This is a genomic window from Thermincola ferriacetica (genome assembly GCF_001263415.1).
In the GTDB taxonomy this organism is placed as follows: domain Bacteria; phylum Bacillota; class Thermincolia; order Thermincolales; family Thermincolaceae; genus Thermincola; species Thermincola ferriacetica.
Genome location: NZ_LGTE01000001.1, coordinates 1 through 57671 on the forward strand (window position 1 = coordinate 1; position 57671 = coordinate 57671).

The window sequence follows — 57671 nt, forward strand, 5'->3', positions numbered from 1 at the left end:
GGGTAGGAGGGTGTCTCCGCTACCTGGGAGCTTGGTGCTGCAAACCCTTGCCGTTCAGGCAGCGTTCCCGAACTCGATGGCTCATATAGCATTTCTTAAAAGCCGGGCCGCCTCCCGTCCGGTCACTCAACCTGCGTTGAGCGCCGGGCTTCCCGGCGGCCTTCGCCATCTTCAAACATGCGGGAACTCCTCTGCCTGCCCGGCAGCGGTTTTGCGGGCGCAGTCGCTCCCAAACGGTAGGCGGAGAACCCTGCCTACCCTTCCGCAGTAAGAGGAGAAAGAGAAGCAGGAGCCGCTGCCCCGGTGGACCACTCTCTCTCAAACACAAAGCTGCTGCCCGGTAAAACATTTTTTCTGAAGCACTCTAGCCGCTGTCCGGTGAAACAATAAGTTGCGACTTGGCGGAGGGCGGGTAGACAGTGTTAACGACAGTGAGGGCTTGAAATCACTGTTTCCGGCACGGACGCATCAATCCCGAGGACGTAATTATATAAACCGCAGAATCCACAGAGGATACGGAGAATTAATGGTAAAAGCAAGGTATATAGCTTATCTAACAATGAAATTTTGATTAGTTTCTTAATGGTTTTTTCGTTCAATTTTTTCTCTGTGTTTTCTCTGTGTTCTCTGAGCTCTCTGTGGTATTTTCTGGACCACAGAGCAACCCCAAAAAACATTTCAAGTAATGACTTCTCTGTGGTAAATCGTTTCCGTCCGTAGCCTCGGAGCAACGGTTGTTTCACAGCGGCATCCACAAAACAACGGTTGTTTCACCGGCACAGCGGCTTCCCGAGGGCGTTGGTGCAGCGGCAGATGGAGGACGACGGAAGAAGGAGCTTTGTACTCTGGCCGTGAAAAAGTTTGACACCGGTGGGAGGCAAGGGATAAAATAAAAAGGTGACCACGGTACCTGCAGGCTGTAGAATAAAAAGTAAGCGCTGGGGAGGCGAATGGGATGGAGCAGTTGGTAATGGACATACTGGAGGCGCGAAAGGAACACCTGCCGTTGGTGGGCGGGAAGGGGGCCAACCTGGGCGACCTGGCCCGGGGATTAAGGGTGCCACCGGGATTTATATTAACTTCGCTGGCTTATCGCAAACAGATGGAAACTACGGGCCTGCAGAGGGAATTACTGCAAATACTGGATAACTGCGATATTTTTAACATGGATAGACTTAATGAAGCCAGCGAGCGAATAGCGCGGTTATTCGATAACCTGAAATTGCTCCCCGAGATAGAAGAGGCCTTTAGTAAAGCCTATTACCAACTTGCCCACGGAAAAGATAATTTCAAAGTGGCTGTCCGTTCGTCGGCCACAGCGGAAGATTTGAGCGATGCCTCCTTTGCCGGTCAGCAGGAAACCTTCCTTAACGTTAAAGGTCTTCCAGAAGTACTGGAGGCGGTAAAAAAATGCTGGGCTTCATTGTGGACGCCCAGGGCTATCCACTACCGTACCCAAAAAGGTTTTAACCATGCAGAGGTCTGGATGGCTGTGATAGTACAGGAAATGATCCCGGCCCAGGTTGCGGGTGTCATGTTTACCGCTAACCCGGTAACTAATATAAGAAACGAAATTCTTATTGAAGCGGCTTCCGGCCTTGGCGAAGCCCTGGTATCGGGAACCGTAACGGGTGACAGTTATGTGGTGGAAAAGAATGATGTGAGCTGTAACATCAAGTCCAAAACTATCAACAATCCTTCCGGTATCCAGTTATTGACTGATTTTGATATCCGGGAATTGGCCTTAAACGGGATAAAAATTGAACGGTTTTACGAAGATTACCAGGATGTGGAATGGGCTTTTCATGAGGGCAAGTTTTACTTTTTGCAGACCCGCTCCATTACCACCCTCGGTGATGAAGTTCTTGTGTTTCCGGAAATCAATCTGAAAAAACTAGGTTATATGCAGCGGGAAGTTATGAAATGGGTGGAGGAACGTTTCCCCAACCCGGTTCACCCTATTGACGGAGTTGTGGTCAAGGTTTTAATGATGGCCCTTTTTGAGGCTATGGAAAATCACGGGTATAAGATCGACTATATAGACTGGAAGAAAATTGACCAGGGTATTTTTCCCGAGTTTTTTATTGCTCCTAAAATAAGGCCTGGTATTACACGTATGGTCAGCTATCTGCGCCTGTTTAAAATACTGAAAACGAATCCGGCGGCGGAATGGGCCAAAGAACAGGTTTACCTGCTGGAAATGCTGGAAAGACTGCAAAACCGGGATATTTCCGGTTTACCGTTGGAGATAATTATAGATTATCTGACCGAGGCATTTAATCATTTGCACTTCTTTATTGTCATGAGGTACCATTATTTCATGTGGAACCGCATACCCAGCAATGTACTGGATTGGATATTGCGGTTCTATTTTGGCAGGGAAGCCCAGAAAATCAAGGAAAACCTGCTGGCAGGTATTCCGTGCATTACCCTGGACATCAATGAAAAGCTGCATAAACTGGCGGAGTTTGCCCGGGCAAGACCGGCTGTAGTCAAAACGCTCATGGAAACGAACCTGGCAGAGGCTATGAAATTGCTGCCCCACGTGGAAGGAGGTCCTGCTTTCCTGGAGGAATTCGAAAAGTTTATCAAAGAATACGGAGAAAGGGAAACGGATATGGGCCTGGGCGGTATTGCTTCCCCTACCTGGCAGGATACACCGGTAGTAGTGTTAGGAATAATCAGGGGTATTACAGCCGAATTAGTGGGCGGCAGCGACCGCAGGCGGAAAAACCTTGAGGAGCGGGTTAAATCAGCGGAAGAAAAAGTTTACGGCAGGCTATCGCGGGGTCTGGCCGGTTTTCTCGGCATGCCAAAGTTTGTGGCCAGGCTGGTTGAACACAGCCGGAATTTCGCTGTTTTTCGTGAGAACAGCCACTATCACATTACCAAGGGAATGCATGTTTTCAGGATATTGTACCTGGCCCTCGGAGAACGTTTAGTGGTGCGGGGTATATTAAAAGATAAAAGGGATATTTTCTATTTAACCTATTTCGAAATTAAAGAACTGGTTAACACCATTTTCTATGGTATAGAGGAAATAGATACCAGGTCGATTTATAAAAAGATTGAAAAAAGAAAGATTGAGCAGGAGAAACGTCTTCATCGCTGGAAATGCCGGAATATGGTCGAAGACAGTACGCGCGACACTTTGCGTGGGGTAGCCTCCAGCGCCGGGGTCGTTACCGGCCCGGCAAGAATTATTGATGACCCCAAAGATTTTGGTAGGGTCAAGCCAGGGGATGTCTTAGTTGCGCCCTATACTAATCCTGCGTGGACGCCGCTGTTTTCCGTAATTGCCGGTTTGGTGGTTGATTCAGGGGGAGCGGCTTCCCATGCTGCCATAATTGCCAGGGAATACGGTATTCCGGCAGTGATGGGTGTAGGCAACGCTACCCAGATCCTTAAAGAAGGTGAGATTGTAACTGTGGACGGTACCAGGGGTACCGTATACAGGGGTAGATAGTTCATCAATGTTTTCCTCACTTTCTTACCTATTGATAAACTATCCGGGGCACATGTATCGGGGGCTGTCGTAAAAGACAGCCCCCGGAAACGATTATTTACTCTCATTCTGCAGGCTGGCGAAGTTCGGATTGTTTACCACGATAGGGGCAGGGGCTTTAGTCAGGAAGGAGAGTATTGCGGCCATTACGCACAGCACGGCTGCCACGATAAAGGCCATGTTGTAAGTTCCTGTTATGTCAACGATTTTCCCGGCCACCATGGAACCGAACACACCACCGACGCCCCAGGCAGTAAATACCAGTCCGTAGTTAACGCCGAGGTTCTTGGTACCGAAGAAATCGGCAGTAGTGGATGGGAAGAGGGATAAGTTGGCGCCGTAGTTGAATCCAACGGCGGCAGCTCCGGCAATTAACAGCGCCATGGTATTTAATTTAGCAAAGAGCAGCATGACTGCAGCCTGGGACAGGAAGACCAGCAGCATGGTTCGGGTTCGGCCCAGCTTATCAGATACCATACCGGCAATAATACGGCCGCTGGCGTTGCCGATAGCCAATACGGCAACGAGGATAAATCCGACATCAATATTCCGGGCGGCCGCGATTTTAGCCAGATGACCGATAATCATCAAGCCGGCAAAGGAAGCAAAAGCATACATTAACCATAACAGATAGAACTGCGGAGTTTTTACCATCTCGTGCCAGTCGTAATCGTGTTTCCTCGAGGTAGCAGTCTTGGCGGTTGCCGATGGGGCCGGCATCCCTGCCGGAACATACCCGGCCGGCGGGTCTTGCAGGAGTTGGGCCAGGAGTACGGTTACGATGAAAAAGGCAATACCCAGAGTCAAAAAGGTTTTGTTAATACCGACGGTGGCCAACAGTTTGTTGGTAACGGGTGCTATATACACGGAAGCCAAACCGAAACCACTGACAACAATACCTGTAATCATACCTTTCTTGGCCGGTGGGAACCATTTTACTGCCGGCGGTGTAGCGGAGGCATAACCGAGCCCGATTCCCGTACCGGCCAGCACACCAAAACCTATAACCATCAGCCACAAGCTGTTCTGCGTTGCGAAACTGGATAAAATCATGCCTATACCTGTTAAAGCGCCACCTAATGCAGCAACTATTCGCGGGCCAACTTTATCCTGAGCCCGGCCGGCAAAAACCATGACGACTGCAAACACACCACAGGCGACAGCGTATGGCAGGGAAGCGTCTGATGCGCTCCAGCCCCAGGATTTCGTTAATTGTTTGGCAATAACGCTCCAGGCATATAGAACACCCAAAGCCAGGTTAATACCTGTACCGGCAAGGGTAACAATCCAACCCTTGTTAGAATTAGCAGTCATATTTAACACCCCTTTAATTCGTATTTTTTGTAATCATAGAACAAGAAGAATAAATCCGTAAAACAGTTATATCTTTGTGTGTACGTTTTACCAGCTCCTTTCTCGGAAATTGAAAATCAAGATTGTCGGCTTCTTGTAGTTTCATACTACCACCAGGGTTGGGATAATGCACGCAATAATCCTTGAATTGACACACTCTCTAGGGGAACGGTCGAATTCGATAGTCCAACGGAAACAGGAAAAAGGGATCAATATTTCAACCGTTCACCCGACCGTTTAACCAAGAATAAAAGCCCTTAAAAGTAAGGGCTCAGTCATATCAGAAAAACAAAACTTTTAGTTTCTTGTCTTTATTATGGAATTGTTTTATACTTTTTTATGCAGTTGATGACTTACGGTTTGTACAGATTGAGGATTACCAAAATTATTATAGTTTTTGGTTCTTAGGAGGGAAATTAGGTGTGCATTTCCATAGTATTCTGCGTTAAGCCGGAACCTGCAGCAAATGCTGCCGAAGTGGAAAATTCCATAAAAAGAATGGCTCTTAATTACGGTTATGGCTGCGGCGTAGGTTTACCGGCTTTAGTGGAAAAAGTCGCTTTATTGGTAAAAGCCCGTTTCCCCGATTACCGGTTTTTTGAAATACACGATTTGCAGGAACCCCATTGTGCTTGTGATATTGACCATGATATCAGGATTAGGTCAAAGCTGGGTGAAAGGAGCACTTTTTTCAATCTGGTACATGATATTTTAAATTTTGACAAGGTGGAGGAATTTTCCATATTGTTTACCGAAAATGAAGTTGAGGAAGGCCAGACAATCAGGGAAGATTCCGGTGATTTAGGGGCTTTTTGCGAACGTTTGAACAATTGGTATACGTGGCAGGTGGAAGGATTCGATCCCATTCGGCAGGCCTACTATATTGCTGACAGTTCGCCTTACCTCTATACCTTTATTCCCGGGTTATCTCATTAACCGGGCCAACGGTTCTGCAGTTTAATCCCGGTTGCTGTCAAGGGTAAAAAGTACATGCTCTATGGAACATGACGCGGTATTGAGCGAATGATATAATGGGGACAGGAAGCAGCATATATCTAATTATGACAAGCAAGGGTTGGTAGCAATGGTACAAATTCCTGTCCCTGCAACAGATAATGGAAAGAAACGGGGGCTGAACAAGGGAAAGTTGTTCCTGGTCTTGTTCTTGGCTGGCCTGTTTTTTATTTTTTTGGGGATTAACCTATACGTTATTGTTCCTGTTAGTGTGGGCAATGAGGCTGAGGCTTGCGCTCGCTGCCACGCCATGGTTCCGGAATATGCTACCTGGCGGGAGTCCAACCATGCCCAGTTTCAATGCCGGGACTGCCATAAACAACCTGGTTTTGCTCACCTGTTGAAATACCAGACCAGAATGGTCAAGGAGTTTCTTTTTTACCGGGCCACGGATATGCCCCAAACAGTTGTTGCCGATAAAATACCTGATGAAGTATGCAAACAGTGTCATTCCAGCAACAGGATTGTTTCTGCTTCGTCTGATACTATAATTCCGCACCAAAAACATGAAGAAAAGGGAATTTCCTGCGTTACCTGCCATAAAGGAGTGGCCCACGGTAGGATTATGGAAAGGGGTATGACCCGGAAGCTTACCGTTTCTGAATGGACACCGGATGTAGCAAGGGAACAAATGGATTACAAGTATACTACACCCAAAATGGATATATGCTTGGACTGCCACGGTAAAAGAAATGTCGAGACGACCTGTTCCGTTTGTCATTCCAGTATGCCGATTCCTGATTCGCATAAGCCCGCCAACTGGATGACGAAGCATGGTGAGCAGGCGCGGCAGGACTTTAAACCCTGCAACCTTTGTCACGTATACACCATGAAAAAAGAAGTGGATTTGCTGCAGACTACGGTTTTTGGTTATATAAGAATTAATACCTTCTGCATGAACTGCCATACAACGAAAAAACCGCCCAGCCACCGGCAGGAGGGTTTTATGGCCCGGCACGGTACTGAGGCTAAAAATAAAGGAACGGGAAATTGTTTTGTGTGCCATAACCTGAACAAAGAAGATGCCCAAAAGGGCGGATGGCCGAATAAAGTTAACTGCAATGATTGCCATTGGTTTAAAGCGAAAAGCCGGGTGCAGGAATGAACGCCAGCATCCGGCTTATCGGTTTATTTTTTGTTTTCCTGCTCGTCAGCCTGTGTTGCTGTATTTACTGTTTCCTCCAAAGGGCGTACCACATTTGTTTTAGTGGCTTCGATAGCGGAATCCATGGTAATGCCGATAGCATTACCCATTTTTTCGCCGTATTGTCTGCCCATTTCCGACCATGCTCCGGATCTGGCATGTTCTGTTCTCAAGCCGCTTTTAACTGCTGCTTTATTAACTTCATCTCTTGTTTTAGCCAAGGGGGTCAGAACAATTTGGTCCAGGGCACGCAGCCCTGTTTCTGCCGCTAATCCGATTAAGCGGCCCAACATTGCGCCTGTAGATGCCCCCATTTTTTCCCATTCCGAGACCAGCTTATTGTCCTCTTTCATCAATGTGTTTCCCCCCGGGTTTTTATTGGCTTTATATTAGTTTTTAAACGAACCGTCGATTTTATACATTTTTGTTAAGGAATAAAAAACAGGCTTAATGATGCAAACTAAAAATCACACCACCATTTTTCACTTAACTGGAGGAGTTTACACGTGAATACAGAGACTTTGACAGAAAAAGAAATTGCCCAGATGGCGATTGATATTGAGGAAAGGGGAGTAAGGTTTTACACGGGAGTTGCCGAAATGTTTAATCGGGAAGAAGTGAAGCTGGCATTTTACAAACTGGCTGAGGAAGAAAAGGAACATGCCCGGACATTTAGGCAGCTTTTTGCTTCTCTTGAACCTGAAAGTTCTCTGGAAGATGTAAAAACCGTCGAATACCTGAAGGCGATAATTCATTCTACCGTATTCCCTGAGGGTAGGGAGGAAGCGGTTTTACAGCAGATTAAAACTCCTGCAGAAGCTTTGCATGTAGGTATCCAGGCAGAAAAGGACGCAATTCTTTTTTACCAGGAAATGTATAACAAGAGCCGGTCGCCTAAGGTGAAAGAAGTTCTCAGCAGACTACTAGAGGAAGAGAAACTGCACCTGGTTGACCTGCGGAACTATGTCGATGAAATGAAATAAATTACAATATATTTAACATTTAGTAAAAATTTTTGAACATTAAGAAGGAGTTTTTTGGCTTAACGGCGAAAAAAACTATTAAATATTTTCCATATGCTGTGAGACTTGGAAATCAGGTGAGGCTAATGGCTGAATATCTGGAATATGCCTGTGCAAGCTCAAATTCGCGGGATTCCTATCAGGCCGGAAGGGAAGCAGCGGATAAAGCCGTTAACCAAATAACCAAATTTAAACCCACCCTTGTGGTGGTTTTTGCTTCTGTCAGGCATGAACTTGAGCGAGCTTTGGCGGGAGTGCAGAATATTACAGGCAATGTGCCCATGGTAGGTTGTTCTTCTGCCGGAGAATACTGCGGCAAACTAATTGGCGGCACTGTAACTGTAATCATGTTGGCCTCTCCTCATCTGGAAATTAAAGTGGGTTTAGGAAAAAGAGTGTCGGCAGATTATACTACCGCTGTCTGTGAAATGATTAACAGCGCTCAGGCAGCAGAATTCTTCAATAGTTACAATGAAATATGCGGGGATGCAGACCTCAACGAGTTCACCAAAAAGCCCTTTGCCCTGTTTTTTATGCCGGGGCCGGAACAAGGGAAGCCTTTTTACGGCAAGGAAATTATTGACCTCATCCGCAAGCGGACTATGAGTTCTCTCCCTATTGCAGGGGGGTGTGCAAGCGCTGAGTCCGGGTGGGAAAACTCTTACCTTTTCTGTAACGGTAAGGTATATACAGACTGTATAGTGGGTGTTTTCGTAAAGACACACCTGAAATTTGGTATCGCTACGGTCCACCATTATTTACCTAAAGAAATGAAACTGATTGTTACCAAAAGCAACGGGCAGGAGCTTTTGGAATTAAATGGCCGGCCGGCAGCAGATTATTTTGCTGATTGTTTGGGTATTGATTTTGGTGAACTAACAAGAAGTGTTGATAGTTACCTGTTTAATTATCCCTTTGGTTTAAAAGATTTTACAGGATATTATTACCTGGTTCCGGGAATGGCGATAACACCGGAACACGGAATCAGGTGCTTGTCAACTATAGAGGAAGGTACAGTGCTGCATATAATGGAACCTTCATCGGAAATGCTGCTCCAGTCAGCGGAAGACTTTCTTCGTAAAGCTGTCCTGCGCGGTAAAATTATGAACCCAAAGGCAGGTTTGGTTTTTTCATCGGTACACAGGGTCAATTCCTTGCGGGAACTCATCCCGTTGGCCATTCGGAAGATTTACAAAAGCATCAATAAACCTTTTTGTTTTACGGGATTCTGCTCCAACGGTGAGATCGGCCTGACAGGTGAAGGGGTGGCGTCCTTTTTCAACATGTCTTTATCGGGCCTGGTCTTTGGGGATGAATTAAACGAAGCTGCCCAGATAGCACAGAAAAACATGGAATTATGCCGGGAACTTTCCGAAACGGCCCAAAAGAACCAGGAACTCTATAAAGAGCTAAGTATTGTGCATGAACTCGGCAATTTATTGAACTCCTCCCTGAAGCTCGGGTTTGTCATCAATAAAGCAGTGCAGATGGTTGCCCGGCTGATGAAGGCTGAAGGCTGCATATTATTCCTTTATGACCAGGAAAATGATACTGTTAAAACAGTAAGTTATTTTGGTCTTGCTGAGCTGCCCAAGGATTTTGACTTAAAAAATACTCTTGCATATCAGGCCCTGAAGCAGGAGAAGAAACTGCTGATTAAAAATGTATCTGTCTTTCCTCATCTTTGTCCTTTGTTAAGAGAGTATATTGGGGCCGAATCAGCCATCATTTCGCCCATCATCGTAAAAAAACAGAAAATAGGGATTATTGCCGTTTATAGCAAACAGGAAAATTTTTATGATGACAAGGACCTTGAATTCCTGCACACTTTGGCTAACCAAATCGGTATTGCGGTGGTAAACGCCGACCTTTACGAGAGGACAGAACTATTGGCCTGTACCGACGGGCTCACAGGAATGTATGACCATACCTATTTCCTGACAACCCTGGAACGCCTACTGGTAAAAGCTGAGGAAAAGGGCGATCCATTATCTTTAATTATGGTTGACCTGGACGATTTTAAGTATTATAACGACAAATACGGACACACAGTTGGCGACCTGATACTAAAGACTACGGCCCAAATCTTAAGGGAAAATGTACGGTCCGATGATATTATTGCCCGTTACGGGGGAGACGAATTTGCCGTCATTTTGGTTAATGCGGGCCCCAAAAAGGCTGCGCGGATAGCTGAACGAATCAGTAAGCATATCGCCAACGAACCTTTTAGTGACCCCGAAACGGTGAATGTCTTTTACGTAACGGCCTCGGTGGGAATAGCCACCTATCCCTTTGACGCTTCCAACAGCAAGGAACTGATTGATGTGGCAGATAAAGCCATGTACCTGACTAAAAGGACAACGAAAGCCAAAACGAGTTCTTATTTGGCGGAGTTTGAAGAGCTGGAGGCTCAGCTTACCCCCTCAGAAAAGGCTTTGCTGGATACCATAAAATTATTAATCCAAATGCTTGATTCGCGGGACCGCTATACCTGGGAACATTGCCGGCAGGTAGCCAGATATGTCACATTAATGGCGGAAAAGCTTGGTTTAAGTAAGGAAACTGTTTCTAAGTTAAAACTGGCCGGTTATTTACATGACATGGGAAAAATTCATGTCAAACCGGAAGTGTTAAATAAGCCTGGTTGGTTGGCTGAGCACGAAATGGAAACTGTTAAGCTGCACCCGGTTGTCGGGGCCAACCTCCTTTCGCCGATAAAAGGTTTCCGGGAAATAAGGGACATTATCTATTATCATCATGAATGGTTTAATGGCAAAGGATATCCCGAAGGGTTAAAAGGGGAACAGATCCCGTTAGGTTCCAGGATTCTGGCTATTGCCGACGGGTTTGACGCCATGACCTCCAACCGTCCTTACCGGAAGGCGCGTACTTTCGAGTGGGCTGTGGAGGAACTGAAAAAACAAAGTGGATGTCAGTACGACCCTGCCCTTGTACAATTGTTCCTTGAATTGCTTGAGGAAGAAGGCCGAGCTACTCAAAACCGCCCGTAACCCCTTATATATACGCTATAAATTCGATATTTTTTAATTGGTTCAAGTTTTGCAAGGGGTTGCCGCGAACGCCTATAAATAAAGGTAATTTTCCCGGTTTCAGATGGCCCGCCTCATGCATACCAACGATCTTCGCGGAAGCAGAGGTGGCGGCGAATAGGATCTCCTCGTTGGATAACCCTGCTTTTTGGTAATATTTCAATTCATCAAGATATGATTTTCCATGGTAGACCTGGTTCGCTCCCGCGTCTGTCCCTATGCCTAAAAGAACGCCATAATTGACAGCTTTGTTAATGGCTTCCAGTTGCCCTTCGTAAGAACGCCGGATAACATCCAGGTTGGCCCCGGGATAAGGTATATGACCTGCCGTTAAAAGATTGCCCAGGGGCGCGACGGTAGGGAGCCAAGCGGTTTGGGATTCGGCCATTTGTTTTAGTGTATCATCTTTGACAAAATAGCCGTGTTCTACCGAATCTACCCCGGCTGATATGGCTGTTGACACTGCCTCATCGGAGCTGGCATGGGCCATCACCGGGAGGCCGTACCGGTGCGCTGTATCCACGATAGCACGCAGTTCCTCGGCGGTAAACTGGGTCTTGCCTACCAGGCCATATTCTTTAAAGCTGACCAGGCCGGAAACTACAATTTTAATATGGTCAACTTTCTGCTCTGCCAAAGCTGCAATCTGATCTTTTGCATCAGCCAGGGTTTCAACTCCCGGTCCCAGGAAATGTCCATACCTGCCTTTTTTATAAAGAGCTGTGCCAGGCGATAGTATTTTTGGCCCCTCAAGTTGACCTGTTTTTTGCGCTTCTCTCGTCTGAAGACTAAAACCATACAGGTCGCCTCCGTCCCGCAGCGCTACCAGGCCGGAGGAAAGGGAATCCTGCATCCATTGTTTGATGCGGGAACGCGTAGCGGCTGGGTTGGTCGTCCATTCTTCAATGGTTTTCAGCAGGTTTTGGGAATCGAAAGCCAAATGGACATGGCAGTCTATTAAACCGGGCATCAGTGTAATTTCCGGTAGGCGAATCACCTGCGCATCATGCTGGGCATCGTTAATTTCGGTTTTTAAACCGCCTGTGGAGACCTGTTCGATCCGCCCCTTTTTAATTGTTACGGTGCAGTTTTGTAAAAGACCTGAGCTACCGGCCCCTTCCCAAACCTGGCCGGCATGGATGATGTAATACTTATCGGGCTTAATTTTTATCGTTTTCATAGCTAGTCTCCTGCTTAATTATGTTATTATCATTATAGCACAAATAACTTTGTTTATCTGGAAGCGGTTGCAATTGACACGGGCAGTCCTTTATGTTATCATATCTTACGTAGTTTGTTTCTGCCGTTGTTTTATCGGGATGTGGCTCAGTTTGGTAGAGCGCACGGTTCGGGACCGTGAGGTCGCAGGTTCAAATCCTGTCATCCCGACCATTAATAAAAAATAACTTTATTTTATTATAAAACTTCTTTGTGTCACCAAAGAAGTTTTTTTGTGTTTTACACGTTTTGACAAATTTCTTGGACAACTCGTAGTAAAATGTAGTTAAACATAGTATATATAAGGAACGGATTGAAGAATTTTCACTTGGTTTTTAAACTTTTTGCTACAGAAACAAAACGAAAAGGGCAGCTATGTTAAAAAGAGGGCATGGATATGGACGATTGGTGGGCGTCTGGTATAAGCTGTTTTTTGCTTGAAGAGACCGTTTCTTTTCTAAGTGTGGCAATAGTATATTATTTCCTTGACCGCTATTACAAAAAATTTATAAATTTTTTCTTTACTTTCCGCTCCAAACTGTTTAAGTTAAAACCTTTACAGTATAAAGTTCCCTCCCATTTCAACCGTACTGATTTACCGGCCAAAGGGGAGAAACCGGAAATACATTATTACCTCGGAGAAGCCTATTTGCGCTCAGGCATGCTGGAAGCAGCCAAAAAAGAACTGCAAACAGCCTTGTACTTGGACCTCCATTTGTTTAATGGCAGGCCGTATACCAGGCTGGCTGAGTGTTACCTGCGGGAGGGAAACCACGAAAAAGCCCTGCAGATGCTGGATAAAGCTGTTGATTGGTTCCCTTCATTAAACACCCTTTGTGAAACGGGGGAATTGTACAGGATTTCCGGGGAAAAAGAAAAGGCCAGGAGAATTTTTGACCAAGTAATTCAGGGATATAAAGAACAGTTAAAATACAGGCGCAGGAAAGAGTGGCGTTGGCTGCTTTTTGCCCTGTTGCGCAACTTTAACTTATAACTGAGCTTTTTCAACACGCCTGAACACCTCCTTGCATATTATAGGTGAAAGAAGGAGGTGTTTTCTTTTGCTGTTTAGTAGTCGGTTCTTAAGGTTAATGACTCCTTATTTGTCGGGGCCTGATGTCAAAGCAGTTCAGGAAAGGTTAGTAGACCTGGGATATTACAAAGGCCGTGTTGACGGTGTTTTTGACCCGGCAACGGCCAATGCAGTGGTGGCTTTTCAAAAATCAAGGGGGCTGAAGGCCGACGGTGTGGTCGGGCCGGATACCTGGAGCGCTTTAGGAACGGACATGGCGGTTAGCGCTGCGCCGGGACAAGGGTATAGAATTTTTATTGATACAGAGAGATTCCGTTTAAGCCTGTTTAAAGACGGGGTTCACCAGGCTACTTGGCCCGTTGCAGTTGGCAAGCCAAGTACTCCCACTCCTATTGGAGACTGGGTCATCACTGAGAAAATTATGAACCCGGGAGGGCCCTTCGGGGCTCGGTGGATGCGTATAAGCGTTCCCTGGGGAGGATATGGTATTCATGGCACAGACAACCCGGCGTCCATAGGAACGGCGGCCAGCCACGGTTGTATCAGAATGTATAACGAGGATGTGATAAAGTTATATGATATAGTAGGTATTGGAACACCTGTCAAAATAACCGGCAGGGTATTTACGGGACGTCTGCTGCAAATTGGGGTTCCTCCCGGGTCGGACATAGTTCAGGTCCAACAGCGGCTGCAGACTTTAGGGTATTATAAAGAAGAATTGGATGGCCAGTTCGGGCCGACCACCCGTAACGCTGTTATAGCCTTCCAGCGGGCTAGAGGCCTTGTCCCTGACGGCATTGTAGGGTCCCGTACATACGAAGAGTTGGAAAAAGCTTATGACCAGGCTTTAGGGCTCCGTTACCCTTAAACGCCTTTAAAATATGCTTGTTATAATTTTTTCCAAAGCAGGACTTTGCCAAGTTTTATTTAAATATTTGAACATGGGAGGTGAGGCCCATTGGCTTGTCTTACCCGCACCGAAGTAATAGACCGTATTGAAAAATATCTGGCCAGGAAGATTTCTGCGGCTGATATTGGTTGGTGGGCCTTTGGTATATTTGTTGAGGCAAATATAGAATATGAACCGGGTCACGAGCGTATTTTAAAGGATGTTATTCAGGCGCTGCAGCACTTCCACGACGATGACCCTTTAATGCGGCAATTTTACCCGGAGGAAGAAGACTTGATATATTATTTAAGGTGTTTAAAAGGAGAAGAGATGTACAACCCCCAAAAAATACCTCATTGGAATGTTTAATCAAAGGGGGAAGCTTATGGACGGAATAATCTTTCAAGTATTATCCTATCTCGGCGAATCGGTTGACAGAGAACCAGGAATAGTCTTCAGGCCCGGAGATGTTATTAATGTATTTGTGAAACAGGTGACAGGAAATCAGGCGCTACTCCGGTACCAGGGTCAATTGTTTTTGGCCCGGCTGGAAGCTAATGTTAAGGCAGGGGCCAGGTTGCAGTGCCTGGTCCAGGGCGAGCGGGATGGCAAAATTCAACTGAAGCTTCTTGCGGAAGGGAAAAATCTCGACTGGAAGGCCGATGATTTAATCGGTAGGCTTTTGAAAAAGGCTGGCGTCGCCGAATCTTCGTATACCAAACAGATAGCTTTGTCGATGTTGCATCAGGGTATGGCCGTGACCAGGGAAAACGTCGAGGCTGTATTGGCGGGAGCCAAGAAAGTACAGGCCTCCTTACAGGATTTGGACCTGTTGGTTTTCCTGCACAAAATGGGCTTGCCCATCGAAGATAAGATTTTGTCGGCCTTAAAAAATTCTATCGATAGCCCTGATAGTTTGGGTAGGCAGTTGGCTGATTTAAGAAACATGCTGATAGCCTTAAAGGATAGCGCGGGCCCGGAAATACTGAAGAACCCCGAAGCAATGCAGACCGTTGAAAGGATCATTAACCTGCTCAACCAATTGACTGTAAAGCCCGGGGAAAGCGGCCGGAATACAGTTATGCAAATTGCTTTGGCCCGGGCAAATCTGGCGGGCGGAACTGACCGGGCGTTAGATACGGCAACCCAGAATTTGTTTGGATCAGGGAGTATTATTGCCGCCCCGGATGGTTCGGAGCAGCCCGCTGTCGGTAGGTATAACGGTGCACGGGAAAAACCGGTTGCGGCGCTGGAACTAACGGCGCCGGAACAACAGTTATTACAAACAAACGTACATAAAGGCAATGTCTTGGAGGGACCGAACCGCTCGGAAGCGGAAACCGAGGCTTTTCCGGCAAGAGAAATTCTGCCGCGGCTTATTAAACTGGTGCAGGTCAGAGATATACATAGCAAAACAGAGTTTATGACAAAGCTTTATCAATTTTTGGACCGCCGGAGGGAAATTTTTGCTGATACCAAAAATGACAAGCTGCCTGACCTTTTAAACCGGTTCCTGGACATCGTGAAAGATGAACCTCACCAGGCGGCCAGGGAACTGGTAGCGAAGATTTCCGACCTGGTCGATAAGTTTGGTGTCTACCAGGAGGTCAACCGGACAGTTGACACAGGACGGGAAAGTTTTGTTTTCCTGCAATCTTTGGTTGACCCTGATAACCCTGCCGGGGCATATGAGGTATTGATCAGATTTAAAAAAGACGGGACGAAAAGAAAGGTCAACTATAATAACTGCCAGGTAACGGTTTCCCTGAATACGGTTAAACTGGGCCTGGTCAGGGCCAGGGTGAGGTTAACAGGGAGGGAATTAACCGGCAGATTTATAGTGGAAAACGAACAAGTGAAAAAAACCGTTGATGCCAAAGTTGGATTATTAAAAGAGCGTTTACAGGATCTAGGGTTTACGGCAAAAATTCTTTCTACCGAAGTAGCCCAAGAAAAGGAACGAAGTGTAGTCTTTACTGGCAACGATAAAGATCCGCTGAAGATTAATCAAATCGACATGCGGGTGTAGGGGGACAAAAATGGCGGGTGCAAGTGAAAAAAATAACGGGGGTAATTCCGGGCACATAAAAAAAGCCGTTGCCCTTGAATATAAGCCCGGTTTACAGGATGCGCCGCAGGTGGTGGCCACGGGTCAGGGGCTGGTGGCGGAAAATATTGTCCGGCTGGCAAAGGAATATAATATTCCTATTGAAGAAGATCCGGTACTGGTCGATGCCTTGCGGGTATTGCAGTTGGGGGAAGAAATTCCGCCTGAGTTATACCGGGTAGTGGCTGAAATTCTGGTGTTTGTCATGGATTTGGACAAAGAAGCGAGGAATTAAATTTCCTCGCTGTCTTTTCTCAGGGTTTCCAGCTTTTCGGCTACGTCACGGGTGGCTATGGACAAAAGCAGTTCTTTGGTTTTTCCGGCCTGTTGGATCTTATCCAAAACTTCGGGGCTTACTTCGCCGTCTTTGGCGATGATTAGGTTGCCGTTATTATCATGGATGTCCTTCCCCACCTTTTTCCAGAGAAGAGCGGATAATTCGTCAGTCGAAAGTCTATTCCTGTTTTTGAAATTCTGTAGTTTTTCCATCCATGCTTCATAGGTACTCACCAGTTCATTTTTACTGTCGGACAAAAATGTGGTAGTTTTTGAAGCGGTTTTTGAGAAAAACGCCCTGGATTTGTCCGTCCCTTCTTCCTTCAGTTCTTGCACTTTTTCTCCAAGTTTTTTGCTGACTTCTTTGGCGGTAGAAAGGGTTACCTCCCACCCCTTTTCCACATCGTCTTTGAGATTATCCAAATTGCCTTTCCATGCTTGCAAGTTTTCTTTCCAACTATCGATATTGTCCACAATTCCTGAATCGGCTTTTTGCAGGGATTCTCCGGCGTTGTTTTTCGCAATGATCACATCAGGGCCTATTTTTGTGATTGCTGAGACGGGGATGAGGGCTTTACCTTGCATAAGATTTCTGATTACGCCGCCCGATAACAGAAAGCTTTCGATTTTACCGGAATCGGCGTCAAAACCGAAATCTTCTACAGTCCCCAGCAATTCGCCGGAGGGAGTTATTACCCTGGTATTGTAAATGTTGAAATCGCTGCTCAACTTTTCCAGAGAGGGCAAGTTGTTTAGACTGTCAACCAAATCTTTTTTCTCAAGGGTAATGGCATAATTCCCTATGGCCTTGACAGAAGAAAAAGCAAAGGCTTTTTCGCCTTTGAACCAGCCTTTGGTGTTTAAAGTAAACCCTGCTACCATGGCTGTTTCTGGGTCTACCAGTACCCGGGCCACTGCACCCAGGTCCTCGCCTTGCAGGGTAATTACCTGCTTTCCGATTATTTCCTGGGTCCGGATCACTCTTTTTGCCGGATTTTCATTCATATACATCCCTCCTTTGTAAAATACACTTTTTACTTTGCTAAAAATGAGCAGATATCCTTTTTCGGGGGGCCAGATTTTAGTATAGAATTGAAAAAAATTCTACTGTTCCACCATCACAGCGGATAAAAAATTTTTATTTATTTTTTTTTGATTTTTGGTATAATATTCTTATGTTCTTTTGAGGACTATACATAAGGAGGTTTATACTATGTTGCCAACACCAAAGAAATATTTTGTTACAGCAGCCGGCGCAGAAGGGAAAACCAAACTGACTGCTTTTGACAATGCCTTGTTAAAGGCCAGGGTCGGAAATATAAATCTTATCCGGGTAAGTAGTATTTTACCGCCAAATACTGAATACGATCCCGATTTAGTTATCCCACCCGGTTCACTGGTTCCTACAGCCTACGGCTCAATCGTGAGCGATGTGCCGGGAGAAACTATTGCGGCCGCCGTAGGTGTCGGTATATCCGAAGACGATTTTGGCGTGATTATGGAATTTTCCGGTAAATGCACTAAAGAGGAGGCTGAAAAAGCCATTGAACAAATGGTGAAAGAAGCTTTTGAAGTTCGTCAGAAGCCCCTGAAAGAAATAAAAATCGCTGCTGCTGAACATACTGTAGTTAACATTGGTTGCGCCCTGGCGGCTGTTCCTATGTGGTACTAATTTGCTTTGATGGAAGTAGACGGGGGAGTTACAGAATTACGGTAACTCCTTTTTTATGCTTAACATAATTAAGGAGGCTGAATTCGATGGAATTATGGTATACAGAAAAACAGACAGAAAACGTGGGGATAACCTGTAAAACTTCGCAAACCTTGCATCGGGAAAAAACAGAGTTTCAGGATTTGGCCATTATTGATACCCTGCAGTTTGGCCGCATGCTGGTGCTCGATGGCATGGTGCAGACGACTGTCAAGGACGAATTCGTTTACCATGAAATGATCAGCCATGTACCTTTGATGACTCATCCCGAGCCCAAAAAAGTATTGGTCGTCGGAGGAGGGGACGGTGGGACCATCAGGGAGATAATCAAACACCCTTCGGTGGAAGAAGCGGTACTGTGCGAAATCGACAGGCGGGTAGTGGAGCTTTCTCAGGAATACCTGCCGGAAATCAGCTGCGGTCTGAAGGATAAGAAAGTAACTGTTTTATATGCCGATGGCATTAAGCATGTTCAGGACAACCCCAATACTTATGATGTAATCCTGGTGGATTCGACGGAGCCCGTTGGCCCGGCCGTGGGGCTGTTTGCCAAGGAGTTTTACCGGTCTATATTCAAAGCCCTGAAAGAGGACGGGTTGTTTGTTGCGCAGACGGAATCTCCCTTTTTTAACAACGGCCTGATTTCGCGGGTGTTTAAGGATATTGCCGATGTATTTCCTATTGCCAGGCTTTACCTGGCCAGTGTGCCAACCTACCCGAGCGGTCTCTGGTCTTTTACCCTCGGTTCCAAGAAATATGATCCCTTAAACCCGGCTGTGGATAAGGAGCTATCCTTTGAGACCAGGTATTATACCAAGGGATTGCACCGGGCAGCTTTTGAGTTGCCCAGGTTTGTCAGTGATTTGCTAAAATAGGCGGTGAGACGGATGCATGGCTTGGTGGAGCACTATGGAAGATTTATGGGCAGCGCCACTACCTATGAAGAGGCCAATACGGTGATAATCGGGATTCCTATGGATTTTACCGTCAGTTTCCGGCCCGGTACTAGGATGGGGCCACAGGCGGTGCGCAATGTCTCTTACGGTTTGGAGGAATTCAGCTTTTACTGTGCAAAGGATTTGGCTGATTACAGTTATTTTGACTGGGGCGACATCAACCTTCCCTTCGGCAATGTACCGGGCAGCCTGGACAGGATTGAACAAGTGGTAGCAGGTGTTTTGAAAGACGGTAAGTTCCCTATTTTGATAGGCGGTGAACACCTGGTATCCTATCCTATTGTAAAACAGGTTTATAATAAATACCCCGATTTAGTGGTACTGCATTTTGACGCCCATGCCGATTTGCGCGCCGATTACCTGGGTGAGGTTTGGTCCCACGCCACCGTGATGCGTAAGGTGGCAGAATTGATTGGGGGACACAACCTCTATCAATTTGGCATTCGTTCCGGTACCAGGGAGGAGCTGGCTTATGCCAGGGAAAACACGAACCTTTTCATGGACGATGTAGTGGCCTCACTCAAGGGGGCAATGGAAGAGTTCCACAACAGGCCCGTATATGTAACCCTGGATATTGATGTGATTGACCCGGCTTTTGCGCCGGGGACCGGAACACCTGAACCTGGCGGCTGTAGTTCCAAGGAAATCATAGAGGCCGTTGACCTGATGGCTGATTTAAATGTAGTTGGCTTTGATATTGTAGAAGTATCCCCGGTTTTTGACCAGTCAGAGAGGACATCGTTACTGGCAGCCAAACTGATCCGGGAAGCTATTCTGGGTTTCACCAAACCGCGAAATATGAAATAGAATATTGACAAAGTGCTCTTTATCAATTACTCTATATAAACAGGGAAGTAAATTGCTTATGCCCTTTCGTTACGGTAGCTTATAACCGAAAAGGGGGTCAGAGATATGTGTGAATGTTGTGCCAACCATGCCAAAAAACATGAAGACCATATTCATGTGCAGGGCGTTAATTGCGGACATTGTGTCAGCGCTATAGAAAAAGCTTTGGCCGATATGCCCGGTATCAACGGGTTGGAACATTTGGCAGAAGCTAACCAGCTAAAAATCAGTTTTGATACCAGACTGGTTGATGTGGCGAAATTAACAGAGATTATTACCGGTTTGGGATATAATGTAGCCTAAAAAATTTTTAAAAGGCCAAAAATTGCATTTGACTTCTGACCCGACATTGTGTATACTTATCTTTGTCGGTGATTCTTCGGGCGATTAGCTCAGCTGGGAGAGCACCTGCCTTACAAGCAGGGGGTCGGCAGTTCGATCCTGTCATCGCCCACCATAAATTTAATAATAAGTTTGCGGAGCAGTGGTCTAGTCGGTCTAGGATGCCGGCCTGTCACGCCGGAGGTCGCGGGTTCGAGTCCCGTCTGCTCCGCCATTAAAAAGTGCCACGGTAGCTCAGTTGGTAGAGCAGAGGACTGAAAATCCTCGTGTCGGCGGTTCGATTCCGTCCCGTGGCACCATTTTATTGGCTGAAAAAAAAACAACCCAAAAATTTCATTGCTTTCAGGGTTGACTTTATTTTTTAAAAGTGCTAATATATATTTTGTCGGCAGCACCATATGCGGAAGTGGCTCAGTGGTAGAGCATCGCCTTGCCAAGGCGAGGGTCGCGGGTTCGAATCCCGTCTTCCGCTCCATAATAATGAGCAAAATACCCTTTCTCAAAGGGTATTTTTTTTACCTTAAAAACCGGGAAATATTGGCTTAGCTATGTTTCACAATCTGAAACATATTATCCAGTACAATCCAGTTTTCCGGGAAATACAGCCCCAGCACCCAGTAACTTATGCCGCGTAACCCGTATTCAGCGGCCAATCGGTATTTTGCCTGCACGCTCCTGGCATCTTCAAACCAAACTACATGCTCATTACCGTTTTCATCCCTATAATTAAAGAATGGTGATTGGGCAACCTCATCAAATTGTATAGTCGCCCCGTATCTGGCGGCCAGTCTGAGAGCCTGGTGGGGGCTGATTCTCGGCGCCCATGGTCCGCCGGGCGTATACGGCAGGGTCCAGTTATATCCGTACAGTGGGACGCCCAGCAATATTTTTTTGGCCGGTATTACAGAAACAGCATAGTCCAATACTGCCTTAACTTCATTTAATGGCGCTACGGCAAGAGGTGGTCCTCCTGCCCAGCCCCATTCATATGCCATTAACACCACAAAGTCGACGATTTCTCCATGGGCCTTGTAATCATGGGCGCCGTGCCATTCACCTGTTTTGATGTCAAAAGGTTTTGGCGCCAGAGCTGTGGAAACAGGATAATTCTCTGCATGCAGTGCGGCAACAACTTTTCCCAGGAAAGAATTATATAGCTGGCGGTCTGCAGGTGGAATCCGTTCGAAATCAATATTCAGCCCGTAATAACCTTTATTTTTCAGTAACGCCAGGACATTTTTAATATAGTTTTCCTGCGTCTTATCACTGGTGAATAAACCGTGGACCAGGCTGCTGTCAAAATTGCCATTCCTGAAATTGGTAGTAACAAGCAGTGGAGATACCCTGTACTGCCCGGCCACGGTCAGTATAACGGAATCGTTGATTGGGTTCAGACTCCCGTCCTCATTGATTGTATGGCTAAAGGGACTTATGTAGGTCAGGTACCGGCCAACTTCATCGATAGTGCGGGTTTCCCTGGCGGCACTGGAAGGTTCAATATATCCGTTTACTTCAATGGTACCAAAAGTTTTGGTTGTTTCCGGGATTCTGAGCCTCATACCGGGATAAATCAAATTTGGATTGACAATCCGGTTAAGTTCAACGATCCGGTTTATTGGGACGTTGAATCTCCGGCTAAGTAGCCAAAGGGTATCACCGGGCCGCACTACATAGATGAATTCAGTGGTCGGAATGACCAGAGCCTGCCCGATAATAAGATAAGGAATATCCTGTAGTCCGTTGGTATTGATGATACTCTCAACGGTTACCCTGTAGTTTCGCGCCAGAGCATACAAAGTATCTCCGCGGCGGACAACATGTATTCGCAAAGCAGAAACCTCCCTTTCAAATTCCTACTATTCATCATATTCAGCGCGACAATAAAAGATAAAAAATGCATGAAACAAAAAAGGAATAAAGTGCTGTAGTAAAACCAACTCGAGGGACTCTAAAAAGTTCTTTTTTTTTGGCTTTTTTTTGGCAAGATAAGGGAAAATTGCCCAATATGTCGAATAATTGATATCATCAAGACCCTCAGAAAAGATTATCCGGCTACGTAATACACAGGGGAAGTGATTCACCGGTGAATGATTCTGTAAAGGATATACTGCTAAAATCCCAACAGGGAGATGTGGAAAGTCGCGAACTGCTCATCAGCAAATATAAAAATTTTATTCTTCAGGCGGCATCCAATATATGCAAAAGAAAAATAACGTGGGATGATGACGAGGCCAGCATCAGTCTTATTGCTTTTAACGAGGCTATTGACCGCTATAATGAACACTACGGCAAGTCTTTTAACAACTATGCCTTTATGCTGATTCGCAGCCGGTTGATAGACGAGTTTCGCAGGGAAAGAAAAAAAATAGAGATGGAAAGCCTGTCCCTGGATGATAATGCTGATTTTGCGCTGTCCGCGGTAGAGGTTGCCTCAGCCGTTGCGGCCCACAAGCTGGACGAATCGGCTACCGAACTGGCCTCTGAATTGAACAGGTTTGACAAAACCCTGCAGGAATACGGCATAGATTTAATTGAACTTGAGGAATGCTGTCCGGACCACCGGGATACAAGAATTAAGTTAATCCGGATTGCCAAACGTTTTTCTGCTTACCCGGCTTTACTGGAGCACTTATTTAGAAATAAGCGGCTGCCGATTAAAGAAATGCTCCCGCACGTTGAGGTGAGCCGCAAAACTCTGGAGAGAAACCGTAAATATTTAATTGCCCTGATTTTAATTTTCGGTTCCGAAGAGTTTGTGGGGATCCGAAATGCCATTTCATTTGCGGAAATAGGGGAGTGACGAAAAATGTACGGAACAGTCATGAAAATTACAGATAAACAAATGGTTGTATTGTGTGAAGACGGTAAATTTCGTAACCTGCCACTGACTAGCCCAATTCCTGCTTTGGGCGAACGGATTCCCATTCCCGATAAGGTTGTTGCTGCCAGGCCGCTGAAAAGGGGCTTTCCTATTTCCAGGTTCCTTGCGGCAGCAGTTTGGCTGGTTTTGTTTATCGGGGCCTCCTTGTTTGTTTCGCGGATGTATACGTCAGCTCAACCTGTGGCAATGGTGGCGGTGGATATTAATCCCAGCGTTGAACTGCTGGTTGATAAGGAGGGCAGAGTGCGGCAGGCTTCTTTAGTCAATGACGATGCCAAGTTGTTATTGGCGGGAACGGAATTGACAAACAGAGAATTTTACGATGCTGTAAACATCATTATAAATAAAGCTATTGACCAGGGATACCTGGATCTCAATACTGACCGGAACCTTATTATGATTTCGGTAGTTGACTTAAATAAGTCCTTTTTCAAAGTAGACCCGGCCAGATTATCAGCGCCTGCGAAATCATACGATATAGAGGTATTTTATGTAGCAAAGGAACAAGAAATCAAGGCAAGGCAAGCCGGTTTAACGGTAAATAAATATTTGGTTTACGAAAAAGCTCAAAAGGCAGGAATTGCCTTGGATAAGGAGACGCTGAGGAAAAAGTCTGTGGTCAGGTCCCTGCAGCAGGCAGGTATAGACCCGAAGAGTTTTTTCAGGTATGTACGGGCGTTGGATAAAAATGGCCTGAAACATTATAGGGGCGGGAAAAAGAATGATGATAATGAACATGATGAAAGAGATCAGGAAGAAAAAGAAGATGATAAAAAGGGTGAAGGCGAAAGAATAAATATTCCAGCGGGACAAATAGCGAAACCGGCCCAAAATCCGGATATAAAAATCTGGCATGATGATGAGCAGGTAAAAAACGATGAGCAAAAGGAGGAAAAGGAACCGAAAAATAATGAGGAAAAGCAAAAAGCGAGGATAGAAGACCGGGAAGAAAAGAAGAAAAAGATGGATGAAAAAGAAGAAGAGTTTAATAAGGATAAGCAGGAACCCGGTGATAAAAAATATCGGGGTTCCGACGAGAAGGACGGCGATAACAAAAAAGACGATAATATGTTCAATAATGACCAAAAAGAAAATAGCTCAGACAGTGACGGAGACCGGGAATAAAGGTAAAGGGGGCCTACCCCCATAAATCAGGATTTTTTCCGTAATAAACATTAGAATATCAAAAAGCCGGGTATCCTTTGGAATTGACCGGCAAAAATTAAAGGGAGGAGATAGAAAATGAAGAAGTTGAGAACGTTTTTAAGTTTGTTGCTGGTGGCGCTGTTTACTTTTGGCGTAATAACGCCTAAAGTTTCGGCCAAAGAAATGAAAACAAAAATTAATGAGGACGGCCGGGTGCAGATTATTTTAGAATTCGACGATGTCGAAGAGGCCAAATGGGCATCGGAGTTTATTGCAAAAATGAAGGCTAAAAACGTGATTTCGGGATACCCCGACGGCACTTTCAGGCCTAACCAACCTGTCAGCAGGGTAGAAGCAATTGTCATGGCTGTTCGCTTAATGGGTTTGGAAAAGGAAGCCCAGGCCAAATCTGCCGAGAGCGTAAAACTTCATTTTAAGGATGCCGCTTTGCTGGAAAAACAGTATCCCTGGGCCAAAGGGTATGTGATTACTGCCTTGGAAAAGGGGCTTTTTGATACAACGGAGGAAAAAATCCAACCGAATAAACCCGCCACCCGCGTTTGGATATCAAGTCTGCTGGTCAGAGCTTTAGGACTACAGGCGGATGCACTCAAACAGATGACTAAAATCCCCGTTTTCAAGGATGCAGACAGTATTCCGGCCGGAGCAATAGGTTACATAAATGTAGCCCTTGAACAGGGAATTATTGCAGGGTATCCGGACAACACATTTAAACCATACAAAAACGTGACCAGGGCAGAAATGGCTGCTTTGCTGGATAAAACAGGCAACGGGCTGCTGGAAAATACCGGCGCAGTGACAGTCTATGGCACTATAACCGATATCAATTTCGTCTCTATTTCAGTAACCGATAAGGTTTACGAGGCCACAACGGGAACTGTTACAGTCAGGACCTTTGCCGGAGACAGTGCAACCTATTTTATTCCCGCTGATTTAATGGTTCAGAATAAGGATGGGTTTATCCGGGCGAATCAGCTTGCGAAAGGTGATGTTGTTACCCTTGTAATTAAAGATAACAAAGTAATTGAGGCGTACCTGCTGGATAAAGAAACAGTCGAGAACACGGAACCGGGCATTTTGAAACTGGAAGTGAAAGTGGATACAGGGGAAGGCCGGGAATATAAACTGGAATATAAAAACGAGAAGGGGAAAGTCTACGGTGAAGTAAAAGAAGAGCAGGGGAAAGAAAACGACGAAGATAAAAACGAAGACAATGGAGACAACAACAATGAAGACAAAAACAATGAAGACAAAAATAATGGAGACAAAAATAATGAAGACAAAAATAAAGAAAATATAGCGCTGGTTAAAGAGCTGGTTGAGAAAATGGCTTTAACCAGTGAAATGACGAAACAAGAAATTGCCGACCGGGTTTTAAGTGTTCTGGAAATTGATGAAAATGCTGTAAAAGAATTAGAGATTGAAGTTAGGTTTGCCAATGGCAAAAAGGTAGAAATCGATATTGAAAAGGAAAAAACAAAGCAGGCAGAGGAAAAAGAGGATGAAGAAATGAAAGATGATGATTAAAAATTCTCTGTTATTGCCGGCTAGGTCTGTTGTCGAAAAATGTCACAATAAGACGAGCGATATCTGTTTTAAACTGCAGGAAAATATAGACTTCCTGCAGTATTTTATTAAAATGAACAATATAATTGGTACAAGTCATTTTGCAAACTCCGCGAAAGTGGGGGACGCAAAGCCATGGGTCCTGGTACGCCGCGGGAAAGGCAGGGACCGCCAGGTTGCAGCAGATATCACGGTACGAGGTGAAAGCCTATTCCTTCACGGAGTAGGCTTTTTTGTGTTTATCCAGGATTATATTATGAGGTGACGAAAATGCCCGAAAGCAAATTGACCAGGTCTGTGCGACTGACCAAGATGCAGGACTTCATCCGTTTAAAAACACCCGGGGGAGGGGCTACTCTTCAGGAAATAGCCCAGGAGTGCGGGGTTACCCCGCGTCAGGTTTTCCGGGACCTGATGACATTGGAGCGGGAGCTGGGAGTCAGATTGACCAGACCGGGTAGAGGGAATAAAGAAACCGGCCGGTATAAAATAGAAGATATGTTCGGTCTAAAAATTGATTCGGAAACTGCTGCGGTAATGTTTTTAAGTATCCTGCGCCAAAAGGGGAGTCCGTTGGCGATAAAAATCAATCAGATTAAAGACATCTTAATCGCAGCCCTGTTCAAAAACCGGTACGCCGGCCAGTTGGAGGGTATCAAGAAGTTGCAGAACCGTGTGCATATCGTGGAGGAACAACTGCTGGACATAAAGAAGGCCGGAGAAGTATTGACGCGGTTATTAAATGCACTGGCCGAAAACAATGTTGTCAGTATTCGGTATTTTACCCCGACCAAGGGAGCATGGTCCACAAGAGATGTGGAACCTTATGGCCTGTGCAGTAAACACAATGTGTGGTACCTGATTGGTTATTGCAGGAAAAACAGGGACACCAGGACCTTTAGAATTGACCTGATTGATTATGTGTTTGTAAGAACAGAGAAATTTCGGTTTCCTGAAGATTTTTGTCTTGACAGCTATTTTGGGGAAAGTTGGGGCGTTTATGCAAGTGATGAGGCGCAGGATGTCTTAATTAAAGTATCGTCAGAGATTGCATACAGGTTTCGTCTTTTAGCGTATCACCCCAGCCAGCAAATTGTGAAGGAGCTGGAGGACGGGTCGATTATTGTTTCGTATAGGACTTCCGGTATATATGAGTTTACCGGCTGGCTGCTGCAGTGGGCGGAGTTTGTGGAGGTACTGGAGCCCGCGGAGTTGCGGAGGCAGATGAGAGAGAAGCTGGAAAAAATGGTGGAGAGGTATGTTTAGGGGAAATTTTTCGCAAAAGAGAACAAAAGTGACAAACAGTGGTCAGTTGTTTGCACAACGAGTTTTTCTAAGTCCTCCGGTGTATGGCGGTGAGGACGGCGCTGCAGGTAGCCGTCAAACAGTATTGTTTTGACATCAGGCATAATGATGTGGACAAGTCCTTTGCAGCTTGTTTTAACAGGGCAGAGATACTTTTTCGTAAGCTTACCGGAACAGAAAGAGGCGCGGCGGATGAATGCCAAGATGCGTTGAAGCTTTGTAGCACAGCAATGCAAGACTGCCGGTAGCAGGGAGGCCAGACCAATGAACACAAAAACGGTTTTTCCTATCGAAAAAGTACAACTGTTGCGCGACCGGGCAATTGAAGCCAGAGAGTTCGAACAGATGCCCCAGGAGGGTTGGAGCAAAAGCGCGGTTGACCCTATGAGATTGCTTGCCGTGTTTTCAGCTTTGCACATCAAAGAAGGGTATATTTTACGCGCCTACCAATTTCGGGAAGGAGGAAACGGCAACGGTTTTGTCTGGGCAATGCCGGAAAAGGCACCTTTTCCGGAGCCTGAAGAATGTGAGCGGGTGAGGGGCCATTTCCTGGAGCCGCCAAAACCTCCGGGAGCGCTGGATAATTTCATGGAGGCTATTGAGGGCGATGGAACCCCCTGGTCATATTTGTCAGCCTCCCTCTTTGCCCGGGAGGCACGGGAATTTGGTGCCAGGTGGCACGGGTGCTCCTGGAGCACCCACACCATATTGGGCAGTGATCCTCACTATCCGTGGCTGGAGGTACATCCCAAGGACTGGCGCCCCGTTGTAATTGAAGAAAAGGGGTCTGTCACTGTTTCATTTTATACCTACAGTGGGTTACAGATAGAAGCTGTATATTTGCATACGGACAGCTACCAAGCCGGTAATTACGCTTTTAAGTCTGAGAAAATAATAATTGGCAAGGGGCCGCTGGGATACATTTTTTAAACCATTTTATGGAGGTTGGGTTAGGGATGTTAAGTATTAACCTGAGTGAATTATGGCAGAATGCGTTGTCGATAATGAAAAAACAAGTAAGCAAACCATCTTTTGAAACGTGGCTTAAAAGCACTGAACCGGTCGATATCAATAATCATACAATGACCATCCGGGTCCCTAACGCATTTGCCAGGGATTGGCTAGAGACCCGCTATTATAATCTTATAAAAAATGCATTAAAAGAAGCAGCAAATCTGAAAGTGGAGCTTTCTTTCATCTTCCCTGAGACAGGTGAACAAATGTCAGAGTCGAAAATTAATTCTTCTGCACCGCCGACCCGTCTTAATCCCAGATACACCTTTGATACCTTTGTTGTTGGCAACAATAACAGGTTAGCTCATACGGCGGCACTTGCAGTAGCAAAATCCCCGGCCAAAGTTTATAATCCCCTTTTTATTTGCGGTGGGGTTGGGCTTGGTAAAACGCATTTAATACAGGCGATTGGCAATTTTGCCCTTGAGAATAATCCCGGCGCCAGGGTTGCTTATATTTCCGCAGAGGCATTTACGATGGAGTTAATTAACGCCATTAGGGACGACCGGACGGCAGAGTTTCGAAGTAAGTATAGAAATATGGATATACTTATAATTGACGATATTCATTATTTGGCGGGTAAAGAAAGGACCCAGGAGGAATTTTTTTATACTTTTAATGCTTTATACGAAGCTAACAAACAAATTATCGTGGCCGGAAAACAAGCTCCAAAGCAATTGCCTGCATTGGATGAAAGTATATGCTCAAGGTTTGAGGGTGGGTTAATTGCAGATATCCAGCCGCCTGACCTGGAAACCCGGACAGAAATCTTAAGGAAAAGAGCCGAAACAGAAAATGTACATGTACCCGGTGATGTAATTACGTACATAGCTGATCAATTTCATTCGAACACCAGGGAATTGGAGGGGGCCTTAACCAGGATAATTCTTTTTGCTTCGGTTAAACAAAGCCAAATTACTTTGGACCTTGCCGACGAGGCTTTAAAAGGTATGTTCGTATAGAAGGATTATCAAATTAAACAGGCCTGGAAATATAAATTAAGGGAGGTTTTTTATGAGCGCAGAACGTCAATTCATCGGCAAACAGGACAGACGCAGTTGACCACCTGCCCAGGCATTGTGCAGCTTTGGCCTGCATTTGCAAATAAAAAAAGCCCTCTCAGGCCTCTTCACAAGTGGTGCCCGGGACCGGAATCGAACCGGTACGGGATTTAGGTCCCGCAGGATTTTAAGTCCTGTGCGTCTGCCAGTTCCGCCACCCGGGCATTTTTAGTTAACAGTAGGAAGTTGACAGTTAACAGTTAACGGTTAGCAGTTGTTTAAGGTTTCCTCATCAAAGGTAACTACTAACTGTCATCTGTTAACTGTCAACTAATATAAAATTGGAGGCGGCACCCGGATTCGAACCGGGGATAAAGGATTTGCAGTCCTCTGCCTTAGCCACTTGGCCATGCCGCCACCTTATCTGGGCAATTGACAAGTATTATATTAACACAAACCAAACGCCAAGTCAACTCCAAAGCATTTGAAATTCGTTGGTAACAGTGGAAAAATGCATGCCGTTTTGTACTGGAAAAGGCCGTTTTTGGCAGCCGGGGATTAGGCGACGACCAGATGAATTTTCCTAATGATATAGCTTTAAAAGGCAATGTGCTCTGTGTTGCGGACCGGGCAAATGATAGAGTTCTTGTTTATGAGCTAAAATAAAACTTTCACTTTTCGTGAACGATTGTCGATGGGCAAAAGAAATTAAAGCTGAAAATCAAATTTGGTTTAAGGATGTGGTGGATGCTAAAGCCCACGGTTACGAGCCCTGCGGGGTTTGCAATCCTCCGATAAAATAAAAGTCTGGGGAAATGGAGTGATGATGTTTACAATGAGAAGAGTCTTATTAATAATAGTTTTACTATGTATGGCTTTCATATCATTAGGTTGCTATAATAATAAAAAACCAAGCCCTGATGTACAAAAGAACAAACAGGAACAAGAACAATTAGATAATGGTGTGATAAATGAGGCTAAAAACTATGAATTTCAAAAGAAAGAAGATGATAGTCAAGTTGAGGCTGAACTTAAAAAATAGCTAGTAAATATGTAAAGGCAGAATATGAAGGCGATAAACAGACGTTGTTGGATATTACAAAAGAAAACGCAAAAAGAGATATTATAAAAGGAGAAGTAGATATTTTTCAAAAGCATAAGTTTGTTAAAATCGATGCTATCAGGTTTATTCATATGGAATCACCCACTGAAAAAGAAGTAATTGTAACTGTAGTTGCAATACAACCGTCCGATACAATTGAATCCGCATATTTTGAACATCTTTTCTTTAAAAAAGTTAATGATAAGTGGTATATAAATAAAGTTGAACGTGATGTGTAGAAGCCAAGGCCCGGTTTTGGATAACTGGGTCTTGGCTTCTATAGTAAGATGAATTTAGTACGCAACCCGTGATTTAACAGAGACCTAGCCACCAATATATTCCGATTTCTATGGCGGCACTTATTGATTAGCGGTTTGAAGAGAAGGGCCTTACAGGGCAATTTAAAGGCGCTTTTTAGAAAGTTTTATTTGGAAAAGGGAACCTTCGCCTGGCCGGAAAACCGTGGCCAGGCTATCCGCCATCCGCTGTGGCTCAATAACTACATTTAAACTTAAAAACATGTAAACAAGTAAACATGATGACGACAAATTATTCCTGAAGGGCTTGTACGTTCCTGTCCCTCGGCTGACGGCACGGGGTTCCCGGCGGAGTTCATTCCCCGGGGCATTTCCGCCGCAAGACAATTCCATCCTGCCAAAAGTAAAACAGCCAGAGTTAATGCAGGATGGAATAGACTTGCTCCTGAGTATTGCGAACCGTGCCGTTCAGGCCTGCCCTCATAAGATGGCGGCACCGTTCGCCAAAATAAAGGAAATAAAATGGCAGTTTCCGGAGTTGTGGTCTGCAGATGGGCAGGAAGGATGAGGAAGTCAGCCTCTCTCCTCCCCTATAGGGGAGCATACCTGGCGGAAATACTGGGGAAGATTTATTTGCAGCCATGAATGGCACATGTAAGGCGAGTAATGCTGTATCCGGGGTAAATAAGCAAACTGCGATAAACGTTTTGGCCATTCTCTGACCGGCATGTTCCATTTCTTTGCTGCCTGGTCGGTAGCCAGGTAAATTATCTTCCTTAAAGCATCATCTTTTGTTTATGATTTTAATGTCCTGCCGCACTTTAAAGTGGATTGCATCAAAATATACAATGGAGTAATCTCGTCTAGAACAAACACCTGCTAAGCGGGTGGTCATGATTTCAAACTATAACGAGATTAAGCCAAATTTTATCTAGAAAAATATGAGAAAAATTATTGTCGTCTTTACAACATTTTGGTCGTGTTGGAATTTGTCGATATTTTTGTCTTTCTTTGGGAAGGTAAAGCTAGAGTTGTGGAGAATATAATTTATCGACTTTTTAATATAAATGGTATTTTCTTACAGACATAAATTAATACGTATTTTTGGAGGTGTTGGTTCTATGATTAAAAAGAAGGCAAAAATATTTATTTTTACTCTCGTGTTTTTATTTGGTATAGTGTCTATAGCTGAAGCTTATTTTCTCCTAGGGACTAAATGGGGCTCTTCGTCAGTCACTTACAGAAGGGATGCATCAATGAACTGGGTTGACACTTGTACAGCTGCTGGGAATTCATGGAGCTCAGATGTTACAATGAAAGAAAACAGTGCGTCGAAATATGTAATCTACAAAATTAGTGACTCAGCAAAACAATGGTCTGGTGAAACAAATATTTCAACTGCGTATGGCATAACAACTTCGGCGACAACCAAAATCAATTCCTATGTGATGAGCAATTATACTTGGACTCAAAAGCAAAGTGTTATAGCCCACGAAATGGGGCACTCGTTAGGTTTGGCTGATAATAATGGATATTTGCTTTTTGAAAAACCTGAGTATATCTGTTTAATGATAGGGTATGATTATTGGAGAAACAAATTAGGCGTATATACTCCGAAAACTGATGACCGTGCCGGAGTTAATTATCTATATTAAAAATCAGTAGGAAGGAAGTGCATACAATGAAATTCAAAAAAATATCGATTTTTTTGTACCTCCTTGGTTGTTTAGCAATTCTTGGAGGTCTGGCTTACAATAATATTAGAAACCAAGTGCCAACCCAACAAGTCAGTGCTTCTTGGACTAATTATTACGCCAACCCCGACGAATTATTTGATGCAGCCGACGTAGTAGTTAAAGGCAAAGTTAAAAAAGTTGGCGAAGCTTTCGTTAAGCATGAGCCCGACGTAATTACAACAAATGTAATTTTTGAGCCGAAAGAAGTTTACAAAAATACTCTTGGCAAAGATTTGCCAACCGAAATCACCATTGATCAAGATGGCGGTATTTACAAAGGTGTGAATTACAAGGTAGATAAGGTTGAAATACTGGAAGAAGGCAAAAATTATGTTCTGTTTTTGAGATATGCGGCTGATCAAGACTTATATTGCATTTTAAGTGGATACCAAGGGCAATTCAAAATTAAAGGCGATAAAGCTGAAAACCCGGCCCCAGAACGTAGCATGGATTACAAAGTGTTAGAACAAAAGATTAAAGAAAAACAAGCAAGCAAAAAGAAGGAGTAATCCCATATATCGATTTGGCGCTAAACTATTTCATTTTGCTATTCCCGTTGAATCTAAAGGCAAGTATCATTACCCTCATTGTCAATGGGCAAAAGAGATTAAAGCTAAAAATCAAATTTGGTTTAAAGATGTGGCAGATGCTAAAGCCCACGGGTATGAGCCCTGCGGGGTTTATAAACTTCCTAGTAATTAAAGCTTTGCTTGTTTTTAGCCGATAAACAAAGGGTAGTACTGTCATTACCAACACGGCAGCACTACCCTTTTATTATTGGAGGTGTTACTTTGATGGGTTTGTTTCATAGGTTTTGGGATAGTGTTAAATACTCCTTTAACATTGGAGGATACCGCGATTTGCAGGAGGATTTAAAATCTATAAATTGGCTGAAAAGACGAGAGGAGCAGCGCTTGGATCAAGATCAATGGCTGAAAGAGGTAAGAGAAGAGAAACAGGCGGAAATTGAGAAGTTTTTACAGGACTATTTGGAGAATAATCCACGTGATTTTTACGGTTATAAGCCTTTGGAAATATAAGGGATAACCTACTATATGGTTGGCGAGTTTGATAAAATAGGCCGAACTTAGTTGATTGTGAAGTGATTGTATTAGGTTCGCACTGTGTTAAGGTTACTCTGGAACCTTTAACAGCCTAATGTTTGTTTTATATTCAATAGCAAACCAAGAATCAAGGTAAAGGTACGATTTACCTGCCATGGAACAACAACAAAAGATTGATGACACTAGAACAGCAAACCCGGTATCTAGATAAAGATACCGGGCCAGATTGTAGACAAAGCAAGAAAAGTGGAGGTTAAATGTTTTCCGGAGCGGGGCTTAAATCGTCCATCGGTCCGCGAGCCGCGTAAGCGGGAGCGGTTATCCGATGGAGATTTCGCCCAGAGCGGAGGAATCATTTAATCTCCCTGAATCTTAAGATTTTAACCTTTGTCAACAGCCTGAAACTTTCACTTTTCGTGAAAGTTTATATTTTTTATTTAAAAAAATAGATTTTAATTTGGTATACATCATACAATATACTAAAAAGAACATCTAGAACCAAAAACTTGGGGAGATGATATTATGTGTTGGGAAGCCTGCATCTTATGTGAACAATGTGAAAACTTTAAAAACGGCTGTTCCGGACAGGTAGGAACCTTTTATAAGGAACTGTGCCCCTTTTTTACAGAGGACCCCGAAGTACTGCCCTGGGCTACATTGAAAAAGAGGTAATCCGTCGTACCCCATGCAGGTGTATGGATTGAAACACTGCGTAATGCATGTTCAGGCACGGGTTGGGGAACACTGTTTCCGAGGTGAAAAATTTGTTATTAGATACGGCAACAGGTATTTTGGAGAAATTGGTAAAGGAAATTAGGGAGACAGACCCGGCAAAAAGAGATCATTTGGTCAAAAGTGCTACCATGCTGTTGGAAATTTCGACGAAAGCTTTAAAAGATAATCCGGAGTTTCGGCGGGCTTTTGCCATGGTACATTCTGAATTTCTGAAGTATCCCGAGTGCGCTGATACTTTGGAACAAGGGATCAAAGCATATAGAGAGCATCTGGGTTAACAGGGCAGAAAAATCTTCTATTCAGGCAGGGGACACGGAATTTGCGGCTAATTATAAATTGTAAAAATAAAAGCGTGGAGGGATGTCAATGGAAGCTATTTTTTCGCGCAGGAGTATTCGAAAATATACGGGCGATGCTGTGCCGGACGACACTGTGAAAGACCTTTTGCGGGCGGCTATGAGCGCGCCATCAGCGGGTAATGAACGCCCCTGGCATTTTATAGTTATTAAAGATCGCCAAATCCTGACCCAAGTTCCGGAATTTCACCCTTATGCCCATATGCTTAAAGAAGCTCCTTTGGCTATCCTGGTCTGCGGTGATGAACAACTGGAAAAGTTTAAAGGGTATTGGGTACAGGATTGCGCCGCAGCAACAGAAAACATCCTTATTGCTGTGCAGGCCAAGGGACTGGGCGCCGTATGGCTGGGTATTTATCCGGTTGAAGAACGCATGACAGGTTTGAGAAAACTCCTCAATATACCCGATAATATTATCCCTTTTTCCCTTGTTTCTATCGGTTACCCGGCAGAAGAGAAACCGCCGGTCGAGCGGTACGATGAAACAAGAGTCCATTACGATAGATGGTAAAGGGACCCAGCTAAATTAAAAGTTGTCATTAACATCTCTGTTGTTAATTTTTGGTACAGGCAGGTTCATCTTGAAATTCATGGCGATAAGTCTGATTAATAAAGTGGTCGCAAAACAGATATAGAGCGGCCAACTTCCATGGAAAAAAATCCTTGAATAATACTGGGCCAAGACTCCGATAATGGAAGCTGTGGCGTAGATTTCTTTCCTGAAAACCATGGGTATTTCCTGGACAAAGATATCCCGCAGGATGCCGCCTCCGGTCCCTGTTAACACGCCAAGGGAAACGGCCACTGAAAGGGAGGCGTAGTCGCCGGCAAAGGCAAGGCGCGCCCCGTTGGCCGTAAATACGGCTAAACCAATAGCATCAAATATCAGGATAACATTGGTTAAACGGAATAAGTACCTGTAAAAAATCCAAACACCAACGGTGGAAACTAAGGCAATGGTGATATAAATAGGATGTCTGAAGGCCAGAGGAGGGGTATTGCCTATAATTAAATCCCTGGCTATACCTCCGCCGATAGCCGTCGTAATGGCTAACATCAACACCCCGAAAAAATCCAGGCGTTTTTTAATGCCTGTTAAAGCACCGGAAACTGCAAAGGCTACTGTTCCTATTATTTCAAAGATACTCAGCAAAAGCAGACTAACCGCCCCCCTACGAATCACCTATGCATATTTGATTGGAGTATAATACAAAAAATAACTGATTTCAATATGATCCGGACTTATTTATAATATAAAAAATTACCACTGCTAAGACTGGCACCATTCCCTTACTGACAGAATAAAATTAAAGTGATGGAGTTATGGTTCGATGAGAATATTTTGGGGGTGGGGCTTTTTTATGGTATCGGGGCTGTGGACGGCAATTGCTTTGGGCGCTCTGAACGCTTTATTATTATTGGTATCCTATATTTCGAATAACACCTTTCCTCAACCTTTAAGTGAAGAGGAAGAGCAAAAGTATCTGGAACTGTTGGAAAAAGGCGATGAAGAGGCGAGGAATGTTCTGATCGAGCGTAATTTGAGGCTGGTTGCCCACATTGTTAAAAAGTTTGACGGTGCGTTGGATGATAACGATGATTTGATTTCTATTGGTACCATTGGATTGATTAAAGCCATCAACACTTTTAACAGGTACAAGGGAACCCGCCTGGCTACATACGCTGCCAGGTGTATCGAGAACGAAATCCTTATGCACTTGCGGGCAACCAAGAAAAACCGGGTTGAGGTATCCCTTTACGACTCTATCGGTGTTGATAAAGAAGGTAACGAGATAACCCTGATTGATGTTTTGGGAACAGAATCGGAAATTGTTCTTGATACTGTGGAGAGCCTGTTTGAACAGCGCAGGCTTCTGGAAAAGGTCAAGAAGCTAAGTTACCGGGAGAAGAACGTACTGCAGCTTCGTTTCGGTTTAGTGAACGGCATTCGCAAGACTCAGCGGGAAATCGCCCGGAAGCTCGGCATCTCCCGGTCCTATGTAAGCAGGATAGAGAAACGGGCGTTGAATAAGCTGACGAAGGATTTTAAGGCGGAAGGGTGTCAGTGAAAGGTTTTCGCCTGAAAAACCAAAGTTGAAGTTAAGGGCAGGTTTGCCTTTTTCTCATGTTGAAGCTCGCCCATTTTTTCGGATTACCAGACTGTTATGGTAGAAAAAATTATTATATTGCGAAAAAAAGTTAAATAGTTTAAAATAAAATTCATAGAAGTTTGCCGCGGCTCCTAAGCGGTAACTTTGTTTTTTTATACGGTATTATTGGCATTTTTTGTCTGGTTTTCTTGACATCGGATTAGAGCGATTATTATGAATATCTTTGAGGTGAAGATATGACAGGGAAAAAGGAAGTCCTGAGGGTACATAATCTTAAAATAAATTTAAAACGAGAGAGGCGGAGCTATCCCTTGGTAAAAGGGGTGGATTTTTCTCTTTATGAGGGGGAAACTGTGGCATTAGTCGGTGAGTCAGGTTCGGGTAAAAGTTTGACAGCCCTTTCGATAATGGGACTACTGCCTAAACCGCCGCTTGAAATTGAATCAGGTGAAATACTGTTCGACGGCAGGGATTTGAACAAGTTGTCGGAAACAGAAATGGACAAAATCCGTGGCGATAAAATCAGCATGATATTCCAGGAGCCCATGACTGCCCTGAACCCTGTATTCACTGTGGGAGAACAGATTGCGGAAGTGTTGCGGTACCACAGGAATTATGACAAAAAAAGTGCTTTGGCGGAAGCTGAAAAACTTTTGGCACATGTGGGAATACCTGAACCGGCTAAAAGAGCGGCAAGCTACCCGCATCAATTAAGCGGCGGTATGCGGCAGCGGGCCATGATAGCCATGGCTCTGGCCTGTTCGCCGCGGATTCTTATAGCGGACGAGCCTACCACGGCTTTGGATGTGACTATTCAGGCCCAGATACTCAAGCTTTTGCTGGACCTGAAAAAAGAGTACGGGACCACTATTCTGCTGATAACGCACGATTTGGGTGTGGTGGCTCAGGCAGCCCAGCGTACTATGGTTATGTACCTGGGTAAAATTTTGGAAAATGCTCTTACTGATGAGCTGTTTAAGAAGCCTATACATCCTTACACCCAAGGTCTGCTCAATTCAATTCCGCGCATAGCCGCACAAAAAGGACCATTAACGGTTATCCCCGGATTTGTTCCAAACCCCTGGGAAATTCAACAGGGTTGCGGATTTGCACCCAGGTGCCCCAAAGCAAGTGAGCGCTGCTTTAAGGAGATTCCGCCATATAAAGAATATGGGGAAGGCCATTGGGCAGCTTGTTGGGAGGCGTAACATGAACGAGGTCTTAATCAGAACAGAAAAACTCAATAAGTTGTTTCCGGTTAAAGGACATAAAGGGAAAACCGTAAAAGCCGTGACTGATGTATCGTTAAATATCTATAGGGGAAGGACCCTGGGAGTTGTTGGTGAATCAGGTTCCGGTAAATCCACCCTGGGGCGACTGATCCTACGCCTGATAGAGCCAACTTCCGGCGAATGTTTCTATGGCGACAAAAATGTGTATTCCTTGTCACGAAAAGAATTGAACCTATTGAGAGAGAAAATGCAGATTGTTTTTCAGGACCCTTTTTCTTCCTTAAATCCCAGGCAAAAAATAGGCAGTATTTTGTGGGAGCCTTTGGTCATCCATAACCGGACTTCGGGGTTAAACAAGGAAAAGGTTGTCGGCGAACTTTTAAATAAAGTTGGCCTTGGGGAGGAAGCGGCCAACCGGTACCCGCATGAGTTTTCGGGCGGGCAACGGCAGCGGATTGCCATAGCGCGGGCTTTGGCATTGAAACCTGAGTTTGTTGTATGCGACGAACCGGTATCAGCTTTGGACGTTTCCATTCAGTCGCAGATTATTAACCTGTTGGAAGAGTTAAGACAGAAAGAAAATATTACCTATATGTTTATTGCCCACGGGTTAAACGTGGTTAGGCATATCAGTGATTATGTGGCTGTTATGTATCTGGGGGAAGTTGTAGAATATGCCGCCGTCGATGACTTATTCTCTTCACCTTTGCATCCTTATACCAAAATGCTCATTGGAGCGGCTCCGGAACCGGATCCACGGGTGCAACTTGATTTTAACCTGATCCAGGGCGAAATTCCTAGTCCCATTGACCCGCCCCCAGGTTGCCGCTTTCATACCAGGTGCCGGTACGCGACCGAGGCTTGCCGACAAACGTCACCGCCGGTAAAGAACATAAGCGAAGACCGGTGGGTGCGTTGTCATTTATATAAATAAAATTAAAGATTATAAGGAGGAGAAGCAGGAAGATGTGGAAGAGGTTTGGATTAACTTTACTAGTGCTGTTTCTTGCACTGGGCTTGATCGGCTGTGGCGGTAAGGGAGACGGCCAGGCCCAGGGTGATTCTCAGGGCCCTTCGCAGATAGTAGTCGGTCTGCAGGCAGAGCCTACTACGTTGGACACCAACCAGATGTCCGATTTCAATTCCACCCGTGCAGGGATGGAAATGTTTGAGGGGCTGGTACGTTTTAAAGATGAGAGTACAGAAATTGAGCCCTGTCTTGCTGAAAAGTGGGATATATCGAAAGACGGTCTTACATATACCTTTTACTTGCGCAAAAATGTCAAGTTCCATGACGGCACACCGTTTAACGCCGATGCCGTTAAGTTTACCGTTGACAGGCAGATCGATAAGAACCACCCCTACCATAACACCGGTGAATTTGCTTATGCCGATTTCACTTTTGGTAAGGTGAAAGAGGTCAAAGTGGTTGACCCCTATACAGTAACCTTTGTCTTAAAGGAGCCTTTCGCTCCGTTCCTGGCCAACCTGGCTATGCATTCGGCCACCATTGTTAGCCCCGAAGCCGTCAAGAAATACGGCAAAGATTTTAGTAAAAACCCTGTTGGAACCGGCCCATATAAATTTGTAAAATGGGAGCCGGGTGTAGAGATAATTCTGGAGAAAAACCCCAATTACTGGGGTGAAAAGGCCAAAATTGACCGCCTGGTGTTCAAGCCTATTGTTGATGATACCACCAGGGTTACTGAATTAGAATCCGGCAATGTTGATTTTATCGTAGGTGTTTCACCTGATGATTTGAGCCGCTTAGAAGCTAACCCTGATTTCAAAGTTATCAAACAACCGGGTATGCACACTTGGTGGACAGCCATGAATACTCTGAAAAAACCCTTTAACGATGTACGCGTACGTCAGGCTGTAAACTATGCCATTAACCGCGAAGCCATCGTAAAAGATATTCTTAAGGATACAGGTGTGCTGGCCAATTCTCCGCTGCCGCCGGTAATCTGGAGCCATACCGACGACGTAACCAAATATGAATATAATCCCGAAAAAGCCAAGCAGCTTTTAAAAGAAGCCGGCTATCCAAACGGTTTTGAAGTAACCTACTGGGTGCCCGAGTCCGGTTCCGGTATGCAGCAGCCTACTACCATGGCCACTGCTATTCAGGCCGATTTGGCTAAAGTAGGTATTAAAGTCAAGATTCAAACCATGGAATGGGGTACTTACCTGGACAAAGTTTTCTCGCCGCCAGATAAAAACGACATGCTGATGCACCAGATGTCCTGGGTCGGCGATAACGGAGACCCTGACAACTTCCTTTACATTTTGTACAGCAGTAAGCAGTATCCAACAGACGGATTTAACGACAGCTACTATAAGAACCCCAAGCTGGATGAACTGCTGGACAAAGCCAGGTCTGAGCAGGATCAGAACAAGCGGGCAGCTATGTATGAGGAGGCCCAGAAAATCATTACTGCCGACGCTCCTGTTGTTTTAGTCGATCACGAGACTCAGATTGTGGCTATGAAGAAAAACATTGAAGGATTCAAGTTGCATCCAACGGGAGTTTTCCGGTTTAGAGGAGTTACAATAAAGTAGTGGAGGATCATTATGGGGAGATATATTTTCCGACGGATATTAAGCCTAATACCGGTTCTCATTGGCGTAAGTTTTCTGGTTTTTATTATCATGCACTTAGCTCCCGGTGATCCGGCGGAAATCATTCTCGGTCCCAAAGCCACAACGGAAGCCCTGGCTGAGCTCAGGTCTCAACTGGGGCTAGACCTCCCCTGGTATGTTCAGTACCTGCGTTGGATTGGGAAGGTGTTTGTCGGTGACTGGGGCCGTTCGATACAATTAAAAAGGGAAGTTCTACCCCTTATACTGGACAGGTTTGGCGCAACGGCCATTTTGGCTTTGGGAAGTATGCTGTTTGCTGTAATTTTCGGCTTAATAGCAGGAATTGTTTCTGCCATTAAGCAGTACACCTTCTGGGATCGGTTGCTTATGCTGATTGCCCTTGTCGGTTTCTGCCTGCCTGTGTTCTGGTTGGGTATCATTTTGCAGATTATTTTCGGCCTGAAACTGGGAGTTCTTCCTGTATCGGGAATGCACAGCCCCGGTGGCAGCGGATTTTTGGATATGCTGAGGTACCTTATCCTGCCCAGCCTGGCTTTGGCAGCCGGTTCTTCAGCAGTAATCGCCCGCATGACCCGTTCGTCCATCCTGGAAGTTATACGGCATGATTACATTCGTACGGCTAAAGCCAAGGGATTGCCGAAAAAGATAGTTATTTACAAGCATGCGCTGAAAAACGCTTTAATTCCTGTGCTTACTGTTACCGGCCTGCAGGTCGGATACGTACTTGCCGGAGCCGTGCTGGTGGAAATCGTTTTTGGCTGGCCGGGCATAGGCACGTTAATGGTGAACGGTATACTGGCCCGGGATTTTCCGTTGGTGCAGGGAATTATTCTTTTGGTGGCCTCCAGTTATGTGCTGGTCAACCTGATTGTTGATATCTTATATGCTTTTGTGGATCCACGGATTAGTTACAAATAGGGGGGATAGGGGTGCAGAATGAAGTTTTAAAACGGCTTCTTAAAGATAAAGCGGCCATTGTAGGCGCCCTGGTTTTAGTTACAATACTGGTACTCAGTTTGCTTGCCCCGCTGATTGCTCCCTATGACCCTAATGCCATCGATACCTTTAACCGTTTGAAGCCTATTGGTACACCGGGTCACATTCTTGGCACCGATGAGTTGGGCCGGGATATATTGTCCAGATTGTTATGGGGGGGCCGAATTTCTGTAGCGGTTGGCTTTTTTGCCGTTGCCTTTGCCATGTTTTGGGGCGTCCTAATAGGTCTGCTGGCCGGATATTACAAAGGTTTTTTTGACACATTGGCCATGCGGTTTATGGACATTTTGCTGGCTTTTCCTTATGTACTCCTGGCCATTGCCATCATTGCGGCCCTGGGCCCCGGACTTGTTAACGCCATGCTGGCCATTGCCATTGTTGGTATACCCTATTACGCCAGGATAATCCGCGGGACGGTGTTGTCCCTGAAGGAAAAAGAATTCATCGAAGCTTTGCGGGCGTTGGGAGCCAGCGATTTCAGAATAATGTTCAAACACATTCTTCCCAATAGTTTAGGCCCTCTGGTTGTTGCGGCAACCCTGGATGTAGGCTGGATGATTGTGGCAGCGTCAGGGATGAGCTTTTTGGGATTAGGCGCACAGCCGCCTACATCTGAATGGGGGCTGATGCTGAGCCTTGGCAGGAAATATATCAGGGTGGCGCCTCATCTTTCACTGTTGCCTGGTTTAATGATTTTTCTGGTTGTTTTATCTTTAAACTTGCTCGGCGATGGGTTGCGAGATGCACTGGACCCCAAACTTAGAGATTAAGAGGAGGAAATTATGGCTAAACTTGTTGCAACTTATTCCATATGTGGTTTAGATCCAAAGACGGGCGAAATTGGTGTTGCGGTGCAGTCGAAATTTATGGCTGTTGGTGCGATAGTACCTTATGGGGAGGCAGGGACAGGTATTGTGGCCACCCAATCCTGGGCGAATACCAGTTTTGGTCCGGATGCTATGAAATTATTGAAGGAAGGCAAATCTCCCCAGGAAATTCTGGAGATTTTACTGGCGAAGGATGAGCACCGCGAGTTACGCCAGGTTGGTATTTTAAGCGCCAATGGGGACAGCGCCGCTTATACAGGCAAAGACTGCTTCCCCTGGGCCGGTCATAAGACAGGACCGAATTTCTCCTGCCAGGGAAATATTCTAGTTGGCCCGGAAACCGTTGAGGCCATGGCCGAAACCTTTATCAAAACGGAAGGTGATTTGGCTGAACGTCTACTAAAGGCTCTCGAGGCCGGAACCAATGCGGGTGGCGACAAGCGTGGCAAGCAGTCGGCGGCGCTGGTTGTGCTTAAAGAAAAGGGAGGTTATGGGGGCTTTAATGACCGGTACATAGATCTCCGCGTAGATGACCACCCGGAGCCGGTTCAGGAATTAATCAGACTACACGGATTATATAAACTTTATTTCTATAAAACCAGGCCGGAAAATGTCCTGCGCGTGGAAGGAGACCTTTTCAGGGAATTGCAGCAGCTTTTAGCTGATTGGGGTTATTATAAAATAGAAACGGGCGCCGCAGAACCAACGCCGACCTTCTGGGAAGCGCTGCATGAATTCCACCTCATGGAAAACTTCGATGAGCGCATTCAGCCACAGGGTTTTATTGACCTGGAAGTGGTAGAATTTATGCGCAAAAAGACCCAATAAATGAAGTTGCATTTCAGTAAATGGGGTTAGATTGATGAAAATCAGAGCAGATAAAGTAATTTACGGGTTTAACCCTGATTTGGAGGCGGTTGCCGTTGCCCGGTCGGGGGACGTGATCGTATTTGAAACCTTGGATTGTTTTGCCAACCAGATAGTTGAGGCCGAACAATCGGTTGATAATATCGACTGGGAACAGATTAACCCCGCCACCGGCCCGGTTTATATAAAAGATGCCCGGCCTGGTGACAGCATCCGGGTGAGTATTTTGAAAATAGACCTGGCTGACCGGGGGGTTATGGCTGCCATTCCTGATTGCGGTGTGCTGGGTAACAGGGTAAAAGAGCCGGAAATCAAAATTCTTCCCATTAAGGGCAGTACCGCTTATTTTAATGATATTGCGCTGCCGGTAAAACCGATGGTGGGTGTTATCGGCGTGGCGCCGGCGTCCGGTGAAATACCTTGTGGCATACCCGGGGCCCACGGCGGAAATCTGGATACCAACCTTATTTGTGCCGGCAACGACCTTATTTTACCGGTGGCTGTACCAGGCGCCTTGTTGGCTTTGGGTGATGTCCACGCGCGTATGGGAGACGGAGAAGTATGGGTTACCGGTATTGAGGCGGCAGCGCAAGTTACGGTAAGGGTAGAGGTGCTGAAAAACTTTTCCGTTAAAGAACCCGTTGTTATGAATGACGAAATTACAGCGTTCCTAAGCTCAGCGGCAACACTGGATGAGGCTGTGACAAAAGTGACCGAGTATGCCATTGACTGCCTGGTGAAGCTGGGGTTATCTTTTAATGATGCCGGTATGCTCTTAAGCGCTGTTGGAGACTTACAAATATCGCAGGTTGTAGATCCGTTAAAAACAGTACGCTTGGTTGTCCCCCGCTGGATTTTAACCAGATATGGATTTAACCCGGACCGGCTGAAAAGCCTTTAAGTTCCCGTACGGTTTACTTAAAGGCTTTTTCCTTTTTTTTAAAACTGAACTCAAAATATCAGCTTTTGAACCACGACATTCCGGGGATTTCCAGCCTCCATTTCATCCGTATGTCCTGCTGTTCATCCCAGGTTTCCCGCCTGGAGATCATGTCTGGTATAATTTGCAGCTCTTTTTCATATTTCCAATAGGTATGGGTTTGCTTAATATCTTCCCACAGCAGGGGAAACAGTTCGTAGAACTTTTCACTCTGGCCTTTGTAGAAGGCCCTTTGCATTTCATAAGACTGGAAGAAGTCACGCTTTAGGCTGTGGTGTTCGTAGGCCACCAGTAGGGCCAGACACAGTGTAGCTCTTGTGATTTCCGGTGAAACCAGCCAACTGCCCAAGGTACGGTATTCAAAACCGCCGTGTGGCTTATTTCTTATATTGCCAAGACCGCCGTATTGTTTTCTGCGTTTAACCGCGGCTTCACGATCTTCAATTAAGCTCACAGGTATGGCCAGGTAATTATCCAAAGCCCGCAGCAGAGCCGATGATAATTCGACACCTGAAAAATGAATGTGGCCGCCGATTTGGTATCTGTTATAATGTATGCTACCGGCCAACCATTCTACGTTTTTATAGGGGATGCGGGTTACGCCGTACTGCAGGCTGTGCCGGATTTTTTCGGTCAGCCTCAGGGGACAGGTATCGGGTGTCGGACGAATTTCAGCCAGCGGATAAAGTCTACCTTCCCGACGTTCGCTTCGTTCATCATAACCAAATAACCCGTCTTTTTGAATAAAATGCGAAGGGTAAATAAGGTTGCCGTTATCTTTGTTTCTTAGAATAAACTCGGGGTCAGCCCCCAGCCATATCTCTCCGGATGCCGGTCGGTGCTGCCTGGCCAGTAAGCGCTTTTTTATCAGTTGCACCAGTTTGGGCGAGGCTTCCGGATGTGGATTGGGAACAGGGTTGACATCAAGAACTACCGGACGGTTTTTCATATCAACACATAATCTTACTTTGGCAAAGTCAAGCCCTAACAGGTGGGTTGCCTTTACTGCCAGAAGACAGGCTTTTTCGGTATCAGAGTCCAAATTGACGGGAACAGGTTCGTATTGTTCGGAGGGTGTAGACAGCCAAAGGGATGTATTGCTTACAACCGGTACCTTTTTTTCCAGGTAAAAGACCTTGGCATCAAATACCCAGGCTTTGTAGTCCCGCAGGGTAGGGATGTACTGGACAAAAAAGTCGGCTTTTATCCTGGCCACTTCGGCATAGCTGTAAATTATTCGGTCTCGGTTACTTTCTCTTGGATGCAAATGCCTGGCTACCAAGGGATAAGGTGAAGAAGGAGTGGGCACAGTAATTTTAGGTTGCCGAATCCTGTTCAGCCTGAGAAACTGCAGAGCCTTTTCCCGATTCAGGGCATTAACCAGAGACTCTTTTCTGTTTAAGGTAAGGTCCCGGTTGTCAGTACCTTGTATATTTCCCCACCGGACAAGGGGGCCAGTTATCTCATGCGGTGGGGCTGTTTGACAGTTAAAACCGGCAAAATATTTTTTCCAACTGCTGCCTGAATTATCTTCGCAGTGCAGTAAAACGGGCTTTTGCAAGGCTTACCCTCCTTAAGGCAGCATATGGTCAGGTTTTTACCAGATAGTTGACATAATGCATCAGACGGACCAGGGATTTAGCCCTGATTAAAGGTTCATCAAATTTGAATGGTTTGGAATTAACTTCAAAAACCCATATTTTCCCCTTTTTATCAATGCCGATATCAAATTCCATTTCGCCAAACTGCTCTTTTAAAGCCCTTTCTATCAGAGCGGGCACGATTCGGCCAATGCGGGACAGCTTATTAAGCAGCAGTTGGGCATGTTTTTTGCCGAAAACCTGCTTGAGCAGGTGGTAGCCGGGGGCACGACAACCGCCGTACATAACGTGCGTGGTGATACTTCCTTCGCCCGCTATACGGGCGGCAAAGCCTGTTTTTTTCCATTGGCCGTTTTTGTCTTTTTGGTATAAAACCCGGAAATCGAAGGGCCGGCCGTCCACCTGAGCCAAGGATATCCCCTTTTGAATGAGGTAAGGGCTGTTGTGGAAGGGTAGGTCTGACCAGGCCCTGATTAAATTATCATGGGTAAAGGCGGTTTGGTTTTTATTGGCATCCCACAGTATTATCTGGTTCTGTTCCTTTTCATGAGTTATCCGAAAAATACCTATTCCCAGACTGTTGTCAACAGGCTTGATATAAAGGGCAGGATATTTTTGCAGCATTGCCCGGAAGTTTTCTATAGACCACTTATGGGTTTCAGGCAGCAGGTTTTTGGTGAAACGGTACGAAGCCAGTATCCGGTAAATTGACCATTTATTCAGGAAAAAGGGATTAAAAAAACGTTTTCCATAAGCCTGCTTTATTTTGCTCAGTATTTCGCGGTACTCATCTTTTTGTTCAATGGAACGGTTAGGCAGCCGGTTATAAATTACCGTCGGCATAGGAAAAGGGACTTGTTTCCAGGCCAGGCCTGACTCTTTAGGAACGTATCCCAATAGCGAACGATTATCCCATTCTATGTCTTCAGGTGTAATAACAAAAGCATTCCAGCCTCTTTTCCGAGCTATATTTATGATTTCCAAAAAAGGTTCTGTTTGCCCACCAAAAGGGAGGTCTGATGTTGGTCTTAAACTGCTTAAAATCGCAAGACTGGGGCCTTTTTTGAGCAAACTTTTTACCTCCTTATCCATTTGGTCAATTATTATATACTATGTGGGTAAAAGCCGGTAAAGAACCTGGCAAATTCAAGGGGACGCAGGAAAGAACGTTCTATTCTCTGGGTCAATCCTACGGAGGTGGTCAGAGCCCTGAAAGGCTTGGAGTTAACTTCAATCAACCAGAGTTTTCCATGCACGTCGATGCCGAAGTCAAGGCCCAGTTCAGCCCATAAGCCCGGAAAACATTCTTCAACAGCCAAAGCAACCTCTTCCGCTGCCCGGCGAACATTTTCACCAATACCAGCCGGTTGGAGGAAATCTTCATTAAATACCTGCCTGATTACTTCAACTATAGATTTTGCCATCGCTCCACCGTTTAGGTTGGCAGTGAGTCCGCCAGGCTGTACAATGCGCACATAGGCTTTCGTTCTGCGCCAGCGACCGAAACGGTCTTTCTGCATGAGCAGCCGTATATCAAATTCCCGGCCTTCATATAAAGCTAAAGGAATAGCCTGCTGCATCAGGTATACACGGTTTTCCATAACGGGACGGAGAATTTTGACCAGTTCTGCCGCTCCCCTCTGTTCACCTTCGATAATAACGCCGTCTTTTGTTCGGTATTTGTACTTAAACTGTTCTCCTTCCTTGGAAATCTTGATAATTCGCCTACCCAGGCTTCCGGAAGATGGTTTCAAATAAATTTGCCGGTGCCTGTCAGCGAACAGGGCCAGGGTTTCCGGCCCGGCAAAAACTGTTCCCTCAGGTAAGTAACGGTGGGCAATGGCATGGACTACTAGTTTTTCTTGCACCTCGCATTTGTCCAGAAATCCGGGGTTAAAAACGGGAATTTGCATGATATTCTGGATATAAGCTAGAGCATTTTGACAAGCCTCCTGTTTTTCCCAGTAACGTGAAGGAATCCGGTTATAAACAATATCAGGCCAGGGCAGGGTCAACTGCATCCAGCGCATTGGAGGTTCCCGGTTTTCGGAAGCATCATAACTGTTCTCTGAATCTCCCTGCACGATACATTCTTCGTCGGCGTCCGTTTGTGGTAATTCGGGAATATAACCACTGACAAATATATTGTCCGGCAAGATATCTTCCGGTGTAAAAACGTAAACCAGAGCGCCTGCCCTGGATGCTCTGTCGCACAGGGCCCGCAAGAATTTGGCCTGTCTTCCGAAGGGGTTCTCAGGATTGTCGAATTTTACTGTTAACAGACCGATCAGCGGTCCAATTCTTATTATCCTGCCGAGCAAACGCAGGGTCAGTACAGAGCCGGCCGGAATGTTAATACGGCTGGCAAGGGTTTTTGAACAACTGATTTTATTGTGCAGGGGATGAGTATGTTCGTTAATTTTTACCAGGATCTGGGTATGGAAGGAGCCGGTTTGCAGTATATAGGCAGCGTTTGCTTCCAGACCCAGTTTTTTAAAAAGTCTGGCCGGAAAATAAAGAGCATAGTCACAGCCCGCGGCCGGTTCCGACCATTCAATCTGTATAAAGATTGGATTCATAGTAGTCACCTGTGTTGTTTTGTGGATTTGAAAAACCGGACAAGTATCTGGCGTAATCAATGATGTTTATTATGGATTGTACTTTAAGGTGCGGCTGATTTTTGGGAAAGACTTTACGGGACGGTTTAGAATTTACCTCGATTAGCCAAACATGACCTGTTTTGCTAATACCGACATCAAGGCCTAACTCGGCAAAGTTTCCCAGTTCTTCCTCCAGGGTTTTGTGTACGTTGCTGCCCAAGTCCAACAGTTTTTGCCGGATTTCACTGGTTTTCCAGTCCCCGAAAGTAAAGGACTCCCATACTTTTTCGATTGGTATAGCTGTCCCTCCGGCAGCAATATTCGGGAAAATGCTGTTTTCTGAAGCAACTCTGGCCACTGTAGCTGCTGTTGTCCACCGGCCGGACCCGTTTTTCTGAAGCAATACCCTAACGTCAAATACTCTTCCCTGGTAGGTTAGCAGGTCCAGGCCCTGCTGCACCACGTATAACCTGCGGCCAAGAAGTTTTGTGAGTTCAGTTTGCAGGGCCAGTCTGTCGGGCCAGATACCGCTTTGATTTTTTCGTTTTCTGCGGTATTGAAATTGAAAACCGGTAGGTACTTTTTCCAGTTTAATTATGTTGGCGCCCAGGCTGCCGTTGATAGGTTTGATATATACTTTGCCGTATTTGTTCAGGAATTCGGTTATGTCGCTAAAATTCCTGAGCAGCGCTGTTTGCGGTAAATATTCGACCATACCGGGGTTGCGGCTTAAAATGATGTGTGTTTCCCATTTATTCAGGAACCTTGGGTTAAAGTGGTGTAGACCGGGGACTTTTTGCAGGTTTTTAACCGTCTCATTAATCAAATCTTTGCGTTCGGAGCTGCGGTTCAGAACCCGGTTGTAAACTACATCTGGAAATGGAAAGGTGTCTTTTCGCCACAATACATTTCCGTCAGGCAATGGTGTGGCAATGTACCCGTTTATTTTCCGATTGGGCCAATCAATGTCCTGAGGTGCAAAGGCAAAAGATATGACTCCGTATTCCCGGGCAATTTTCGAAAACAGTTGCAACATGGGTCTTTGTGTCGTGAAGGGAGGGATTCTGAGCCTTTTATTTCTGGTAATCAGGTAACCCAGGAAAGGGCCGATTTTTATTGTTTTTTTCGGCCTGTCAACCAGAGCCGATAAAGCAAGAGATTCCGGCAGATTAAGGTATTTGTAGGTAATTTTTGGTAAATAAAGCTGAACCCTGGGGCCAACTATTGAGTTGGTTGATTGGTTCAACCTGTACAGATTTACTTTAACTTCGTTGCAGCCGGCCTTTATGGTAAAAAGTTCGCTCTCCGTGCAGTCAAGGGCTTTGAACCCTTCTTCAGTGAGATAGGCTTTATCTGCAGTTTCTGTGGAGATGGTTTTAATCTCCAAAAACAACATGTTTTAAATCAGCTCCTGTTCATTGTTTTGCATTTTTCCGAAACCTGCCAGGTACAGGGCGTACTCGATTGGTCTGGAGACAGCCTGTTTGGTTAAATGGGCTGGCCCAATTTTGGTAAACACTGTACGGCCGGGAACCGCATTAAGTTCAATTAACCAGATTTTACCTGTGTTATCTATGCCGACGTCTACCGCAATTTCACCGAATTGAAGACCGCTTACCTGCTCAACCCAACTACAGGTAAGAAAACAGAGATGTTCAATTTCGCTTTGCATTTGATATGCTTTTTTCGCCCCAAAGAGGGCAGACAGTATTTGTTCTAAAGGCTGAGCCGTTCCGCCGGCATGTAAATTGGTAGTAATCGCATTAGAACCTCCTAACCGGGCCGCCATCCCTGTTAATCTCCACTTTCCGTCCAGGCCTTTTTGCATCAGGACCCTTACGTCGAAAGGTCTTGCCTGGTATTTGGCCAGGTTGAGGTCCTGCTGAACAATAAACTTTTTATTGAGCATCTGTTTATCCAGGAGATCCTGCCACATTTGGTCCAGGTTGCCGTAAACTGAGCGGTAAATCACTTTCTTTTTCAGGTACTCACAGGTGTATGAATTTCTGTCACGCCTGACCCGCAATATACCTCTGCCTGAACTGCCGCCGGAAGGTTTAAGATAAACAGAACTGTGACGCGCAATAAAGTTTTTGGCCGCTTCGGCTGCCTGAATATGTACCGTGGTAGGCAGATATCTCCGTAAAACGGCATGTTCGCTTAACCAGAGATGAGTCCGCCACTTATCGAAAAATTTAGGGTTAAAAAACTTGTCGCCCCAGGCAGCCCGCAGATACCGCCGGACCTTTATGCTAGTCATTTTATGTGGTCCTTTTGGGAAGAGGCCCCTGTCGTAAAATACATCGGGCAGGGGAAGGGCCTTTTTTGTCCACCGCAGTCCGGTGGCGGATTTTTCCAGTACATGTCCGTACGTAAAACCGGCGTTGATATTGAGGTCTTCGGGAGCAACAACATAAGTTAAGGCGTGTATTTTCCTGGAAACCTGACATAACTTTCCGAAATAGGAAGTCTGTTCGCTGAAAATTCTTCGGCCGGCCAGGTTTTTGTAACCATAGATAGCGATAAAGGGTCCCAGCCGCAGGGTACCCCTGCCCGGCAGGACCATCAGGTCCAGCTTTAGTTCCGGTGGTATATAAAGTTGTGCGGCGGTAGCCGGAGAAATTGATATGGTCTGGGGAAGAAAATTTGATTCTTTTAGGTTGGCCCTGGCCTGTCTGTTACCGGCAAATATGGTTACCGGTTGGTCCGGCTTAACCTGTAATGCAAGCAGAAGATGACCGGGGACAGAACAGGTTTCAGGCGCCAGGCTTGCATCCACCCTGATCGCGAAGTTTTCCGGTATCATGTAAATACTGAGCCCCTCTCTGTAAAAGGAAAAATTACGGTTCTTACCACACTTTATAGTATGTGAGAGGGCATAGTATTGATAGCATAGCATTGATAATGAAACAAAAAAGCGTCCGGTTTTAGAGCAGACGCTTTCCTGGTTTATTTTATGTAATCATCTTCATTTATGTCTTCGAGGTCACAGATATCATCAGGATATAATTCCTGAATAAATGTATTTATTTGCGGTGCAACCAGTTCTATACCGCCAGCCAGATAAGGATCCTGGGGCAGAAAATCGATGGTTTTGACAAATAACTTGGTAGTACCGATTACCTCTACTGCTAAACCCTGTTCAATTTCCAGTCGAATAATTTTTGATTGGCCGTCTTCCGTCAGGTAGGCTTTTTTGCACTTTGGCCGGGAAGTTATCTCTCCCCTGGCCTGGGCATCGTTAAAGTCTTCCTCAGCAAAAGTGGTAATCGGAATAGTTTCTATATAATCAATAGTCTTCTTGACAGAATTGGTGTCCTGGCCTGCTGCATACCATACGTGAAGGTCGTATTGTCCTTCTACTTTAACCATTTTCCTGGCGCTGACAGATTCCAGCGGGACAGCGCTTTTCAGCCTGGCATTGGTTACGTAATGGCCGAGAATTTGAACCTCACCTGGTTCTGGAACTCTTATGTTAACCACATTTTGTTGCTGAATCTGCCCTTTACCGCAGACAGCTTTGGTTATGATTTCCCGCATCAGGGGTTCGTTGGTCATTTGCATTCCTCCTTCCGGATTAGCCTTAATAAATCCTGGCAGCGCTATTTCCGGGGATGGGGTATACCTGAACATAAACTTTGGTTTCACCGATTATTTCTGCGTAAAGTCCCATTTCAATTTCCACTTTTATCTGGTTCTGACCGGAAACCAGGGTCCTTATACACTGCGGGGCTTTAGTAAGAATTGCCCTGGCGTCCATGGGCCCGATTATCCCTTCGCTGATATCGTCTATAGGGATTATTTCGGTAAATTTAACAGTTTCTTTGGCTACATCGGTAGCCTGGTCGTTGTTGTAGGAATACCAAACGTTAATGTCAAAGGTGCCGCTTACCCGGACGGTTTTCTTACCTGAGGGAGAAATTTCTGTCTTTAAGGGTTCAGTCAGCCTGTACCTGGTTATTGAAGATCCCAGAACACTGGAAGGAACTCTGCCGGCGGGGACGGGAAGGTATTCAACATACCTGAAATTTTGCTTTCCTGAACCACATACAGCCTTGGTTATAATCTCCCGGTAGTAATTTTGTTCCATGTTTTCACCTTTTTCGAGCTTGCCGTTAATTTCGGCCATTTAACAATCCCCTCCTAAATTTAGATTTTGGCCATTTTGCTACGAGACAATATTTATTGGCCAAAACTTCATTACAAAGTATTGGCTCTTTTTCAACGACACCCCGCTTTCCCCAGTAGCTTTTTATGCTACAATATCATATGTTTGTGGTTAAAAGTTGGTGACACAAAAACTACACATAATTTTGTCCTTTTCCCAATATTTTTTTAAAAAATGATGCCGGGAGAAAGGCTATGCTAATAATAAACAAAAGGAATTGGGCTGTTTTTGGCTGTTGTCTGGGACTGCTCTTTTGTCTTATCATATTTTTATACCTGTACAACCCGATAATAAAAATTGAACTTTCCGGCAATCAGGTACCGGGACAAATTGTTTTGAGCCAAAGTGAACAAAAGATGCTTATTCGGGAATTAACCCGTGCTCAATTTATCGGCCGAGGCGTTTGCCAAACGCCGCGATTAACTTTGTCCGTTCGGAAGAAAAAGGGAATGGATAGATATCTGATTGATAAGGACAATTTAATTTATGACTCAACAGGCCAAATAGTGCAGCCCGGCAAAAAGTTACAAGAACTTTTAACAGCACTGGAGCAGAAATTAAGGGACCGCAGCTTATACGGAGAAATGATTGCCTGGTCGGAAGCGGACAAAATATTCCCCCGGTTGGCCAGGGCACAGGTACAGGACTTTGATTCACGCTTGGCTTTTTGGGTGCAGAGAAGGGCAGGACGGGCTCATGCCGACGTTCAGCCGCTTACGGCCGAAGATACTGCTATTATGAAACAGATATACGGAGGAAAATGGAGCTGGAAGAGGCGCGCAATCCTGGTAAAGATCAAAGGCCGTAAACTGGCCGCATCCATGAACGGGATGCCCCATGGGGCGGGGGCCATTTCCGGGAATAATTTTCCCGGCCATTTCTGTATCCATTTTTATAATTCGAAAACCCATTCAGGACGGGTCAACCTGGAACACCAGGTCATGGTCTGGAAAGCTGCCGGTAAGTTTGGTGAAATGACCAGAAGGGCTGTCCCCAGGCGCATTATGGAGGTTTTCTTTACTGCGGTGGACCAGGGCGAAGTCAATCTGGCGGAACAGCTAATGGCCATAAAGGACAAAAAAGAAAAAAGGGACCTGAATGAGATTCTGCACAGGATAGAATGGCTTACGGTGAGTGGGTGCAAAGCTACGCAGGAATCTCCTGGACAAAGTGTTTTCCTGGTTAAACTGGAAGTGGGGTTGGAAAAGGAGCCGGGGAAATTGGAAAGAGAAGGTTACCTGCTACTTTGCAGAAGTAAGGGTGCGGCCCCGTGGAAAATAGACGGCAGCAGTTTGTTAAAACTATTAAAAAGTCAGGAAAAAGTTCAATGGCCGGGAGGAATTAAGAGCCAGGGGTAATAATACTACTATATGCCGATAATTGAGACAGAAAAACTGACCAAGGAATTTAAAGTGTTTAACAGAAGAGAAGGGCTGCTGGGGGCTGTTTATGATCTCTTTTCCAGGCGCTATCACACCGTTAAGGCAGTGCATGAGTTAGATTTTACCGTGGAAGAGGGGGAGATGGTAGGATATATTGGCGCCAATGGCGCCGGTAAGTCTACGACTATTAAAATGCTGACGGGTATTCTAACGCCTACCTCCGGCAAAGTTATGGTTAACGGCTATTCGCCATTTAAAGAACGCGAAAAATGCACCCGGGGTATAGGGGTGGTCTTTGGCCAGCGCAGTCAGTTATGGTGGGATATTGCTGTCATAGAATCTTTTAAATTGCTGCGGAGGATTTACGAAGTACCTGAAAAGGCATTTCGCAGGCGTCTGGCAGATTTTACCGAAATTCTCGACCTAGGGCCCCTTTTAAACCTGCCGGTCCGTAAGTTAAGCCTGGGGCAGCGGATGAGATGCGAACTGGCGGCTGCACTACTGCACAATCCGCCGCTCCTGTTTTTGGATGAACCGACAATTGGGCTGGACGTGCTAGCCAAAGAAAAGATAAGGGATTTTCTAAAGAGAATAAATAAGGAAGAGAATACCACCATCCTTTTGACCACCCATGATCTGGGGGATATCGAAGCTCTGTGCCCGCGGGTCGCCATCATTGACCACGGCCGGATGATTTATGACGGAACCCTGGAGTCGCTTTTGAAAAGGTGGGGGCAGAAGGAACTGGAGGACATAGTAAAATTAATCTACCAGGGTTACCGGCCGGAAGGGGGGGACCCTGGTGAACACCAACAAATTCCTGCTCTACCTGGAATTAATCAGGCTTGAGTTTATCCGTATGCTGGCTTACCGGTCCACTTACCTGACCGGGATTTTCAATTACGCTATCCAGATAGGGGCTTATTACTTTTTATGGGAAGCCATCTACATCAACCGGAAGAGCCTGGCCGGGCTACAGAAGGAACAAATGTTAACCTATGTAATTATCGCCTGGGTAGTCCGGTCTTTTTACTTTAACAACCTGGACCAGAAGATTACGAAAGAAATCCTCGACGGAAGCGTGGCAATAGAACTGATCAGGCCTTACCGTTATGATACGGTGAAACTGGCCCGTAGTTTGGGAGAAGCTCTTTTCCGGCTCTTCTTTTTTTCCCTGCCCAGCGGTCTTTTTATTTACCTGCTGCGGCCTTTTTCATTGCCGCAGTCCTCGACAACCTGGGGCATTTTTGCTGCCGCTATGTTCGGGAGTTATCTTATAAACGCGCAAATAGCGCTCCTATTTGGATATTCCGCTTTTTTTACCCACTCGACCAGTGGCGTGTTGCGGGCCAAAAGAGTGGTAACAGATCTTTTATCAGGCCTGATTTTGCCTATCAGCTTTTATCCGGACTGGGCCCAGAAGGCTTTGGCTTACTTACCCTTTCAGACTATCAGCTACCTGCCCAATCTGATATTTTTAGAAAGGCTGCAGGGCTTGGCGGCTTTAAAAATATTGGTTCTGCAGGCTTTTTGGGTTGTGGCCCTCTATATATTAAACCGTATAGTATGGAGAATTGCCATTGGTCATGTAGTGGTGCACGGAGGGTAGAAGTGTTTAGGAGATTCCTGTGGTACTGTCAGATATTTTTGGGTTATTCCGCCCAATATTTAAAAACAAAAATGGCTTACAGAACTGATTTTCTCTTTTATATTTTATCAGATTTCTTGCTGCAGTCCATGAACCTGGTTTTTATCCTGGTAGTTTTCCGGCACGTGGACCAGATCAGGGGATGGTCCAGGGAAGAAATGCTCTTTATCTACGGGTTTTTTATGGTACCCTTTGGCTTTTACAGCGGGTTTTTTAACCATCTGTTTGATGTCCCTGAGAAGTATGTAATGGAAGGACAGTTGGACAGGATTCTGGTCAGGCCTTTAAATTCATTATTTCAAGTAATCATGGAGACCATGAATTTGGAATTAATTGCCGGTATTATACCGGGTCTGGTCATCATGGGTTACGCGGCGGCTTCCCTGAAATTACAGTGGTATTGGTGGGATATCCCGCTGTTTTTGGTTATGGTTTTGGGGGCCACCTTAATTTACGCTGGCATTTATGTCACCCTGGCCAGCCTGGGTTTTTGGTTTGAAGGGCGGATGGGACTGATGCCGATGGTTTACAACCTGTCGAACTATGGGCGGTATCCTGTTAATGTCTATAAAGGAATACTGCGGTTTATACTTACCTGGGTACTGCCCTTTGCTTTTGTAGGATTCTACCCTTCCACCATTTTGATGCGCCGCAGGGAATATTATGCCTATGCCTTGCTAACGCCTTTGGTTGGCCTAATATTTTTCACCACGGCATATTTTATATGGTCGCGAGGTATAAAACGTTATTTGAGTACAGGTAGCTGAAAAAGAGAAATTGCCTCCAGCGCTAAATTGCAATGTGGGCATAAAGTTCCTCCTTTTGGGGGAACTTTTATTATATATAAAGAAGTTGCGCAGGTAAACTCGAGTATGTTTAACGGGGGAAAAGATATGGAACAGAAAGATGTTTCTATTGACAGGCGCATGGTTTCTCAGGAGATTGATGCCCTGGTCAGAAATGCCCAGGAGGCGCAAATGGAATTCTACAGGTTTAACCAGGAGCAGGTTGATAAAATTGTTAAAGCAATGGCTCTGGCGGGATTGGACCACCATATGGAACTGGCCAGGTTGGCTGTTGAAGAAACGGGCCGTGGCGTTTATGAGGACAAGATTACCAAAAATATATTTGCCACGGAGTCTGTGTACCATAGCATTAAATACCATAAAACTGTCGGCATAATACATGTAAACGAAGAGGAAGATTACATGGAAGTGGCAGAACCTGTAGGTGTGATAGCGGGCATAACACCGGTAACGAACCCGTCTTCCACTACGATGTTTAAGTCACTGATTGCCATGAAAACACGCAATCCCATTATTTTCAGCTTTCACCCGGGATCCCAGAAAACCTGTGCTACGGCAGCCAAAATTATGCGGGATGCTGCTGTACAGGCCGGAGCGCCGGCTAACTGTATAAGCTGGATAGAACACCCTTCCATAGAAGCGGCCAATATGTTGATGCACCATCCCGGAGTTTCTCTGATCCTGGCCACAGGAGGAGCCTCCATGGTCAAAGCGGCGTACAGCGCCGGCAAACCTGCCCTGGGCGTGGGGCCGGGTAATGTGCCGTGTTATATAGAGCAAAGCGCAAATTTAAAGAGAGCAGTCACGGATATCATTATGAGTAAGACCTTTGACAACGGCATGATTTGCGCATCGGAGCAAGGCCTGTTTGTAGACAGCGCTGTCAGTAACCAGGTTATGCGGCTGTTGGCAGACAACGGTTGTTACTTCCTGGCGCCGGAGGAAGTCAAAAGGCTGGAGGATTTTGCCACCTGCCAGCACAGTTGCTCGTTAAACCCTGATATAGTTGGGCAGTCAGCCTTTAAGATAGCCCAAATGGCAGGTATTTCGGTACCCGGGGATACCAAGATACTGATAGCTGTTCTGGAAGGTATCGGACCGGAATATCCCCTGTCACGGGAAAAGCTGAGCCCTATTTTGGCCTATTATACGGTCAGTGATTTCCGGGAAGGGATTACCCGGGCCGAAGAAATGGTGGAATTTGGCGGTTTGGGGCATTCGGCGGTTATACATTCGGAA

Annotated in this window: 56 protein-coding genes, 7 tRNA genes, 1 pseudogene and 1 riboswitch (1 of these 65 running past the window's edge); of the genes and pseudogenes, 48 read left to right on the forward strand and 16 right to left on the reverse strand. The window is 45.4% G+C overall.

Annotation, left to right across the window (positions count from 1 at the left end; genetic code table 11):
* Window positions 1-19: 19 nt before the first annotated feature.
* Window positions 20-175, reverse strand: coding sequence for a hypothetical protein (locus tag Tfer_RS16410; RefSeq protein WP_160315502.1), 156 nt, complete (start codon window positions 173-175; stop codon window positions 20-22).
* A 780-nt stretch (window positions 176-955) separates the two neighbouring features.
* On the opposite strand from Tfer_RS16410, the gene Tfer_RS00005 reads away from it, so the two are divergent.
* Window positions 956-3466 carry a PEP/pyruvate-binding domain-containing protein gene (locus Tfer_RS00005; RefSeq protein ID WP_052216338.1) on the forward strand — a complete coding sequence of 837 codons (2511 nt, stop codon included), beginning with the start codon at window positions 956-958 and terminating at the stop codon, window positions 3464-3466.
* A gap of 93 nt (window positions 3467-3559) precedes the next feature.
* Here the strand turns inward: Tfer_RS00005 and Tfer_RS00010 are convergent, their stop codons facing one another.
* Window positions 3560-4819: an L-lactate MFS transporter gene (locus Tfer_RS00010; RefSeq protein WP_052216339.1), complete on the reverse strand. Its 1260-nt coding sequence runs from the start codon at window positions 4817-4819 to the stop codon at window positions 3560-3562.
* Between the two features lie 459 nt (window positions 4820-5278).
* On the opposite strand from Tfer_RS00010, the gene Tfer_RS00015 reads away from it, so the two are divergent.
* Both Tfer_RS00015 and Tfer_RS00020 read left to right on the forward strand, forming a co-directional pair.
* Window positions 5279-5794, forward strand: coding sequence for a hypothetical protein (locus Tfer_RS00015; RefSeq protein ID WP_052216340.1), 516 nt, complete (start codon window positions 5279-5281; stop codon window positions 5792-5794).
* A 148-nt stretch (window positions 5795-5942) separates the two neighbouring features.
* Complete coding sequence (locus Tfer_RS00020) at window positions 5943-6977, forward strand: NapC/NirT family cytochrome c (protein ID WP_052216341.1); 1035 nt, start codon at window positions 5943-5945, stop codon at window positions 6975-6977.
* Between the two features lie 23 nt (window positions 6978-7000).
* Here the strand turns inward: Tfer_RS00020 and Tfer_RS00025 are convergent, their stop codons facing one another.
* A complete protein-coding gene (locus Tfer_RS00025) occupies window positions 7001-7369 on the reverse strand; it encodes a hypothetical protein (protein WP_052216342.1) in 369 nt (122 codons plus the stop codon).
* 153 nt (window positions 7370-7522) lie between these two features.
* Here Tfer_RS00025 and Tfer_RS00030 point away from each other — a divergent pair, with 153 nt between their 5' ends.
* Both Tfer_RS00030 and Tfer_RS00035 read left to right on the forward strand, forming a co-directional pair.
* On the forward strand, window positions 7523-7999 hold the full coding sequence (locus Tfer_RS00030) for a ferritin-like domain-containing protein (protein ID WP_052216343.1): 477 nt from the start codon (window positions 7523-7525) through the stop codon (window positions 7997-7999).
* Between the two features lie 125 nt (window positions 8000-8124).
* Complete coding sequence (locus Tfer_RS00035) at window positions 8125-11049, forward strand: diguanylate cyclase (RefSeq protein ID WP_052216344.1); 2925 nt, start codon at window positions 8125-8127, stop codon at window positions 11047-11049.
* A gap of 4 nt (window positions 11050-11053) precedes the next feature.
* On the opposite strand, the gene Tfer_RS00040 is transcribed toward Tfer_RS00035, so the two are convergent.
* The gene (locus Tfer_RS00040; protein WP_052216345.1) at window positions 11054-12268 is read right to left on the reverse strand and encodes a metal-dependent hydrolase family protein; all 1215 of its coding nucleotides are present in this window, start codon (window positions 12266-12268) and stop codon (window positions 11054-11056) included.
* A 135-nt stretch (window positions 12269-12403) separates the two neighbouring features.
* On the opposite strand from Tfer_RS00040, the gene Tfer_RS00045 reads away from it, so the two are divergent.
* From Tfer_RS00045 to Tfer_RS00070, 6 genes are all read left to right on the forward strand, one after another.
* Window positions 12404-12480 (forward strand) — tRNA-Pro (locus tag Tfer_RS00045).
* Between the two features lie 223 nt (window positions 12481-12703).
* Complete coding sequence (locus tag Tfer_RS00050) at window positions 12704-13300, forward strand: tetratricopeptide repeat protein (RefSeq protein WP_052216346.1); 597 nt, start codon at window positions 12704-12706, stop codon at window positions 13298-13300.
* 67 nt (window positions 13301-13367) lie between these two features.
* Window positions 13368-14207 (forward strand): L,D-transpeptidase family protein, encoded by an 840-nt coding sequence (locus Tfer_RS00055; protein ID WP_052216347.1) that lies wholly within the window; start codon window positions 13368-13370, stop codon window positions 14205-14207.
* A 90-nt stretch (window positions 14208-14297) separates the two neighbouring features.
* Window positions 14298-14597 (forward strand): hypothetical protein, encoded by a 300-nt coding sequence (locus tag Tfer_RS00060; protein ID WP_052216348.1) that lies wholly within the window; start codon window positions 14298-14300, stop codon window positions 14595-14597.
* A gap of 16 nt (window positions 14598-14613) precedes the next feature.
* Window positions 14614-16257, forward strand: a complete 1644-nt coding sequence (gene fliK / locus Tfer_RS00065; RefSeq protein ID WP_052216349.1) for a flagellar hook-length control protein FliK — start codon at window positions 14614-14616, stop codon at window positions 16255-16257.
* Window positions 16258-16267: 10 nt separating this feature from the next.
* On the forward strand, window positions 16268-16570 hold the full coding sequence (locus tag Tfer_RS00070) for an EscU/YscU/HrcU family type III secretion system export apparatus switch protein (RefSeq protein ID WP_013119937.1): 303 nt from the start codon (window positions 16268-16270) through the stop codon (window positions 16568-16570).
* On the opposite strand, the gene Tfer_RS00075 is transcribed toward Tfer_RS00070, so the two are convergent.
* On the reverse strand, window positions 16567-17616 hold the full coding sequence (locus Tfer_RS00075) for a PRC-barrel domain-containing protein (protein WP_052216350.1): 1050 nt from the start codon (window positions 17614-17616) through the stop codon (window positions 16567-16569). The genes Tfer_RS00070 and Tfer_RS00075 overlap by 4 nt on opposite strands.
* A 208-nt stretch (window positions 17617-17824) precedes the next feature.
* Between Tfer_RS00075 and Tfer_RS00080 the strand changes: the two genes are divergently transcribed.
* The 8 genes from Tfer_RS00080 (at window position 17825) to Tfer_RS00115 (ending at window position 20941) form a co-directional block, all read left to right on the forward strand.
* A complete protein-coding gene (locus Tfer_RS00080) occupies window positions 17825-18283 on the forward strand; it encodes a pyruvoyl-dependent arginine decarboxylase (RefSeq protein ID WP_052216351.1) in 459 nt (152 codons plus the stop codon).
* A gap of 86 nt (window positions 18284-18369) precedes the next feature.
* Entirely contained in the window at window positions 18370-19197 is an 828-nt protein-coding gene (gene speE, locus Tfer_RS00085) for a polyamine aminopropyltransferase (protein WP_052216352.1), read from the forward strand.
* A 12-nt stretch (window positions 19198-19209) separates the two neighbouring features.
* Window positions 19210-20085 (forward strand): agmatinase, encoded by an 876-nt coding sequence (gene speB, locus Tfer_RS00090; protein WP_052216353.1) that lies wholly within the window; start codon window positions 19210-19212, stop codon window positions 20083-20085.
* A 105-nt stretch (window positions 20086-20190) separates the two neighbouring features.
* Window positions 20191-20427: a heavy-metal-associated domain-containing protein gene (locus tag Tfer_RS00095; RefSeq protein WP_052216354.1), complete on the forward strand. Its 237-nt coding sequence runs from the start codon at window positions 20191-20193 to the stop codon at window positions 20425-20427.
* Window positions 20428-20505: 78 nt separating this feature from the next.
* Window positions 20506-20581, forward strand: a tRNA-Val gene (locus tag Tfer_RS00100).
* 21 nt (window positions 20582-20602) lie between these two features.
* A tRNA-Asp gene (locus tag Tfer_RS00105) sits at window positions 20603-20680 on the forward strand.
* Window positions 20681-20689: 9 nt separating this feature from the next.
* Window positions 20690-20765, forward strand: a tRNA-Phe gene (locus Tfer_RS00110).
* A 101-nt stretch (window positions 20766-20866) separates the two neighbouring features.
* Window positions 20867-20941 (forward strand) — tRNA-Gly (locus tag Tfer_RS00115).
* A gap of 67 nt (window positions 20942-21008) precedes the next feature.
* On the opposite strand, the gene Tfer_RS00120 is transcribed toward Tfer_RS00115, so the two are convergent.
* A complete protein-coding gene (locus Tfer_RS00120) occupies window positions 21009-22295 on the reverse strand; it encodes a glycoside hydrolase family 18 protein (protein ID WP_052216355.1) in 1287 nt (428 codons plus the stop codon).
* A 254-nt stretch (window positions 22296-22549) separates the two neighbouring features.
* Between Tfer_RS00120 and sigI the strand changes: the two genes are divergently transcribed.
* From sigI to dnaA, 7 genes and pseudogenes are all read left to right on the forward strand, one after another.
* A complete protein-coding gene (gene sigI, locus Tfer_RS00125; protein ID WP_052216356.1) occupies window positions 22550-23266 on the forward strand; it encodes an RNA polymerase sigma-I factor in 717 nt (238 codons plus the stop codon).
* Window positions 23267-23272: 6 nt separating this feature from the next.
* On the forward strand, window positions 23273-24472 hold the full coding sequence (locus Tfer_RS00130; RefSeq protein ID WP_052216357.1) for an anti-sigma-I factor RsgI family protein: 1200 nt from the start codon (window positions 23273-23275) through the stop codon (window positions 24470-24472).
* A gap of 117 nt (window positions 24473-24589) precedes the next feature.
* Window positions 24590-26041, forward strand: coding sequence for an S-layer homology domain-containing protein (locus Tfer_RS00135; RefSeq protein WP_052216358.1), 1452 nt, complete (start codon window positions 24590-24592; stop codon window positions 26039-26041).
* A 131-nt stretch (window positions 26042-26172) separates the two neighbouring features.
* A riboswitch (cyclic di-GMP riboswitch) is annotated at window positions 26173-26264 on the forward strand.
* Between the two features lie 86 nt (window positions 26265-26350).
* Window positions 26351-27346, forward strand: coding sequence for a helix-turn-helix transcriptional regulator (locus Tfer_RS00145; RefSeq protein ID WP_083436679.1), 996 nt, complete (start codon window positions 26351-26353; stop codon window positions 27344-27346).
* A gap of 89 nt (window positions 27347-27435) precedes the next feature.
* Window positions 27436-27633, forward strand: coding sequence for a hypothetical protein (locus tag Tfer_RS00150; protein WP_052216361.1), 198 nt, complete (start codon window positions 27436-27438; stop codon window positions 27631-27633).
* Between the two features lie 16 nt (window positions 27634-27649).
* The gene (locus Tfer_RS00155; protein WP_052216362.1) at window positions 27650-28315 is read left to right on the forward strand and encodes a hypothetical protein; all 666 of its coding nucleotides are present in this window, start codon (window positions 27650-27652) and stop codon (window positions 28313-28315) included.
* A 26-nt stretch (window positions 28316-28341) separates the two neighbouring features.
* Window positions 28342-29346: pseudogene (gene dnaA, locus Tfer_RS00160) on the forward strand (chromosomal replication initiator protein DnaA); the annotation flags it as partial.
* A 189-nt stretch (window positions 29347-29535) separates the two neighbouring features.
* Here dnaA and Tfer_RS00165 read toward each other — a convergent pair.
* Both Tfer_RS00165 and Tfer_RS00170 read right to left on the reverse strand, forming a co-directional pair.
* Window positions 29536-29624, reverse strand: a tRNA-Leu gene (locus Tfer_RS00165).
* A 118-nt stretch (window positions 29625-29742) separates the two neighbouring features.
* A tRNA-Cys gene (locus tag Tfer_RS00170) sits at window positions 29743-29817 on the reverse strand.
* A 156-nt stretch (window positions 29818-29973) separates the two neighbouring features.
* Here Tfer_RS00170 and Tfer_RS17240 point away from each other — a divergent pair.
* The 9 genes from Tfer_RS17240 to Tfer_RS00215 all read left to right on the forward strand — a co-directional run bounded on the left by Tfer_RS17240 (window position 29974) and on the right by Tfer_RS00215 (window position 35161).
* Complete coding sequence (locus Tfer_RS17240; RefSeq protein ID WP_152908925.1) at window positions 29974-30066, forward strand: hypothetical protein; 93 nt, start codon at window positions 29974-29976, stop codon at window positions 30064-30066.
* 157 nt (window positions 30067-30223) lie between these two features.
* Entirely contained in the window at window positions 30224-30442 is a 219-nt protein-coding gene (locus tag Tfer_RS00175; protein ID WP_052216364.1) for a hypothetical protein, read from the forward strand.
* A gap of 44 nt (window positions 30443-30486) precedes the next feature.
* Window positions 30487-30741: a hypothetical protein gene (locus tag Tfer_RS00180; protein ID WP_052216365.1), complete on the forward strand. Its 255-nt coding sequence runs from the start codon at window positions 30487-30489 to the stop codon at window positions 30739-30741.
* Between the two features lie 1139 nt (window positions 30742-31880).
* Entirely contained in the window at window positions 31881-32414 is a 534-nt protein-coding gene (locus tag Tfer_RS00190) for a hypothetical protein (protein ID WP_052216367.1), read from the forward strand.
* 26 nt (window positions 32415-32440) lie between these two features.
* Window positions 32441-33004, forward strand: coding sequence for a hypothetical protein (locus Tfer_RS00195; protein WP_052216368.1), 564 nt, complete (start codon window positions 32441-32443; stop codon window positions 33002-33004).
* A gap of 282 nt (window positions 33005-33286) precedes the next feature.
* Window positions 33287-33535, forward strand: coding sequence for a hypothetical protein (locus Tfer_RS00205; protein ID WP_052216370.1), 249 nt, complete (start codon window positions 33287-33289; stop codon window positions 33533-33535).
* Between the two features lie 546 nt (window positions 33536-34081).
* Complete coding sequence (locus tag Tfer_RS16415; RefSeq protein WP_013119971.1) at window positions 34082-34231, forward strand: hypothetical protein; 150 nt, start codon at window positions 34082-34084, stop codon at window positions 34229-34231.
* Between the two features lie 92 nt (window positions 34232-34323).
* A complete protein-coding gene (locus Tfer_RS00210) occupies window positions 34324-34572 on the forward strand; it encodes a hypothetical protein (protein WP_152908926.1) in 249 nt (82 codons plus the stop codon).
* A gap of 88 nt (window positions 34573-34660) precedes the next feature.
* On the forward strand, window positions 34661-35161 hold the full coding sequence (locus Tfer_RS00215) for a nitroreductase family protein (protein WP_013119973.1): 501 nt from the start codon (window positions 34661-34663) through the stop codon (window positions 35159-35161).
* A gap of 15 nt (window positions 35162-35176) precedes the next feature.
* Here the strand turns inward: Tfer_RS00215 and Tfer_RS00220 are convergent, their stop codons facing one another.
* On the reverse strand, window positions 35177-35803 hold the full coding sequence (locus tag Tfer_RS00220; RefSeq protein WP_052216372.1) for a trimeric intracellular cation channel family protein: 627 nt from the start codon (window positions 35801-35803) through the stop codon (window positions 35177-35179).
* A gap of 208 nt (window positions 35804-36011) precedes the next feature.
* Between Tfer_RS00220 and sigK the strand changes: the two genes are divergently transcribed.
* The 8 genes from sigK (at window position 36012) to Tfer_RS00260 (ending at window position 44188) form a co-directional block, all read left to right on the forward strand.
* Window positions 36012-36719, forward strand: a complete 708-nt coding sequence (sigK, locus tag Tfer_RS00225) for an RNA polymerase sporulation sigma factor SigK (RefSeq protein ID WP_041587705.1) — start codon at window positions 36012-36014, stop codon at window positions 36717-36719.
* A gap of 278 nt (window positions 36720-36997) precedes the next feature.
* A complete protein-coding gene (locus Tfer_RS00230; RefSeq protein WP_052216374.1) occupies window positions 36998-37969 on the forward strand; it encodes an ABC transporter ATP-binding protein in 972 nt (323 codons plus the stop codon).
* Window position 37970: 1 nt separating this feature from the next.
* Window positions 37971-38927: an ABC transporter ATP-binding protein gene (locus Tfer_RS00235; protein WP_013119977.1), complete on the forward strand. Its 957-nt coding sequence runs from the start codon at window positions 37971-37973 to the stop codon at window positions 38925-38927.
* 32 nt (window positions 38928-38959) lie between these two features.
* Window positions 38960-40555, forward strand: a complete 1596-nt coding sequence (locus Tfer_RS00240) for an ABC transporter substrate-binding protein (RefSeq protein ID WP_052216375.1) — start codon at window positions 38960-38962, stop codon at window positions 40553-40555.
* 12 nt (window positions 40556-40567) lie between these two features.
* Window positions 40568-41515 (forward strand): ABC transporter permease, encoded by a 948-nt coding sequence (locus tag Tfer_RS00245; protein WP_013119979.1) that lies wholly within the window; start codon window positions 40568-40570, stop codon window positions 41513-41515.
* An 11-nt stretch (window positions 41516-41526) separates the two neighbouring features.
* A complete protein-coding gene (locus Tfer_RS00250) occupies window positions 41527-42363 on the forward strand; it encodes an ABC transporter permease (protein WP_013119980.1) in 837 nt (278 codons plus the stop codon).
* 12 nt (window positions 42364-42375) lie between these two features.
* The gene (locus Tfer_RS00255; protein WP_013119981.1) at window positions 42376-43248 is read left to right on the forward strand and encodes a DUF1028 domain-containing protein; all 873 of its coding nucleotides are present in this window, start codon (window positions 42376-42378) and stop codon (window positions 43246-43248) included.
* 34 nt (window positions 43249-43282) lie between these two features.
* Window positions 43283-44188 carry an acetamidase/formamidase family protein gene (locus Tfer_RS00260; protein WP_052216376.1) on the forward strand — a complete coding sequence of 302 codons (906 nt, stop codon included), beginning with the start codon at window positions 43283-43285 and terminating at the stop codon, window positions 44186-44188.
* A gap of 58 nt (window positions 44189-44246) precedes the next feature.
* Here Tfer_RS00260 and Tfer_RS00265 read toward each other — a convergent pair whose 3' ends face one another.
* The 7 genes from Tfer_RS00265 to cotE (Tfer_RS00295) form a co-directional block, all read right to left on the reverse strand.
* Window positions 44247-45788, reverse strand: coding sequence for a putative amidoligase domain-containing protein (locus Tfer_RS00265; RefSeq protein WP_052216377.1), 1542 nt, complete (start codon window positions 45786-45788; stop codon window positions 44247-44249).
* A gap of 28 nt (window positions 45789-45816) precedes the next feature.
* Window positions 45817-46899 (reverse strand): YheC/YheD family endospore coat-associated protein, encoded by a 1083-nt coding sequence (locus Tfer_RS00270; RefSeq protein WP_052216378.1) that lies wholly within the window; start codon window positions 46897-46899, stop codon window positions 45817-45819.
* A gap of 32 nt (window positions 46900-46931) precedes the next feature.
* Entirely contained in the window at window positions 46932-48407 is a 1476-nt protein-coding gene (locus Tfer_RS00275) for a YheC/YheD family endospore coat-associated protein (protein WP_052216379.1), read from the reverse strand.
* Complete coding sequence (locus Tfer_RS00280; RefSeq protein ID WP_052216380.1) at window positions 48382-49824, reverse strand: YheC/YheD family endospore coat-associated protein; 1443 nt, start codon at window positions 49822-49824, stop codon at window positions 48382-48384. Before Tfer_RS00280 ends, Tfer_RS00275 begins: the two co-directional genes overlap by 26 nt.
* A 3-nt stretch (window positions 49825-49827) precedes the next feature.
* On the reverse strand, window positions 49828-51234 hold the full coding sequence (locus tag Tfer_RS00285) for a YheC/YheD family endospore coat-associated protein (RefSeq protein ID WP_052216381.1): 1407 nt from the start codon (window positions 51232-51234) through the stop codon (window positions 49828-49830).
* A 143-nt stretch (window positions 51235-51377) separates the two neighbouring features.
* Window positions 51378-51986, reverse strand: a complete 609-nt coding sequence (gene cotE / locus Tfer_RS00290) for an outer spore coat protein CotE (protein WP_052216382.1) — start codon at window positions 51984-51986, stop codon at window positions 51378-51380.
* 25 nt (window positions 51987-52011) lie between these two features.
* On the reverse strand, window positions 52012-52557 hold the full coding sequence (gene cotE, locus Tfer_RS00295) for an outer spore coat protein CotE (RefSeq protein WP_013119989.1): 546 nt from the start codon (window positions 52555-52557) through the stop codon (window positions 52012-52014).
* A 488-nt stretch (window positions 52558-53045) separates the two neighbouring features.
* Between cotE (Tfer_RS00295) and Tfer_RS00300 the strand changes: the two genes are divergently transcribed.
* From Tfer_RS00300 to adhE, 5 genes are all read left to right on the forward strand, one after another.
* Entirely contained in the window at window positions 53046-53954 is a 909-nt protein-coding gene (locus tag Tfer_RS00300; RefSeq protein ID WP_152908929.1) for a hypothetical protein, read from the forward strand.
* A 12-nt stretch (window positions 53955-53966) separates the two neighbouring features.
* A complete protein-coding gene (locus Tfer_RS00305; protein WP_052216384.1) occupies window positions 53967-54827 on the forward strand; it encodes an ABC transporter ATP-binding protein in 861 nt (286 codons plus the stop codon).
* Window positions 54781-55587 carry an ABC transporter permease gene (locus Tfer_RS00310; protein WP_200900989.1) on the forward strand — a complete coding sequence of 269 codons (807 nt, stop codon included), beginning with the start codon at window positions 54781-54783 and terminating at the stop codon, window positions 55585-55587. Before Tfer_RS00305 ends, Tfer_RS00310 begins: the two co-directional genes overlap by 47 nt.
* 2 nt (window positions 55588-55589) lie before the next feature.
* A complete protein-coding gene (locus Tfer_RS00315; RefSeq protein ID WP_013119993.1) occupies window positions 55590-56393 on the forward strand; it encodes an ABC transporter permease in 804 nt (267 codons plus the stop codon).
* A gap of 126 nt (window positions 56394-56519) precedes the next feature.
* Window positions 56520-57671: the 5' portion of a bifunctional acetaldehyde-CoA/alcohol dehydrogenase gene (adhE, locus tag Tfer_RS00320; RefSeq protein ID WP_052216385.1), read on the forward strand. Its footprint extends 1557 nt past the window's final position; 1152 of the gene's 2709 nt are visible here — the first part of the coding sequence; its start codon is at window positions 56520-56522; the stop codon falls past the right edge of the window.

Coding starts and splice junctions, on each gene's coding strand:
- Tfer_RS00005 (WP_052216338.1), top strand. CDS start 956: ATGGAGCAGTTGGTAATGGACATACTGGAGGCGCGAAAGGAACACCTG.
- Tfer_RS00010 (WP_052216339.1), bottom strand. CDS start 4,819: ATGACTGCTAATTCTAACAAGGGTTGGATTGTTACCCTTGCCGGTACA.
- Tfer_RS00020 (WP_052216341.1), top strand. CDS start 5,943: ATGGTACAAATTCCTGTCCCTGCAACAGATAATGGAAAGAAACGGGGG.
- Tfer_RS00025 (WP_052216342.1), bottom strand. CDS start 7,369: ATGAAAGAGGACAATAAGCTGGTCTCGGAATGGGAAAAAATGGGGGCA.
- Tfer_RS00035 (WP_052216344.1), top strand. CDS start 8,125: ATGGCTGAATATCTGGAATATGCCTGTGCAAGCTCAAATTCGCGGGAT.
- Tfer_RS00040 (WP_052216345.1), bottom strand. CDS start 12,268: ATGAAAACGATAAAAATTAAGCCCGATAAGTATTACATCATCCATGCC.
- Tfer_RS00050 (WP_052216346.1), top strand. CDS start 12,704: ATGGACGATTGGTGGGCGTCTGGTATAAGCTGTTTTTTGCTTGAAGAG.
- fliK (WP_052216349.1), top strand. CDS start 14,614: ATGGACGGAATAATCTTTCAAGTATTATCCTATCTCGGCGAATCGGTT.
- Tfer_RS00070 (WP_013119937.1), top strand. CDS start 16,268: ATGGCGGGTGCAAGTGAAAAAAATAACGGGGGTAATTCCGGGCACATA.
- Tfer_RS00075 (WP_052216350.1), bottom strand. CDS start 17,616: ATGAATGAAAATCCGGCAAAAAGAGTGATCCGGACCCAGGAAATAATC.
- Tfer_RS00080 (WP_052216351.1), top strand. CDS start 17,825: ATGTTGCCAACACCAAAGAAATATTTTGTTACAGCAGCCGGCGCAGAA.
- speE (WP_052216352.1), top strand. CDS start 18,370: ATGGAATTATGGTATACAGAAAAACAGACAGAAAACGTGGGGATAACC.
- speB (WP_052216353.1), top strand. CDS start 19,210: ATGCATGGCTTGGTGGAGCACTATGGAAGATTTATGGGCAGCGCCACT.
- Tfer_RS00095 (WP_052216354.1), top strand. CDS start 20,191: ATGTGTGAATGTTGTGCCAACCATGCCAAAAAACATGAAGACCATATT.
- Tfer_RS00130 (WP_052216357.1), top strand. CDS start 23,273: ATGTACGGAACAGTCATGAAAATTACAGATAAACAAATGGTTGTATTG.
- Tfer_RS00135 (WP_052216358.1), top strand. CDS start 24,590: ATGAAGAAGTTGAGAACGTTTTTAAGTTTGTTGCTGGTGGCGCTGTTT.
- Tfer_RS00145 (WP_083436679.1), top strand. CDS start 26,351: ATGCCCGAAAGCAAATTGACCAGGTCTGTGCGACTGACCAAGATGCAG.
- Tfer_RS00155 (WP_052216362.1), top strand. CDS start 27,650: ATGAACACAAAAACGGTTTTTCCTATCGAAAAAGTACAACTGTTGCGC.
- Tfer_RS17240 (WP_152908925.1), top strand. CDS start 29,974: ATGAATTTTCCTAATGATATAGCTTTAAAAGGCAATGTGCTCTGTGTT.
- Tfer_RS00175 (WP_052216364.1), top strand. CDS start 30,224: ATGATGTTTACAATGAGAAGAGTCTTATTAATAATAGTTTTACTATGT.
- Tfer_RS00190 (WP_052216367.1), top strand. CDS start 31,881: ATGATTAAAAAGAAGGCAAAAATATTTATTTTTACTCTCGTGTTTTTA.
- Tfer_RS00195 (WP_052216368.1), top strand. CDS start 32,441: ATGAAATTCAAAAAAATATCGATTTTTTTGTACCTCCTTGGTTGTTTA.
- Tfer_RS16415 (WP_013119971.1), top strand. CDS start 34,082: ATGTGTTGGGAAGCCTGCATCTTATGTGAACAATGTGAAAACTTTAAA.
- Tfer_RS00215 (WP_013119973.1), top strand. CDS start 34,661: ATGGAAGCTATTTTTTCGCGCAGGAGTATTCGAAAATATACGGGCGAT.
- sigK (WP_041587705.1), top strand. CDS start 36,012: ATGGTATCGGGGCTGTGGACGGCAATTGCTTTGGGCGCTCTGAACGCT.
- Tfer_RS00230 (WP_052216374.1), top strand. CDS start 36,998: ATGACAGGGAAAAAGGAAGTCCTGAGGGTACATAATCTTAAAATAAAT.
- Tfer_RS00235 (WP_013119977.1), top strand. CDS start 37,971: ATGAACGAGGTCTTAATCAGAACAGAAAAACTCAATAAGTTGTTTCCG.
- Tfer_RS00240 (WP_052216375.1), top strand. CDS start 38,960: ATGTGGAAGAGGTTTGGATTAACTTTACTAGTGCTGTTTCTTGCACTG.
- Tfer_RS00245 (WP_013119979.1), top strand. CDS start 40,568: ATGGGGAGATATATTTTCCGACGGATATTAAGCCTAATACCGGTTCTC.
- Tfer_RS00255 (WP_013119981.1), top strand. CDS start 42,376: ATGGCTAAACTTGTTGCAACTTATTCCATATGTGGTTTAGATCCAAAG.
- Tfer_RS00260 (WP_052216376.1), top strand. CDS start 43,283: ATGAAAATCAGAGCAGATAAAGTAATTTACGGGTTTAACCCTGATTTG.
- Tfer_RS00275 (WP_052216379.1), bottom strand. CDS start 48,407: ATGAATCCAATCTTTATACAGATTGAATGGTCGGAACCGGCCGCGGGC.
- Tfer_RS00280 (WP_052216380.1), bottom strand. CDS start 49,824: ATGTTGTTTTTGGAGATTAAAACCATCTCCACAGAAACTGCAGATAAA.
- Tfer_RS00285 (WP_052216381.1), bottom strand. CDS start 51,234: ATGATACCGGAAAACTTCGCGATCAGGGTGGATGCAAGCCTGGCGCCT.
- cotE (WP_052216382.1), bottom strand. CDS start 51,986: ATGACCAACGAACCCCTGATGCGGGAAATCATAACCAAAGCTGTCTGC.
- cotE (WP_013119989.1), bottom strand. CDS start 52,557: ATGGCCGAAATTAACGGCAAGCTCGAAAAAGGTGAAAACATGGAACAA.
- Tfer_RS00300 (WP_152908929.1), top strand. CDS start 53,046: ATGGATAGATATCTGATTGATAAGGACAATTTAATTTATGACTCAACA.
- Tfer_RS00305 (WP_052216384.1), top strand. CDS start 53,967: ATGCCGATAATTGAGACAGAAAAACTGACCAAGGAATTTAAAGTGTTT.